This window comes from Acutalibacter caecimuris (assembly GCF_034335085.1).
Lineage (GTDB): Bacteria > Bacillota > Clostridia > Oscillospirales > Acutalibacteraceae > Acutalibacter > Acutalibacter caecimuris.
Window position 1 is genome coordinate 115,343 of record NZ_JAWXXJ010000005.1, and the last position, 55,494, is coordinate 170,836.

The window sequence follows — 55,494 nt, forward strand, 5'->3', positions numbered from 1 at the left end:
AGCACCCAACAGCATATGGACCAGACCCTGAGCAACACGGCCAATGCCATCAACATACTGGCGGAGGACACGCTGATCTCCGCGCTGGCGGAAAAGACGGCGCTGGCGCCCCTGGAGATTTACGACCTGTGTGAGCTGATCGACCTGTTCTCGGTGACGGTGAACCAGCGGGAAGGGTACTTTAGGGGGTTTTGCTACTTTTACCGCAGCGGGTTCCTGGTTTCCAACAAGCGGACCTACCACCCGAATGTGACGGAGCTGTTCTCTCACGAGCTGGAGTTAGACTTTGCGGCGCTGGCACCGAGGGGCGGGGAGGACGGGGTGGACCCCCAGCCCCATATCCGCACCCTGTACCAGAAAGACGGCAGCGGCTGCGTGCTGGTGTACCGGAACATCTACGACGCGCGCTATAAGGAAAGCGTGTGCTGCATCGGCATTGTGATACAACTGAACGACAGGCTTTTACAGCGCACCGGGGAGGGGCTGGACCCCTTTGTAACCGGCGAGGACGGCCAACTGCTGTATGGCAGCGGGCTGGCCCGGCAGGCCCTGGCCCAGGGGGATTTGCCGGCTTTGGACGGGGGCACCTTACAGGTGGAGGGGGAGGGCTACCTTTGCGCCACCAGGGTTTCGAACCTGAGCGGGATGCGGTACGGGGCGCTGGCGGCCCAGCGGGAATATTACCGCGACCTGCGGCTGATGTGGGGCCGCATTATACTGGAATGCGCCGTTTCGGTGGCGGTGGGGGTGATGGCGGCGGTGTTCCTCAGCCGGCAGACCTGGTCGCCGTTTAAGAGCGCGCTGATGCTGATCAACAAACCCCGTTCCAGCGGAGAGAGGACGGAATATAACAGCATGAAAAGCGTGGCCCAGGCCCTGACCAGCGTGGCCCAGGAGCGGGAGAGCATGGAAAGCCAACTGCTGCGGTTGCAGGCCCGCACCCGCAGCGGCCAGATAGGCCGCTACCTGGCCGGGCTTACCGACGACCCCTCGCTGCTCTCCCAATACATTGAGGACGGGCAGCCTTACTGGCTGATTGTGTTTTCCATTGCGGCCACAGGGGAGGACAGGGGCCAGGCAGGGGTGCTGGAGCAGCTCTATACGGCCATCTGCCGGGTATTGGAAGAGGTGCTGCTGGAGAAGAAGAGCGGCGTGAGCCTGGCCCTGGACGGCCGGGCCGTGATGCTGGTACAGGGCACCCTGACCGGCGAGGAGGTGCGCCGGGCGGTGGCTATGGCGGAACAGGCCCTTTCGGTGCCGGTGGTGTGTTACATCAGCGACCCCTGTATGTACCTGGCCGACGCCCCGGACGCCTGGAGCTGGGTGCGCCGGGCTTACCAGAGCGATATCTTCTGGCAGCGGGGCAGGGGGCCGGGGGTGTGGCCGGCCAAGGACATCCTGCGGGGGGCCAGCTACCGGGACTACCGGGACCTTTTGGAGCGGCAGAGGAAACTGGCCGGCTATATGGCGGGCAAAAACTACGGGAAGGCCCGCCAGTGCCTGGAGGAGATTGTGGCCCAGGACCTTTCTGACCAGGAGATGCCCTTTGAGATGATACAGCACCGGTATGCCGGGGTGTGCGAGATGCTGTTGGCGTATCTGCCGGACAGGGAGGGCTTTGAGGCCGGGCGGCATATGCCGGGGCCGGGCAGTACCGCCGGGCAACTGGAGGCGTGGCTGTTTGCCGTGTTTGAGCGGGTGCAGCAGCAGGCCGGGCCTGGGGAAGAGGGGGCTGCCGGGAACCAGGAAAGCCCCTGGGCCCGGCAGGTGCAGGCGTATATCCGGGAGAACTACCGGGACCCGGCGCTGAACGCCAGCATGATTGCCGGGCATTTGCAGATGAACCTTTCTACCCTGAGCAGGCGGTATAAGAACGCGGTGGGCCGGGGCCTGCTGGACGAAGTGCATACGGTGCGCCTGGAGGCTGCAAAAACTTTGCTGGACAAGGGTGTAAGCGTGCGGGAAACCGCAGAGCGCACAGGGTATGTGGAGTCGCGGGCCATGATACGGGCCTTTAAGCGGTATGAGGGCATTACCCCCGGCCAATATGCCGGGCGGGAGTAGGAGAGAGCGGACAGCGTGGGCAAACAGCCTGGGCTGTCCGTTTTTTGCATGGATGGGCGGTGGGGGTGTGCAAAAAACGGCAATCAGGGGGATGGCTTGCCAATAATTGCAAAACGGGTTTTGGCCATTTACGGTGTTGCGGGTGTTGTGCTACACTTATTGATATAGTTAAGGCGGCGCCGCACTGAAAATTGTGTGCGAGTTGCACAGGGGCCCCGGCGCCCGGCACCAGAGGAAGTGGTGGGCAGGGGTTGTAAAGCGCATTGGTTTACAGTGGGCGTGCCTGGGACACGCGGCGTAACCCGCCGCGGATTTTGACGGAAGGGAAGGATAGGACAGCGATGAAAAGCGCAGCCAACGCAACCGCGCCGCCGGTTGCAGGAATGAAGGTGAAGAAATTCACCTGGCCAAACATCAGGAAGGACTTTCGGAAGAACTGGCCCTTATTGCTCATGGTATTGCCCGCGATCATTTTCTACATTGTGTTCCATTACATACCCATGGGCGGCCTGCTGATGGCTTTTGAGAACTTTAAGCCCAACCTGGGCCTGTTCCACTCCCAGTTCGTGGGGTTTAAGAACTTCCAGGACTTCTTTGGCTCTGTGTACGCATGGCGGGTGACCCGCAATACCTTGATCCTCAGCCTGTTGCAGATCGGCATTGAGTTCCCCTTGACCATACTTTTTGCCCTGCTGCTCAACGAGGTCAACAGCAAGCGGTACCGCCGGACCATCCAGACGGTGTCTTATATGCCCTACTTCATCTCTATGGTGGTGGTGGCGGGCATCATTATCGACTTCTGCTCCTCGGAGGGTGCGGTGACGTCGATTGTGGGGGCCATTACCGGCAACTACGACAACCTACTGGGCAACTCTGCCAACTGGCGGGCCATCTATGTGATCTCGGACCTGTGGAAAACCATGGGCTTTAACGCGATCATCTATGTGGCGGCGCTAGCGGGCATTGACCAGACCCTGTACGAGGCCGCGGAGATTGACGGGGCCAACCGGTTCCAGCGGATATTGAAGGTGACGCTGCCGGGCATTATGGACACCATTATGATCATGCTGATTTTGCGCATTGGCCAGATGCTTTCGGTAGGGTACGAGAAAACCATTTTGCTTTACAACCCGCAGGTGTATGAAACGGCTGATATCCTCTCCAGCTTTATTTACCGTAAGGGCCTGCATGAATCCAACTATGGCTATGCCACGGCCGTTACCCTGTTCAACTCGGTTATCAACTTTGTGCTGCTGCTGATCTCCAACGCGGTGAGCAAGAAGTATACGGAATCCGGCCTGTTCTGAGCCTTGGAAGAAAGGAGAGTTACGGAATGGTCAAGAATAAGTCTTTTGGCAGCAGGCTGTTCAATATTTTGAACTGCGCCTTTTTTGCCCTGATCATCGTTGTTTGCATTTTGCCGGTATGGCACGTGCTGTGCGCCTCCTTCTCTGAGGCGGGCTGGGTGCTGAACCAGACGGGCATTATCTGGCGGATTGAGGGGTTTAACCTTAGCGGGTACCAGTTGGTTTTTGCGGACAACCGCATTTGGACCGGCTACCTGAACACCATCCTGTATGTGTTTGGCAACACGTTGCTGGGCCTGTTTTTGACGGTGATGGCGGCCTATGCCCTGTCCCGCAAGGACTTTTTGTGGGCGAACCCGCTGATGTTCATTATCTCGTTTACCATGCTGTTTTCCGGCGGTATTGTGCCCACCTACCTGCTGGTGACCCAGACCCTGCACCTGTATGACAGCCGCCTGGCGCTGATTATACCCACCTGCATGAGCGCCTTTTACCTGATTTTGGTGCGGACGGCTTTGCAGAACGTGCCGGAGAGCCTGGAGGAATCGGCCATGCTGGACGGGGCGGGGCGGTTTACCATTTTGTTCCAGATTATGCTGCCGCTGATTAAGGCCACGCTGGCCACAGTGATGCTGTACTATGTGATTGGCAACTGGAACGCCTGGTTTAACGCCATGATCTACCTGCGTTCCCGGGACAAATACCCCTTGCAACTGATTTTGAAAGACATACTGGTGACGGCAACGGACACCATGTCGGTAGACACGGCGGTACTGTCTTCGTCGGACTCGGCGGACTCGGTGCTGTATAAGCAACTGATCAAGTACTGCACCATTATGGTGTCTACCGTACCCATGTTCATCTTCTACCCCTTTATTCAGAAGTATTTTGAATCCGGCGTGATGATTGGCGCGGTGAAGGGGTAAGGACGCCTGCGGGAGATCAGGGGGCGGGCCCCGCGGACGGCCTGCCGCCCTTATCTTGGGCGGGCTGCTGGGAGGCGGCTTTGCCCGGACATAACCATACCATGTTACAGGAGGAAAACCACATGAAAAAGTTCAAAAGGCTGATGGCCCTGGTCATGGCTCTGGCGCTGGCCCTTTCGGTGGCGGCCTGCGGCAATGACGGCAGCAGCTCCGGGCAGACCAGCTCGGCGGGCAGCAGCGAGGCCAGCGGGGAGAGCTCTTCTGCCGAGGGCGGCGAGAGCAGCGGCGAGGCCGCCCAGGCCGGTACCGTACAACTGCCCCTGACCACGGAGCCCGTTACCCTGACCTACTGGGTGTACGCGGACGAGAACTGCGCCATTATGAAGGAAGACTACAACGACAACGAGTTCTACCAGGAGATGGAGAAACGCACAGGCGTGCACCTGGAGTTTGAGTTGGTGGCAGCCGCTGACCGGCAGACCAACTTCAACCTGATGATCGCCTCTAACCAGTTGACGGACCTGATCTATGCGGGCGCCTCTTACTACGCCCAGGGCCTGGACGCCGCCATTGACGACGGGTACTTCCTGGACCTGACCGACAAGGTGGACGAGTATATGCCCAACTACCAGGCCATCCGTAAGTCTGACCCCAACTATGAGCGGCCCACCATCACCGACTCTGGCCGTATTGGCACGGTGTATGAGCTGCGGCAGTCCAAGCAGGGGCCCTGGCTGGGTATGTGGATGCGCAAGGACTGGCTGGACAAGCTGGAGATGGACGTGCCGGAAACCTTTGACCAGTGGCACGACGTGCTGACTGCCTTTAAGGATAAGCAGGGCGCCACCGCCGCGCTGATGCTCAACTGGAGCGGCAGCGACGGGGAGATCGGCCAGATGTCCGCGGGCTACGGCGTGCTGAACAACTGGCAGTTGGACGAGAGCGGCAACGTGAACTACGGCCCCTACATGGAGGGCTGGAAAAAGTATGTGACCACCATGCACCAGTGGTATACCGAGGGGCTGATTGACCCCGATTTTATGGCTACCGACGAGCGTGCCGCCGATATGACCACGGTTGTTACCGGAAAGTCCGGCGCTTTCCCGGCGCTGTACACGCTGCCTTCCCTGTATGAGGCCTCCTCGGAGGACCCGGATATGTACCTGATCCCGGTGCGGCCCCCGGTGGAGAACGCCGGCGACGAACTGCACCTGCGGCTGCGTGACTCTTACGTTTCCGGCAACACGGCTATTTCCGCCCAGTGCGAGCACCCGGACATTGCCATGCGCTGGCTGGACTACCTGTTCACCGAGGAAGGCGCTTTGCTGGCCAACTACGGTGTGGAGGGCGATACCTTTGAGTATGACGCCGACGGGAAGATTGCCTATACCGACAAGATGCTGAACAACGAGAACGGCTGGACCGCTGCCCAGACGATGGCCAGCTACCTGTGCCCCTCCTCTGGCATTGCCAACTGGTCTGACTGGACCCGTGAGCTGATCAATGTGCCGGAGAAGGACCAGGACTGCTATGAGGTGTGGGGCGCTGCCGGCGAGGACTACCGCCTGCCCGCGCTGTCCCTGACCCCGGACGAGTCTGTGGAGCGCGCGGCGCTGTACGCGGACATCAGCACCCTGGTGAAGGAGAATACCGCCAAGTTCATCAGCGGCGCGATGGATATCGAGAGCAGTTGGGACAAGTATATCTCTGACCTGGAGAGCATGGGTGTGAAACGGGCCATTGAGATTACCCAGGGCGCTTACGACCGTTATAAGGCCAGATAAGGCCGCTGCTGCCCAAGGGGCAAGCGCTATAGCCCCATAGGAGGACCGCCCCGGATAAGCGAAAGCTTGCCGGGGCGGTTTTTGGGGTGGCGGCTGTTTTGACAGGGCAGAAAGCGCCTTTTGGGATACAGTTTCCCCTTGACAGGGGTGGGTTTTTATGGTATGCTAAGTAAGCCGCATACTGCGGGTAACAAGGGCCCGGACGGGCACACCCGCTGTAGCGAGATCAGGATAAAGGCAGGAAATTAGATGTTTGCAGTGATTGAGACAGGCGGAAAGCAGTATAAAGTGCAGTATGGCGACGTGATCTATGTGGAGAAACTGAACGCCGCAGAGAACGACACCGTGGAGTTCCCGGTGGTGGCTGTGTTCGGCGAGGGCGAGCCTAAGGTGGGCACCCCCTATGTGGATGGCGCTACGGTGACCGGCAAGGTTGTGAAGAACGGTAAGGCCAAGAAGATTACGGTGTTTACCTACAAGCCTAAGAAGAATTCCAAGCGGAAGATGGGCCACCGGCAGCCCTATACGAAGGTGCAGATCGAGGCTGTTAAGGCCTGATGATCCTGGTGGATTTTTATGTCCTTCCCGGCGACCGGATCTTGGGGTTCCGTTTTCAGGGCCACGCAGGCTGGGCGGATAAAGGGATGGACATTGTATGCGCGGCGGTTTCTTCGGCAGCGTACCTGACAGCCAACACGATTACGGAAGTGCTGGAACTGGCGCCGGAAACCTTGCGGGCCGAAGAGGGGGAGATGCTCCTGCGGCTGCGGACAGAGGATGTGCTGGCTTGCCGGGCGCTTTTGGACGGGCTGTCGCTGCATATGGAGGGGCTGGAAAAGCAGTACCCGGCGCATATGCGGGTTGCGTACGTAGAGGCTTAAAATAAGCCATGATTTTTGAATAGGAGGCTATTATTATGCTGAGAATTGATATACAGCTTTTTGCGCACAAGAAAGGTATGGGCTCTACCAAGAACGGCCGGGATTCCGAGTCTAAACGCCTGGGCGTAAAGCGCGCTGACGGGCAGTTTGTGCTGGCCGGGAATATCCTGGTCAAGCAGCGGGGCACCAAGATCCATCCGGGCGAGAACGTAGGCCGGGGCAAGGACGACACCCTGTTTGCCAAGGTGGACGGCAAGGTGCGCTTTGAGCGCATGGGCGCGGACCGCAAGAAGGTCAGCGTGTACGCCGCCGAGTAATCTGGCACAAACCTGAGAGAAGGCCCCTTCGCGTGTAGAAGGGGCTTTTTTGTGGAGAAGAAACAGAGGGAAACGGGGGAGGAGAAAGGTGACGTTGGGGATCTACACGAAAAGGCTGGCTATAGAGCCCTTTCGCCTGGCTTTTTTGGAGGACTATTGCCGGGAGTTTACGGAGGGGATCACACAATACCAATACCCGGACAGTTTTACGGACCTGGCGGCCGCGAGGCAGGTGATGGCCGGCTTTATAGAGGATATGGAGCGGGGGGAGATGCTGGAACTGGCTGTTTTGGACCGGGAGGGCCAGTTTATTGGCAGCGTGGAGGTGTTCGGGCTTAAGGAAGAGGCCCCGGAGATTGGGCTGTGGATGAAGGGGGCGGCCCAGGGGCTGGGGTACGGCTATGAGGCCCTACAGGGCGTTTTGGACTACCTGAACAGCTTGGGGCGGTATACGTACTACCGGTACGAGGCCGATGTGCGGAACCTTCCCAGCCTCCGCCTGGCGGAGAAATTCCGTTTTGAAAAGGGCGGGCAGGAAGAGGTTATAACAGGGTCCGGGAAAAGGCTGCTGTTGCAGGCTTACCGGATTTACGGGTAAGAGGACACAGGACGGCTGGGGAGGATCCCCTGGGAGGTGCAAAGATGTTTATTGACGTTGCGAAAATCTACATTAAGGCCGGGGACGGCGGGGACGGCGCGGTGGCTTTTCACCGGGAGAAGTACGTGGCGGCCGGGGGGCCCGACGGGGGCGACGGCGGCCGGGGGGGGAGCGTGGTGTTCCTGGCGGACAGCAACCTTTCTACGCTGGCGGATTTCCGCTATAAGCGCAAGTATGTGGCCCAGCGGGGGGAGAACGGCCGGGGCGGGCGCTGCGCGGGAAAATCGGCCCCGGACCTGGTGGTGCGGGTGCCCTGCGGCACCCTGGTAAAGGATGCGGAGAGCGGGCGGGTGATCGCCGACATATGGGACGGGGAGCCCCAGGTCATTGCCAAAGGGGGGAAAGGCGGCTGGGGGAACACCCACTTTGCCACCCCGGCCCGGCAGGCCCCCCGGTTTGCCAAGCCCGGCCTGCCCGGCCAGGAACTGACCGTACAGCTTGAGTTGAAATTGCTGGCGGACGTGGGGCTGGTGGGGTTCCCCAATGTGGGGAAGTCCACGCTGATCTCTGTGGTGTCAGAGGCCAAGCCCAACATTGCGGACTACCACTTTACCACCCTGACCCCGGTGCTGGGGGTAGTGCCTTTGGGGGAGGGCCGCTCCTTTGTCATGGCGGATATCCCCGGATTGATTGAGGGGGCCTGGGAGGGCAAAGGGCTGGGGCACCAGTTTTTGCGGCACGTGGAGCGCTGCCGGATGCTGGTACACCTGGTGGACGTGGCAGGCAGCGAGGGCCGGGACCCGAAAGAGGATTTTGCCATTATCAACCGGGAACTGCGCAAGTTTAACCCGGAACTGGCGGAGCGGCCCATGCTGGTGGCGGGCAACAAGTGCGACCTGGCCGAGGAGGCCCAGGTGGAGGAATTCCGCCGGTTTGTGGAGGGGCAGGGGTATAGCTTTTTCCCCATTATCGCCCCGATCAACGAGCAGGTGGACGTGTTGCTGGACGCCATTACCGCCCAACTGCAAAAGCTGCCGCCGATCCTGCGCTATCAGCCGGAACCGGTAGAGTTGCAGCCGGTGGAGCAGATGCAGCGGGAGAAGGCCAGCGTGCGCGTGGAGGAGGGGATCTACCTGGTGGAGGCCCCCTGGCTGGAGCGTATTATGCTGACCGTGGACTTCGACGACGCGGAGTCTTTGCAGTACTTCCAGCGGGTGCTGATACAGACCGGGGTGATCGACGCCCTGCGGGAGGCGGGCTGCGACGAAGGGGATACGGTGGATATTTACGGGCTGGAATTTGACTTTGTGGAGTAAGGGGTGGGGGATTTGGAAACACTTTTGGGGAAACCCGGTGATTTCCGGCTGCTGAGCCCGCTGGATCTGGCCTTTGTAGGGGACGGGGTATATGACCTGCTTTGCCGGGAGTACCTGTTGCAGGGCGGCAGTTGCCCGGTGAAAAAGCTGCATGGCCGCAAAACCCGCCTGGTGCGCTGCCAGGCCCAGGCAGCGGCGCTACGGGCCCTGTGGCCCCGGCTGACCGGGGAGGAGCAGGCCGTGGCCCTGCGGGGCCGCAATGCCCATGTGGGCCATGTGCCCAAAAATGCCAGCACCGCGGACTATCACGGGGCGACGGCTATGGAGGCGCTGTTTGGGTGGCTGTACCTGGCCGGGGATATGCCCAGGGTGCGGGAACTGTTCGCGCTGGCCCTAGACGCCGCCGGGCAACCCGAAACATAACGGAGGGGATAGGATGGTGCGGGACAGGTTGATGGAAACATTTACGGCCCCGGAATTCCGGCAGGCGTTCCGGCTGTATTTTCTGGAACTGGGCTGCCAGGTGAAGGACTGGGAGAGGCTGTTCCGGGAGATGGACGGGGACGGCCGGGGGAACCGGGCCTTCCTGCGGGAGGACGGGGGGCAGGCGGTAGGGTTCATCCAGTTTTGCATGGTGGAACTGGAGAGCTGGTTCTTCCGCAAAAAGGTGGGGTTTATCCGGGAGTTCTGGGTGGCCCCGGCGTACCGTGGCCAGGGGCATGGCAAGGCGCTGCTGGCCAAGGCGGAAGGGTACCTGAAGGAGGCCGGAGCCGGGGGCGTACTGCTGACCACAGACACGGCGGCGGGGTTTTACCAACGGCAGGGCTACCGCCCGGACCCTTATATGCAGGCAAAAAACCATGACCCGGTGTACGGGAAGGATCTGCCGTGAAAGGAAAGGGCGAGAGGAGAGCATAGTATGCGGAGCAAACGCAAGGATTTATTTCTGGACGCAGCCTTTTTGGTGACAGGGGCGGTGGTGTATGCAGCGGCGGTGACCGGGCTGACCGCGCCCAACAACATTGCCCCCGGCGGTGTGACGGGCCTTTGTACCATGCTGAACTTTTTGTTTGGCACCCCCATTGGCCTGATGAGTTTCCTCATCAACATACCCATTATCATCTGGGCGGTCCTGGAGATTGGGTATAAGCTGGTGGTGCGCACGATGGCGGCCATTGTGCTGTCGTCGGTGTTTATCGACCTGTTTTCCGGCTTTATGCCGGTGTACCGGGGGAACCCGATCCTGGTGGCGATTTTCTCCGGGGTCTGCGAGGGGCTGGGCCTTTCGCTGACCTTTGTGCGGGGGGCTACCACCGGCGGCACGGATATGGTGGCCCGGCTGCTGGAGCACCGGATGCCCCACCTGTCCATGGGCAAGCTGATGCTGGCCCTGGACGGGGTGATTGTGGCGGTGTCGGCGGTTGTGTTTGGCAGCATTGAAAATGCTATGTACGCCTGCATCGACATTTTTGTGTGCACCAGCATTATCGACTCGATCCTCTACGGTACGGACGTGGGCACGGGCAAGCTGTTCTATGTGATGTCCCCCAAGGTGCGGCAGATGGGGGAACGGGTGATACGGGAGATGGACCGGACGGTGACTTACCTGGACAGCCACGGCGGCTACAGCAAGGAGCCAGGGGAACTGATGCTGTGTGTGGTGCGCCGGTTTGAGGTGTACCAGGTACAGGCCATTATACGGGAAGAGGATAAGAACGCCTTTGTGATTGTGGGGGACGCGGGGCAGATTACCGGCGAGGGCTTTCGGCCTATGCGCCCGGACGACAAGCCCCTGGGGGAACTGCTGAAGGAATTGCGGGGCGGTGAGAACGGGCGCTAAAAAGGAAAAGGCCCGGCACAATGCCGGACCTTTTGGCTGCCATAGGGCGGTTTAGAACTGGTTGTCCTGCTCCTGGCTGTAGTTGGAACGCTGGTTCTGATTCTTGTTGTTTTTGCTGTTCTGGTTCTGGTTCTGGCTGTTCTGGTTGCTCTGGCGGTTCTGGTTCTGGTTCTGGGAGCGGTTGTTCTGGTTCTGGCTGCGGTTATTCTGGCTCTGATTCTGATTAGACATAGCGTTAACACCCTTTCATTCTCAAAATCTGAAACCCGCGGGGCGGCAAAGCCTGGCGGCTGTGCCGCCCCGGAGGCTTTTCGAGATTATTGTGGACGGGCGGGGGCAAAATATGCGTTTCCAGGTTTTTCCTGTGCCGGGTGGGATCCGCCGGAAATGGGGAAAATGCTGGGACGGGTGGTTAAAAAACCAAAGACGGTAATAAAATGAATAGTATGAGGTGATCCTATGCGATTGGACAAGTATTTGAAGATCTCCCGCCTGATTAAGCGGCGCACAGTGGCCAATGAAGCCTGTGACGCCGGGCGGGTACTGGTGAACGGCACGGTGGCGCGGGCGTCTTACGGCGTTAAGGTGGGGGATGTGCTGGAGATCCACCTGGGGGAACGGGTGCTGAAGGCGGAGGTGCTCTCTGTAAGCGAATATGCCACCAAGGACCAGGCTGCCAGCCTGTATAGGTTTTTGGAGGGCTGACATATTTGGGGCCGGCCGGGCATACATTCCCAATGGAAGGGGATGAGCCAATGGCGGAGCAGCCGTTAAGAAAGCACGGACTGACGCTGGACGCCCGGGAACGGCTGACAGCCACCGGCATCAAGCGGATCGACTTTTTCAGCGACGAGCTGATTACGGCCCAGACAGAACTGGGGCAGTTGAATATCAAGGGCCAGGGCCTGCATATAGAGAGCCTGAACGCCGACACCGGCGATATGCTAGTAAAGGGCACGGTGGGGGCGATGTCTTACACGGAGAGCAGCCCGGCCCTGTCTTTTTTCGGCAGGCTGTTTAAATGAGCGCGGGCATTTTGCCCGCCGCCTGCCTGTGCCTGTTTTCCGGCGCGTTGCTGGGCGGGATGTTTTTGGCGTTTAAGCTATTGCGGCTACTACTGCATGGCGGCAAGCTGTGCATGGCGCTGTTTGACGTTTTGCTGGGCCTGGCTTGCGCCGTGACGGCGTTCCTGTGCGCGCTGGCGCTGGATAAGGGGCGGCTTAGGCTGTTCCAGGTGCTGTTGCAGGGGCTGGGCGCCTGGGGGACGGTGGTTTCCCTGGACCCGCTGATTGACGGCATGGCGGCGGGGATACGTAAGGCGGGGCGCTGGCTGCGGGGCTTTATGCGCCAGCGGATCTGGCAGCCCTGCCGGCGGGGCCTGGGCCGGCTGGGCGGGGCGATCAGGAAGGCGGCCAGGAAAGTACTGCCCAAACGAAAGCCCCCGGTGCGGAAGGCTAGGCGGGGGAGAAAGCGGGCGCGCAGCCGCAAAAAGAAGGGGCTGCCTGGGCGGAGGGCTCATGGACAGACGCCCGGTCGGAATGGACAAAATGACAGAAAAAATGTGGGCAGTTTGCAGTATAGTGCGCCGGTGACGAGCCAGAGCCGAAAGTAAGTTCCTGCCGGGAAAGAAAAAAATTTGCCTGGCAGAAGAAAAAACCGCAAAAACCCCTTGAAAACATTACGTAAACTAGTATATAATGGGAATAACATATCTACAAGGCGGGGAGGGGACACGGTGCGTAAGGCCAATGAGGTGAAAAAGGAAAAGCGCCGGGGCAGTTTTGTGATAAAGCTGGCCATGTTTGGTGTTACGCTGGTGTTGCTGCTTGCCATTGTGGAGCGTCAGGTGCAGATTGGGGAAAAGCGGGATAGGCTGGCCCAGTTGCAGTCACAACTGGACAGCCAGAATCAGAAAAACCAGGAGCTGCGTAAGTCGCTGGAGGATGAGGACGGCTTGCAGGGCTACGCGGAACGGCGGGCCAGGCAGGAACTGGACTACGCAAAGCCTGGCGAGCGGATCTACATCGACATGGGTGGCGAATAGGCTGCGGAAAACACAGAAACTTGAGGAGGAACACGGGAGATTATGGGGCTTGCGGTTGGAGAGATCTACGAAGGGAAGGTTACGGGGATTACAAAGTTTGGCGCGTTTGTCAGCCTGGAGGGCGGCAAGACGGGGATGGTGCATATCTCTGAGGTGGCGCCTACCTTTGTGAACGAGATCAAGGACTTTGTGACCGAAGGGCAGACGGTGAAGGTGAAGGTGCTTTCGATCAGCGAGGAGGGGAAGATCAGCCTTTCGATGAAAAAGGCGCTGCCCCCGGAGGAGCAGCACCGGCCCCGCCGGCAGAACCAGGGCCAGGGGCAGGCCAGAAGGCCCGGCCCGCGCCCGCCACGAGCACCCCGCCCGGAGCCGGCCGTTAGCCCTGGCCGGCCAGGTGATTTTGAATGGCAGGGCCGCCGCAACGACAGCGGCAGCTTTGAGGATATGATGAGCCGGTTTAAGCAGACCAGCGACGAGAAGATGTCGGATTTGAAACGGGGGAATGAAACCCGCAGGGGGTATTCCCGCCGGGGGCCAAAGGGTTAAGCGGCCCTGGGCCGGGCGGCCTGTGCTGCAAACAGCCGTTTTGGGCGGCGGCATGGCGCCAGGCCGGGGATTATGTGTTGATGTTTGAAAAGGAAAAGCCTCACCATTGCGGCGGGGCTTTTTGCATTGGAGGTAAATGTATGCGGGAAATCGACGCGAAGGAGATCAGCGCCGCGGTGGCGGAACTTTGTGTGGCGGCCAACCGGGAACTACCGGGGAGCCTGGAGGCTTTGCTGGCCAGCGCGGCCCAGCAGGAAACAAGCCCGGTGGGCAAACCGGTTATGGGCGACCTATGCCGGAACTTGCAGGCGGCCCGGCAGATGGGGGTACCGATTTGCCAGGACACGGGGATGGCGGTGGTGTTTGCCCAGGTGGGGCAGGAGGTGCACATCAACGGCGACTTTGAGCAGGCGGTGGACGAGGGGGTGCGCCGGGGCTATGTGGACGGGCTATTGCGGTGCTCGGTGGTGGCGGACCCGCTGCGGCGGGGGAATACCGGCGATAACACCCCGGCGGTGCTGCACATACGGCTGGTGCCGGGGGACAAGCTGACGCTGACCGTGGCGCCCAAAGGCTTTGGCAGCGAGAACATGAGCCAGTTGCGTATGTTTACCCCGGCGGCAACGGAAGAGGAGATTACCGGCTTTGTGGCCGGGGTGGTTAAGGAGGCCGGTGGCAACCCGTGCCCGCCGGTGGTGCTGGGGGTGGGCATAGGGGGCGACTTTGAGTTGTGCGCCTTGCTGGCCAAACAGGCCCTTTGCCGGGATGTGGACAAGCGCCACCCGGACCCCTATTATGCGGGTTTGGAGGCTAAGATGCTGGCCGCTGTCAACGGGACAGGCGTGGGCCCGCAGGGGTTTGGGGGGGACGTAACGGCGTTGGCCGTGAACATTGAAACGTACCCCACCCACATTGCGGGCTTGCCGGTGGCGGTGAATGTGGGCTGCCATGTGACCCGGCACCAGACAGTGGTGCTGTAGGGCGGGGGATCGGGAAGGTACTGCCTGTGGGCGCAGCGGGGAAAGGAATCGCCCAAAACCATAGTTTTTTCTTTGCCTATTGCATTGTTTTGTAGATTGTGCTATACTAAGGCTAGAGAACATAGTTTACGGCGTGCCCCCTGCGGGCGGCCGGGAATCAGGAGGACATACCATGAAAATCACAATCATCGGCAGGAAAGTGAACCTTCGCAACAGCTTTAAAGAGCTGGTAGAAAAAAAGCTGGCCAAGTTTGACCGGGTTTTTGACAAGGACGCTGAGGCTGTTGTTACTGTTACGGTAGAGCGCAACCGGCAGACGGTGGAGATCACCATCCGCCAGCGGGGGATGATCTGCCGGGCGGAGGATACTTCGCTGGATATGAACGAGGCGTTGGACCATGTGATCGCCGCCCTGGGCCGGCAGATGCGCCGGAACAAGACCCGCCTGGAAAAGGCCAAGAAGGTGGACCCGGGCCTGGTGTTTACGGACGACTATTATGAGGAGCCGGAGGAAGAGTTGCAGGTGACCCGCACCAAGCGCTTTGCCGTAAAGGTGATGGCCCCGGAAGAGGCCATTATGCAGATGGATATGCTGGGGCACTCGTTCTTTATGTTCCGGGACGACCAGAGCGGGGAGATCAACGTGGTGTACCGCCGGAAAAATGGCGACTACGGCCTGCTGGTGCCGGAGGAGAAATGACGGAAATGACTTTTTCGGCCCCCTGCCTGCTGGGGGTGGAGGGCCTTGCCGCCCAGGAACTGCGGGAACTGGGGGCCGGAAATGTGCAGGCGGAAAACGGCCGGGTGCTGTTTTCCGGCGGTTGGGAAGTGTTGGCCAGGAGCAACCTGTGCTGCCGCTATGTGGAGCGGGTGGGCATACAGATGGGGGAGTTCCCGGCCCGGAGTTTTGAGGAACTGTTCCAGGGGGTGAAGGGCCTGCCCTGGGAGGGGCTGTTGAGCAGGGACGCGGCTTTCCCGGTGACGGGGAGCAGCCTGAACAGCAAGCTGCACAGCGTGCCGGATTGCCAGGCTATTATCAAAAAGGCTGTGGTGGAACGGCTGAAGGCCAAATACCATATAAGCTGGTTTGCGGAGGACGGCCCGGCCTACCGGATACGGTTTCGGATTATGAAGGACAGGGTGAGCATCACCCTGGACGCCAGCGGGGCCGGGCTGCACAAGCGGGGCTACCGGCCGGCCTCGGTGGCGGCACCTATGAAGGAAACGCTGGCGGCCGCGCTGGTGAAACTGGCCCGGCTGCGCAGCGACGGCAGTTTTATCGACCCCTTTTGCGGATCGGGTACTTTGCTGATTGAGGCGGCGACTTTGGCCATGCACATTGCCCCCGGCCTGGGCAGGTCCTTTGCGGCGGAGGCCTGGGGCGGGATGCCGCAATCGATGTGGCAGCAGGAGCGGGAGCGGGCCCGGAGCCAGGAAAGGCGGGACACCGGATTTTTTGGACAGGGCTATGACATCGACCCTGCCGCGGTGGAACTGGCCCTGGAGAACGCCCGCCGGGCCGGTGTGGGGGACTGTGTGGCCGCCTCGGTGCGGGATATACGGGCTTTCCGGGAGGAGGGCCGGTTTGGCTGCGTGGTGTGCAACCCGCCCTATGGCCAGCGGCTGCTGGATCAGCAGGAGGCCGGGCGGCTGTACCGGGTGATGGGGAAGGTGTTTGTGCAGCGGCCCGGCTGGAGTTATGGCATCATCACCCCGGAGGACGACTTTGAGCGGCTGTTCGGCAGGCCGGCGGACAAGCGCCGCAAGCTGTATAATGGGATGATACGCTGCCAGTTCTATCAGTATTTTAAGGCCAAGCCTAGGGCTGGGGAAGGAAAGTGATGGCCATGAACCTGCTGCGACGGCTGAGGGGAGAGATGGAAACGCCCCGGTTGCTGCTGCGCCGCTGGGAACGGCGGGATTTTAACGCATATATCGCCATTGTTTCTGACCCGCAGGTAATGGTGCCGGCCGGGTGCAGCCCGGCGGAAACCATGCAGGCGGCCAATGACGCCTTTAGCCGGGATTTGCGCAACGAGGACTGCTATGCCATTGCGTTGCGGGAGAGCGGGGAGGTTATTGGGCGGATCAAATACCAAAGCGACCTGCGGCGTTTTCATGTGAACAGCATTTCGGTGGGCTATGAGTTGCGCCGGGACTGCTGGGGCAACGGGTACATGACCGAGGCTTTGGAGATGATGGTGCGCAACGCTTTTGAGCGCCGGGGTGTGGATGTAGTGGCGACCAGCCACTACGCGGACAACCAGCGCTCCCGCCGGGTGATAGAGAAATGCGGCTTTAAGCTGGAGGGCGTGGTGCCCTGGGCTTGTAAGCGGGCCGACGGGAAGATTTGCGACGATGTGTGCTACTCTATTTTGCGGACCGATTACGTTTCGGGGGCAAGCCGGCGTGGCGAATAGGAAAGAGAATAAAAGGATCCCTGCCATACAAACGGCAGGGATCCTTTTATTCTGTTTAGAGTCTGTTTTAAAACCGGAGAAATGCTGGATTTTTGTCCAAAAACGAGGGCTTTCAAGGAAAAAACCGCAAGAAAGGCTTGCCGCCTTTCGAGGATTTTTGACACAGAAAGCACCGTTTTGGGGAAAAATAGACGGCGTTTCGGAGTTTTAAAACAGACTCTAGGGGGATCAGCACATATACCCGCCCTCCATGGGGGAGGCGGCGTTTTGGGTGAACAGGCGGAGGGCCCCGCGCCGGTAACGGGGCGCCGGGGGCGTCCAGTGCTCCCGGCGGACGGCAAGGGCCGCGTCGATCTCGGCGGGGGATTTCCTCTCGCCGGCAATGCCGACCAGGCAGAGCCGGCGGTTGGGGAGGTCGATCTCGATCAGGTCGCCCTCTTCCACCAGGGCAATGGGGCCGCCGGCGGCGGCCTCGGGGGAAACATGGCCAATGGCAGGACCCCGGCTGGCCCCGGAGAACCGGCCGTCCGTAATCAGGGCAATGCTGGCCGCCAGTTCCGGGTCAGAGGAGATGGCCTCGGTGGTGTAGAACATCTCCGGCATACCGCTGCCGCCTGGGCCCTCATAGCGGATGATCACCCCATCCCCCGGCTGGATATCGTGGCGGAAGATGGCGGCAATGGCATCCTCTTCGCAGTCAAAGGGGCGGGCGCGCAATGTGGCCTGGTGCATCTCCTTGGGCGCGGCGCTGTGCTTGATGACGGCACCCAGCGGGGCCAGATTACCTTTGAGCACGGACACGGTGCCGTTGTCGCCGAGGGGGGCATCGAAGGGGCGGATTACATCGGTGCGGGTGAGGCCGGTGGGGGCCAGCAATGCCTGCCGCTCCTCATAGTAGCCGGAACGGCGCAGGGCATCTAGGTTTTCGCCCAAGGTCTTACCGGTTACGGTCATGGCGTCCAGGTGCAGCATAGAGCGGATCTCTTCCATCACCTGGGGTACGCCGCCGGCATAGCTGAAGAATTCCGCCGGCCAACGGCCTGCCGGGCGCACGTCCAGCAGGTAGTGGGCCCCCCGGTGGAGGCGGTCGAAGTCATCGGCGGACAACGCGACACCGAACTCACGGGCAATGGCAGGCAGATGGAGCAGGGCATTGGTGGAGCCGGAGATGGCGGCGTGGACCATCACGGCGTTTTCAAAGCTGTGGCGGGTGACCATCTGCCGGGGCGGCAAGCCGCCGGTTGCCAGCCGTACCGCCTGCTTTCCAGCGGCGATGGCGGTTTCCCTCAGCAGGGGGGAGGTGGCAGGGAGCAGGGCGGTGCCGGGGAGCATTAGCCCCAGGGCCTCGGCCATGATTTGCATGGTGGAGGCCGTGCCCATGAAGGAGCAGGCCCCGCAGGACGGGCAGGCGTGGTGCTTATAGTAAGTGAACTCTTCCAGGGTGATTTCCCCCCGGCTGTACATGGCGCTGTATTTGCCGATCTGCTCCAGCGTGAGCAGGTCGGGGCCGGCGGCCATGACCCCGCCGGTGACAACGATGGCGGGCATATTGATGCGCCCAATGGCCATAAGCTGGGCCGGGACGGATTTATCGCAACTGGACAGGAATACCCCGGCATCAAAGGTGGTGGCCCCGGCGTGGATTTCGATCATGCCGGCCATCATATCCCGTGAAACCAGGGAGTAGTTGCCGCCGTCATGGCCCTGGGACATACCGTCGCAGATATCGGTGGTGAAGTACAGGGCCGCTTTGCCGCCGTTTTGGTCGATCTCCCGGCCGGCAGCCTGGGTCAACTCCAGCAGGTGGGCGCTGCCGGGGTGGCTTTGCCCATAGGCGCTTTCTACCAGGATCTGGGGCTTTTCCAGGTCCTGGGCAGACCAGCCCATGCCCATACGCAGGGGGTCCATCTCAGGGGCCAGGGCCCGGATTTGTTGGCTTTTCAGCATTGCTTGCGCTCCTTTCGCATCAGGGGGAAATAATAACTTCAGACGGGGTACGGTTTTGTGGTTTTGCGGTTTTACTCAGCAATAGGCCGTTTTTTGGCGTGGCCGAAGGTTTCCGGCGCTTTAAGCCAGAGCAGCAGATAGACCAGGGAGGGGATGATCCCCAGCACCCAGCCAATGGGCGCTGCCAGCCAGATACCGATGTACCCAATGGCCAGGGGCAAAAATACGGAGATGCCGATTTTGGAGGACAATTCTATCATGCTGGACACCAGGGTGACTTTTACGGCCCCAATGCCCCGCAAAGCAGAGTTGACCGTCCAGATGGCGCCCAGGGCCACATAGAAAGCGCCTTCGATACGGATCATGCTGATGGCGGCGTTTAGCACGTAGTCGCTGGGGGCTTCCATAAAGACCAGGGCCAGGGGGCGGGCGAATACCAGGATCACCGCGGTGGAGAACAGGGCCAGCCCGGCGACGATCAGCAGGCCCTTCTTCAGCCCCTCGCCGATACGCTGGTATTGCTTAGCCCCATAGTTCTGGCCGGCATATACGGAGAAGGAGAAGGCCACATTGGAGAAGGTAACGCTGGCCAACTGCTCTACCTTGCCGCCTACGGTGTAGGCCGCTACAATGTCTGAGCCAAAGGAGTTGATGACCGCGGTGATGACGAACATACCCACACAGAGGACAGCGCTTTGGGCGCACATGGGCAGGCCGATGCGCAGGTACTCCCGTATCATGGCGCTATCATAGGCCCAGGCAGGGCGGTCGGGCATGAGGCGGGCGTACTTTTTCAGCATATAGCCAATACACAGTACCGCAGACACCAGTTGGCTGAGGACGGTGGCAAAGGCCACGCCGGCCACCCCGCCGTTTAAGGTCAGCACAAAGAACAGATCCAGGGCCACGTTTAAGAGGGAACTGAAAATAAGGAAATACAGGGGGGTTTTGGAGTCACCGATGGCCCGCATGACCGAGGTGGCGCCATTGTAGGCCAGGGCAGCGATGGTCAGCCCGCCGGTTATTTGTATATAGGCCACAGACTGGCCGACGATGTTCTCCGGCGTGCCCAGCAGCGCCATCATAGGGCGGGCCCCAAAGAAGGCCACAAGCCCCAGGATCACACTGCCGCCCAGCACCAGGTATACCGCGTGGGTCACGGCTTTTTTCAGGCGGTCCTGCTGCTTGGCGCCCTCTGCCTGGGACACGATGACCGAAAGGCCGTTGGTAAGGCCATTGCCCATAAACATGATGAACACACTGGTGGAACTGGCCGCGCCAATGGCTGCCAGCGCGTCGATACTGACGAAACGCCCTACCACGATGGTGTCCACCACATTGTACATCAACTGGAATACGCCGCCGATCAGCATGGGGATGGCGAACAGGATCAACAGCCGGGCAGGGGGGCCCTGGGTCATATCCAGGTTGGCGGCTTTTTGCTTTTTCATGGTTTCCTCATTCTTTTTCCGTTTAAGTGGATGGTTGCCGTATGCCGAAAAATCTGATGGCGCGGGGCGCACATCAGATTTACGGGGGGGTTAGGTTGCCCTTTGCAACTGTTCTTTATTGTATTGCAGGGTATAGAGGTTGTAATACCGGCCCTTCTGGTGCAAAAGCTCCTGATGGGTGCCCTGCTCCAGAATCTCGCCGTGGGACAGTAGGATAATGTTGTCCGCGTGCTGGATGGTGGACAGCCGGTGGGCTACAATGAGCATGGTGCCGATGTTTTTCATCTTCTCCAGGGAGTCCTGGATCAGGAGCTCGGTTTCCGTATCGATATTGGCGGTGGCTTCGTCCAGGATCATGACGGCGGGCTTGTGGATAATGGTGCGGGCAAAGGACAGCAGTTGCCGTTGGCCGGCAGAGAAGTTATTGCCCCGTTCCCGAACCTGCTCGTCCAGGCCGTTGTCCAGGCGGTAGATAAAGCTGTCGGCGTTTACATATTCGCAGGCCTGGCGGATGTCCTCTTCGGGGAATTCATCCCGCAGTACGATATTGCTGCGGATGGTGCCGGAGAACAGGAATACATCCTGAAGCATCTGCCCAAAGTGCCGGCGCAGGGAAGAGATGGTGATGTCCTTGATGTCGACGCCGTCGATGAGGATCTGGCCCTTCTGGATGTCATAGTTGCGGCAGATGAGGGAGAGGATGGTGGACTTGCCTGAGCCGGTGGAGCCCACGAAGGCCACGGTCTGCTTAGGCTGGATGTGGAAACTGACGCCCTTGAGCACCCATTCGCCGGGGTTATAGGAGAACCACACGTCCCGGAACTCGATCTCGCCCCGGATGTTTTCCAAATCTTTGGCGTTGGGGCTGTCTACGATTTCGGGCACCATATCCATGACGGTAAAGATTTTTTCCGCAGCGGCAAAGGAGCGCTGGAGCATATCGAACTGCTCGGCCAGTTGCTGGATGGGGTTAAAGAACTTGGAGATAAACATATAGAAGGAAACAATGACGCCGCTGGAGATGGTTTGGTCCAGGAAAGACCAGCCGCCGATATAGCCCCGGCCGCCCAGGTACATTAGGCACAGCACAGAGGAAATATACAGCATATAGACCATGGGCTGGAAGATGCCAAACACGAACATCCGGCTGCGCTTGGCGTTTTGCAGGGTTTTGGAGCGCACCAGAAAATCCTGCATTTTCCGCTCTTCCCGGTTGAAGATCTGGGTGATCTTAATGCCGGAGAGGTTTTCGGAAAGGTAGGTGTTGATGTCGGTAGTGGCGTCATTGACCCGCAGGTGCACAGAACGGGAAAAGCGCCGGAAGATAATGGTGAAGAGAACCACAAAGGGCACAAAGCACAGCACCATCAGGGTGAGCATATAGTTGAGCACCAGCATGGCTGCCAGCACGGCGATGACGACCATGACATTTTGCACCAGCGTGACCAGGATGTTGGTGAACATAAAGGAAATGGCGTTGGGGTCGTTGCTGACACGGGTGACCAGCTTGCCTACGGGGATATTGTTCAGTTGTTCATGGGAGAGGCTCTCGATGTGGGTGAACACGTCCCTGCGCATGGCGGAGAGGATCTTTTGCCCGACTTTTTGCAGGATCATGGCCTGGATGTAGGTGCAAACCAGCGAAACCAGCAGGATGCAGACATAGATGGCCACGATCCGCAGCAGGTAGGACATCTCAAAATTACCCACCACGGTTTCCTCAATGTGGCCGATGACCAGCGGGGCGACCACCGAGTAGACGTTGGCCAGCAGCATAACAAAGAACACCAGCACAAAGTGCTTGCGGTAAGGCTTGGCGTAAGCCAGCAGCCGCTTGACGATTTCGGAGTCGGGCATATTGCGCTCCCGGTTTTCCAGGACGTTTTTCCGCTTGGCGGTGATGTAGGCAACGGTGAATACCAGGGCGAACATACCGATAATGCCGCCTACAATCAGGATAGGCAGGATGTTACGCATTGTGTTCGCCCCCTTCTTCGTCCAGTTTTTGCAGGTCGACCATTTTGGTATAGGCAGGGCAGTTGGCGTACAGCTCGGCATGGGTGCCCACGGCCACCAGCTTGCCCTCGTCGATAAACAGGATCTTGTCCATCTGCTCGATGGTGGAGATGCGGTGGGCGATCAGGATGGTGGTCTTGCCCGCCCGTGTGGCCCGCAGGTTGCCTAAAATGGACCGCTCGGTTTTGGTATCTACCGCGGAAACAGAGTCGTCCAAAATCAGGATGGGGGCGTTTTTCATCAGGGCCCGGGCAATGGAGATACGCTGTTTCTGCCCGCCGGAAACCGTGACGCCCCGCTCGCCCAGCACCGTATGGTAGCCCCGCTGGAACTGTTTGATGTCATGGGCCACATCAGCCAGCTTGGCATACTGGTTGATGGCCGCGTTGTCGTATTCCTCTACGCCAAAAGCGATGTTGTTCTCAATGGTGTCGGAGAACAGGAAATTATCCTGGGGCACATAGGCGCAGCCTTCCCGCAGGGAGTGGATGGTGATGCTGTTTACATCCTGGCCGTCCACAAAGAGGGTGCCGTTAGGCACATTGTATGTACGCAGGATCAGATCCACCAGCGTGGTTTTGCCGGAGCCGGTTTTGCCCACCAGGCCCACGTTTTCGCCGGCCTGAATGGTAAAGGAGATATGCTCCAGTGCGTCGAATTCCCCGTCCGGGTAGCGGAAACTCAGATCCCGGAACTCGATATTGCCTTTGACCTGCTCGATGGGTTTGGCGTCCGGGCGGTCTTTGACGGCCACGGTGGCATCCAGCAGTTCGCTGACCCGGTCCAGGGAGGCTTTGCCCCGGCTGGACATATCGATCAGTTCGCCGACGGCCATGATGGGCCAAATGATCGAGTTGAAATAGCCGATGAACTCAACGAGCTGCCCGGCGTTAAAATAGCCCTGGTACACCAGGAACCCGCCATAGCCCAGAATGACGCAGATTACGCTTTCAATAAACAGGGTAACAAAGATGCGGAACAGCACGGCGGTTTTGGTGTGGTTGATGTTGGCGACCTCGTTTTCCTGGTTTAGCTTGTTAAAGGCAAGCAGTTCTTTGGACTCTTTTACAAAAGCCTTGATAACCGCAATGCCGGAAAAACTCTCCTGGGCAAAGTCGGACAGGTTGGAGAATGCCTCCTGGCGGATATCCCACTTGCGGGTGAGGTTTCTGCCTACCATTGTGGCCATGCACAGCAGCAGGGCCATGGGGATCATAGAGAGAAGGGTCAAGAGGGGGTTCATCTTCCACATTTTAATGACGGCCAGGGTGCCCATAAACAGCGCGTCAAAGAACATCAGCACGCCCCAGCCAAAACAGTCCTGTACCGTGTCCAGGTCGTTGGTGAACAGGCTCATCAGGTTGCCCACCTTGTTCTCCTGGTAGAACTCCCGGCTGAGGTTTTTGGCATTGTCAAACATCCGGTTGCGAAGGTCTGCCTCCAGCCGGATAGCGCTGCCCATAAAGGCCAGGCGCCATAGGAAACGCCCCACCACAATGACCAGAATTACGCCAACCATAGGCATACAGACCCGGTCCAGCAGAAAGTCCATGTTAAAGGCGACCTGCTGGCCGTCTATTTCCACAAAGCCCTGGTTGATGCCGTTAATGACCATCTGGTACAGGTTGGGGATCAGCAACTGGAAGTAATCGACCGCAACCAGCGCGCACAGGCCCAGCAGCAGGATCCAGGCGTACTTTAGGTAGTAGCGGTTGATATGCTTACCGATTATCATGGTTTTCCTCCTTTTCCTCTATAAAGTATATCACAAGGCCTTATTATAGCACAGCTTTTCCGATTTTTCTACCCCTTTTATAAATAAAATTGCAGGATTTATAAAAAATATTCCGTGAGTCTTATGAGTATTGAAGAGATTTATAAACTGTTTATAAAGCCGGGTTTGCGGCCGCTGGCCCTGTGTAGGCCCACCGATTGCAAAATGCCACGAAAAAGCCCCCCTTGTGTGGAAGGGGGGCAAAGGGACGGGTAGCCGCCTTTATGGATGGTTATTCAGCCTGCTGAGGGGCATACATGGCCCCCAGAAAGACCGGCAGGCGGGTTTCGGCGTCAAGAATCATATAGAGGAAGGGGCGGTTCAGGCGGACCGCGGGCAGGTCGTCCACAAGGGCGGCCCCCTCTGCCATAGCCACTACAGTGGCAGCGCCGGCTTTGGTGCCCTGCTCGTACACGGAAATATGGGTTTTGTGCAGCACATGGCTGATGAAAAGGGGCTCACCCTGCGCCCCATGGCCCATACCGGAAAAATCGGCCCGTTCGGCGTCAAAGGCGTCGCGGATCCCCATATCCTGTAGGGTTTGGGCCAGCGAGATGTTATAGTCCGCTTGGAACTTAGGGATTTCTACCAGCACAGGCTGGTCTTGCCCGCCGGTAAGTAGCTGGTGGAGATGTTGGCCGCTTAACCCGGCCAGGTAGTCGCTGAGAGATACACCTTCATCCGGCAACAGCGCGGCAAAGGCATATTGGCGGTCTGCGTAAAATTTTATAAAGCCCTGTGCCTGGCCATCCTGTAGGTAAACCTTTTCCGTGGAGGCCATCATGGGCACACTGGTTTCTGTGCCGTCCGCATGGGTGAACAGCCGCTCCAGCACATCGTATTCGTTATATACCTGCTCCCATTCCGCCTCAAAGGCCAGGGCGTTGACCAGCATCAGCACCGTGTCTTTGGGCAGCTTGTCCAGCATTTGGGGGATCATTTCGCTGGTGTGCTTACTGACCCAACTATTTATCTCTTCCAAAGTGGTATCGTCAAAGGGCTTTTCGAATAGGTTGGCCCCAAAATAGCCGGTGTTTAGCTGAAGGAAACCCGGCTCCAGGGCCACTTCCTCTTCCTTTACCCAAAGGGAATTGGCCTGGTGCAGGCGATACTTGTCCCCGACAGGCAAAGCTGCGTTGTAGGCGGACAGGAACTCCCTCAACGGGGCAATTTCCGTGCCAAAGGCGGTTTCCATCTGGGCTAGGGTATCCCCCTGGGCGCCGTTGGCCGTCATAGCCAATGCATTTGTGATGGAGAGGGGAGAGAGTAAGGCGTTTTCCGCGGGCTGCTTTTGCAGGGCGTGTTTTAGCAGATCCAGGCCGAATGTGGTGAGGGCAGTGGGGCAGTTTGGGTCTGTTTCGCTAAGCTTGGGAGGCTTGCCCCCGGAGATGGGGCCGCCACAGCCGCCAAGGGCCAAAGCCCCGGTTAGGGCCAGGCAAAGGGTGGAGAGGAACAGTTTTTTTAGGATGGTCGCTCTCATAAGATCGCCGCCTTTCAGGATGGTTTCTAACCCTATCATCGTCTTTTGGGGCAGGGAGGTTACAAGAAAAGGCAAACGGTTTGGAGAAAACTGCCCGCCCTGGAGGCTCAGCCTATACCCAAAAGGGATTTGAGCCAGTTTGCAAACCCGTCGGCGCCGTATACGGCCAGCATAATCAGCACCAAAAAGGCGACGATAGACAGCACCTCCCCCACGATGCGCTTGGCAGTAGGGGGAGAGGCAGGCTGGGCGCCATCTTTGCCGGAACGTTCCGACTCTACCTGGCGGCTTACCTGCGCGGCCAGGTCATTGGCCTGCTCCAACTGTTCAAATGGCACGTAGACTTTCTGGTCGGTGGGCATGGAGTCGCTGTCAAAGGAAAAATAGGATTGCCCGGCATCCTCCATTTTACTGGGGATGCCGGCCTCTTCCAGCGCTGTGTGCAGTTGCTGGGCTGTGTACATATCGCACCCGCAGAGAAAGACCATATCCTGCCCATCCAGTGGACGGAGTTTCTGGCTGCGGCAGGCAGGGCACCGGGTAAGCTCATTTGGGCAGGCCCGCCGGCATTTTTCGCAATACTGCATGGCACCCTCCCTTAAATCACCTGCTGGCCGTTGATAGCCAGCTTGAACTGTACCCCAAGCTTTTCCGCCGCCTTGCCGCAAAGGAGCATCCGGGCCATAAAAATCTCGAAATACTCCATCACAGAACTGAAATTGGGGTCGATCTCCAGCCGGAGCCAGATGGCCTTGTGTTCCCGGTCAATGTCAAGCCGGGAGCCGGTGACAGAGTAGTTTACCCGGTCATGGATGTCAAACTTGGCCGGGTCTTTGCCCCGAACCCGGCTGCGGCGTACGTCGGACTTGTCCGCCAGGATCAGGGCGGCGGCTTCAGCGCTGACCGGCACGCCGGTGCCCTCGTCATGGTTGCCAATGGCCGTGGCGATCAGGGCGATCTCCTCAGGGGGGAAACCCATGTTGTCCAGCAGGCGGAAGGCCATGACGGCCCCGCTTTGGCTGTGGTCTACCCGGTTGACCAGATTGCCTATATCATGCAGATAAGCGGCGATCATGGTCAACTCTACGGTACGGGCCGGGTAGCCCAGTTCCCGCAGGATGGAGCCGGCCGTGGTGGCGACCCGGCCCACATGGGCGAAACTGTGTTCGGTAAAGCCCAGGGCGGCCATAGAGGCATCAGCCTGGGAGATATAGGTTTTAATGGCGGGGTCGCGCTGAATATCCTGATAGGTTATCATGGCGTTGCTCCTTGCTTTTTCTTTGAGTGTAACACAAGCAGGAGGAGATTGCAAGAGGAAATGGGGCTTTGCTCAGGGCAGGCCACACAGGTCAGCTATTAACGGAGGGGATAGGCCAGGGCTTTGATTGCCTATTGACAAAGGTAACAGTGGCTGTTATAATGAAAACAGAAGTTGCGAAACGTGCGTTTCTTAAAAAGGAGGGTGACCCATGCCGCCAAAAAGCAAATTTACCCGGAAGGAGATTATAACCGCTGCCGTGGCGGTTGCCCAGGAAAAGGGGATGGACGCCGTTACGGCCAGAGGGGTTGCAGCCCGGCTTGGCGCCTCACCTAAGGTCATTTTTGGCCTGTTTCAAAATATGGAAGAATTACAGGACGAGGTGATGCAGGCAGCGCACCGGATTTACCAAGGCTATATCACCGGGGGCAGCAGCCAATACCCACCCTATAAGGCCAGCGGTATGGGGTATATCCTCTTTGCAAAAGAGGAAAAGGAGCTGTTTAAGCTGATTTTTATGCGTGACCGCACCGGCGAGCCGGTTTCGGACGATCAGGAGGAATTGGCGCCTATCCTTGCCATGATCCAGCAAAGTACCGGCATGACCAGGGAGCGGGCGTTTTTCTTCCACCTGGAGATGTGGGTGTTCGTCCACGGCATTGCCACTATGCTGGCAACTAATTATTTGCAATGGGAGGACGGGATGATCAGCAATATGCTGACGGACGCGTTTGAGGGCGTGAAAGCCCGGTTTTTAGGAGGTGGGCAACATGACAGCGATAAAGACAGTAGGACTGGTTAAGCGCTACAAGGGGCTGACCGCTGTAGACAAGCTTGACCTACAGGTAGAGCAGGGGGAACTGTTTGCGCTGCTGGGCGTAAACGGCGCCGGGAAGTCTACCACCATCAAAATGCTCTCTTGCCTGGCCCGGCCCACTGCCGGGGAGGCCCTGATAGAAGGGAAAAGCGTTACACAGGAAACGGCTGCTGTTAAGGCGCTGATTGGTGTGTCCCCTCAGGAAACGGCGGTTGCCCCGAACCTGACCGCTGGGGAAAACCTGCGGCTGATGTGCGGCATTCACGGTTTTTCCCGCAGGGAAGGGGAGGCGCTGGCTGGCCGTTTGGCGGAGCAGTTTGCGTTGGGCGAGTTGCTAAAACGCCGGGCCGGTAAGCTTTCCGGGGGGTGGCAAAGGCGGTTAAGTATCGCGATGGCTTTGGTAAGCCAGCCGCGGGTGCTGTTTTTGGATGAGCCCACCTTGGGGCTGGATGTATTGGCACGGGCGGAACTGTGGGAGCGTATCCGGGCACTGAAGGGGAAGGTGACGATTGTGCTGACCACCCACTATATGGAGGAGGCTGAGGCGCTCTCAGACCGTATTGGTATTATGCAGGGCGGCAGATTGCTGGCCCTGGGTACTGCCCAGGAACTGAAAGCACGGGCCGGTGTGGAAGGGCTGGAGGAGGCCTTTGTGCGCATTGTGAAGGAGGGGATCGTGTGAGATTATGGGCATTTTCACGGCGAACGGCTGTAGAGATTTTGCGGGATCCGTTGAATTTGGCCTTTGGGCTGGGTTTTCCGCTGGTATTACTGCTGTTAATGACCCTTTTACAGGCAAATATCCCGGTTCGTTTGTTTGAACTGGAACGGCTGGCCCCGGGGATGGCTGTGTTTGGGCTGTCTTTTATGACGCTGTTTTCCGCTACGCTGATTGCCAAAGACCGGGAGAGTGCTTTGTTGCAGCGGCTATATACGTCACCATTGACGGGGGCGGACTACATTTTGGGGTACGCGCTGCCGGTATTTCCTATTGCTTTGGGGCAATGCGTGGCCTGCTATCTGGCCGCGTGGGGGCTCGGCCTGCCGGTGACATGGTATACTTTATGCTCTATATTGCTGATATTGCCTGTTTCTATACCGTATATTGGGCTTGGGCTGCTGTGTGGGAGTGTGCTTTCCGTGAAACAGGTAGGCGGGATTTGCGGGGCTCTGCTGACCAATGTGGCTGCCTGGTTTTCGGGGATATGGTTTGATTTGGATCTGGTGGGCGGTCCGTTTAAGCGGATTGCCTATATATTGCCCTTTGTCCATGGGGTGGAGGTGGAAAAGGCTGCGTTGGTGGGGGATTTCGCGGGCATTTGGCCGCACTTATGGTGGGTTTTGAGATATGGTGTGGTGATATTCACCGGGGCAATATGGGTGTTTACGGCTCAAATGCGCAGAGATTAGGCAGGGTTATGGGGGCGATAGTAGGCACTTCTTACCGGGTTGTTGCGGGGGTCTTGGGCGGTTTATAGCGGGGTCTTAGAGGGGTATTTTTGGGGGAAAACCGGCAGGGGAGGAAGTGGGAGGGAGGCAGCCTGTTTTTGTGTTCGATTCGCGAGCCCAGTTGGTGCGTTGACGGGGACGGCTGGCCGGGGCGGTGTTTCGGGTGTGGGGAGGGGGCGCCCAATGGAGATGTTTGTTTAAACATCAAACGATACTATAAGAATAGGGCTTGTTTGAAAATAGAGGAAATGACGAATTTTTGGCCAGAAGGGGGCAATTTCAAGGAGAAAACCGCAAGGCAATCTCGCGATTGACGAGGATTTTCGACGTAGAAAGTGGCCTCTTATGGCAAAAAAGACGACGTTTTCGATTTTTCAAACAAGCCCTAGACTTTTTAATAAATTTTTTTGTTATATACATTGCGATGTGATTGGTGTGCCGGGCATTTGCGGTGCAGCCCTATGGGGATGATGGAGGAGCGGGGGCGTTTCGGATTTGGGGAAAAGGGAAGGGCGGGAGGCTGGGTAAGCCTTCCGCCCGGTTTGCGTGGGGTTAGCGGATAAAGTTGGTGAACTGCTTGGGCTCGTGCTCCGGCAGGCCGAACTGGGCCTTGCCAAGGGCGATGCTCTTCATGAGGAAAACCATGTTCCGGGCCAGGGTGCGCATCATTTGCAGGCCCTCGGCATCGCCCTCGGCCTGGCCGGGGGTTTGGCCATGGATGCCGTTCCAGTACTGCCCGGAGGCAATGGGCATACCGGAAATGGCGAAGAACTTGTTGAGCTCGTCATAGGTGGCGGTGAGGCCGCCCCGGCGGGCCGCGGCCACGGCCGCGCCTACCTTCATGGTTTTATCAAAGGGGGCGCTGTAAAAGAGGCGGGTCATAAAGGCTACCAGCGTGGCGTTGGCCGAGGCGTAATATACCGGCGAGCCTACCACCAGCCCGTCGCAAGCCTGGAATTTGGGCGCGGTTTCATTGACCAGGTCATCAAACACGCAATGGCCCAACTCGCCGCACTTCCGGCAGGCGATGCACCCCCGGATGGCCTTATTGCCTATGTGGATGGTTTCGGTTTCGACCCCGGCCTGGGTGAAAACCTGCTCCATCTGCTGGAGGGCGGTGTAAGTATTGCCATTGGCGTGGGGGCTGCCGTTGATCATCAGGACTTTCATGTGGGATCCTCCTTGGTTTATCAGGTTATTATATAGTATATATAGCGGGGCGGCGGGAAAATGCCGGGTTATGGGACCAACCCGGCCACTTCTGCCAAGGTGAGGCCCTGTTCCAGGGCAATGCGGGCCACATCCTCGTATTCGGGCTTTTGGCGGGTGACGCCCCAGCCCCCGGCGGTTTTGACCCGCACCTCCCCGTAAGGGGTGGTGGCGGTGTGCTGGGAACGGCGCAGCACCCGGCGGGCGCAGAGGGTTTCCCGCACGCCCAGGGTGGTGGTGTGGGTGAACAGCAGGCCGGCCATTTTTTCGGCATCCTCCGGCCGGCACAGGCAGGTGAGCAGCACCCCGGGCCGGCCTTTTTTCATGCCGATGGCTGTGGTGAAGGCATCCAGGGCCCCGGCATCCAGAAGGCGCTCTGCCGCAAAGGCAATGGCCTCGGGGGTCATGTCGTCCAGGTTGCAGCGCAGTTCCGTTACCTGGCCACTGGTATCGCCGGTATCGCCCAGCATGGCCCGCACGGCGTTTAGGGCGGGGAAGTCTTTGGTGCCCATGCCGTAGCCGATTTTTTCGGTACACATAGCCGGGGCAGGGCCGAAGGCCCCGGCAAAGTGCAGGAGCAGCGCTGCCCCCGTGGGGGTGCACAGTTCGCCGTTGATGGCCCCGCCGTAGGTGGGTACGCCCTGGAGGATATGGGCGGTGGCCGGTGCGGGGACCGGCAAGATGCCGTGGGCACAGCGTACCTGCCCGCTGCCTACATGGACAGGGGAACAGACCACTTGCTGGGGCGCCAGGCGGTGCATCAGCAGGCAGACGGCGGTTACGTCGGCTATGGCGTCCAGGGCGCCTACCTCGTGGAAGTGGACTTCCTCTACCGGCACACCGTGGGCGTGGCTTTCCGCCTGGGCGATCAGCCGGTAGACGGCCAGGATATGGGTGCGGACTTCTTCGGGCACTTGCAGGTGGGAGATGATGTGGGCTACATCGTGCAGGCCCGCATGGTGGTGGGTGTGCCCGTGCCCATGGGGGTGCTCATGAGAGTGCTCATGTTCGTGGGTGTGGGCGTGTTCGTGGGTGTGCTCAAGGGAGTGTTCATGTTCGTGAGTGTGGGTGTGGCCTTGGGGCACATCGTGGGTGTGTTCCTCCTGGCCGTTTACGGTGACGGTTACATGGGTGCCGGTCACGCCGCATTTGACCGCCTGCCCGGCAGTAAACCGCACGCCGGGCAGGCCCAGGGCGTTCAACTCATCCACAAATGCCTCCCGGTCCGGGAGGAGCTCCAGCAGGGCAGCGGTGAGCATATCGCCGGCAGCGCCCATGTTGCATTCCAGATAGAGGGTTTTCATAGGGGTGTCCTTTCTTGGGGGATGGGGCGGCTATTCGCCCGCTTTTTTGGTGTGGGGCATACTTTTACCCAAGGCGGCAATGGTGATGGCGACCAGGGGGTTGATCCAGCCGAAGAAGGTAAAGGGGGCGTACTGCCAGGCCGAGATGCCCAGCGTATTTTCGGTAAAGCCTGCCCCGGTGCTGTAGGGCACAATGCCGCCAAATACCGTGCCGGCATCCTCCAGGGCGCGGCTGAGGTTTTGGGGCTTTAGGTTATGCTGCCGGTACAGGGGGCGGAACAGCCGGCCGGTCATGATGATGGCCACGTACTGCTGGCCGGTGCCGATCAGCACGCCCCAGGCGGTGAGGATGGTGGCAATGACCAGCCCGCGGTCGGACTTAACATGGGCGACCACCTTCTCCAAAATGGAGTTGGCCATGCCGGTGCACTCGAAGATGCCGGCAAAGCTTAGGGCGATGAGCATGAGGGCTACGGTGCGCATCATGCTGAGGATGCCGCCCCGGTTGAGCAGGGTGTCCACGGTATCTACGCCGGTGCTGGCGGAAAAGCCGTTCATGACGCCCCCAAGCAGGGCGCTGAGGTTAGCCCCCTGGACAAACAGGGCCGCCAGCATACCCAGTAGGGCGGCGCCCAGCAGGCCAGGCAGGGCCGGGATGTGGAAGATCACCATAACCAGCACCAGCAGCGGGGGCAGGAGCAACAGCGGGTGGATGACAAACTGGGACGAGAGGGTGGAGAGGGTTTGGGCCACCTGGGTGTTATCGGCTGCGCCGCCGCCGAATACAAAGCCCAGCACCCCGTAGATCAGGATACAGATAGCATAGGTGGGGGTGGTTGTGACCATCATGTGGCGGATATGGTCGAATACATTGGTGTCTGACACGGAGGGGGCCAGGTTGGTGGTGTCGGAGAGGGGGGACATTTTGTCGCCAAAATACGCCCCGGAAACGATGGCGCCCACGGTGATAGCCGGCGGGATGCCGATGGCCTCGCCGATACCGAAAAGGGCTACGCCTACGGTGCCGATGGTGGAAAGGGAACTGCCAATGGCCAGGGACACCAGGGAGCAGAGCAGCAGGGCCGTTACCAGGAAGAAACGGGGGGAGATGATTTGCAGGCCGTAGTAGACCATGGTGGGGATGATGCCGCCGGCCATCCAGGCGGCGATCAGGATGCCGATGGACATGATGATCAGCAGGGCGGGCAGGGCGGGGGTGATGGCCTGGGAGATGCCGTCCAGCATCTGCTGCCAGGAAAAACGGTGGAGCGCCCCCACGCCGGCGGCCAGGGCGGCTGCCAGTAGAAGGGGTACATGGGGCGCTGCGCCCAGCCCGGCGGTAAAGGAAACCACCAGGGCGATCAGCGCTGCAAACAGGGCGGTGGCGGGCCAAAAGCCCACAGGGGTGGGCGCTTTTGCTTGGGGTGACATCGGGGTGCCTCCTTTTGGGATTATTTGCCGGAGTAAATTATACCATATTAGTCTACTTTATTCAATCTTTTTTTCTCAAGGGGAGGGGACAGGGGCAGGGCGGAGGAGAGGGGTAGGATTTATGGCGTTTTTCACTAAAATTATGTGGATTTTTTCCACGGAACACCGGGGTGCGTGGAAAAAATATTTCTTTCGACACCTTGACGCTTTAGGCGGTATGGACTATAATGGAATTCCTTGCCTAAAGGGCAAGCCCCCGTTTTCCGCGGCTGGGCGGGGCGTCATGGCAGCTAAAACGGTGATCAAGAAGGGAGTGTTCTGTGTGATTGAAGTGCAAGACCTGCGCAAGACCTTTAAGGTTGCCCGGCGGGAGGCCGGGTTTGGCCAGGCGGTGAAGAACCTGTTCCATCGGGATTACGAGCACATCCATGCGCTGGACGGCATCAGTTTTACCATTGGCGACGGGGAAATGGTGGGTTACATAGGCCCTAACGGCGCAGGGAAGAGCAGCACCATCAAAATACTCAGCGGTATTTTGACCCCGGACAGCGGCAAATGCCTGGTGAACGGCCGGGTGCCCTGGAAGGAACGGGTGCGCCATGTGAAGGAGATTGGCGTGGTGTTTGGGCAGCGCAGCCAGCTTTGGTGGGATGTGCCTGTGACCGACTCGTTTGAACTGCTGAAGGAGATTTACAGCATACCGGCCGCAGTTTATAAGCGGAACCTGGAGGAACTGACCGGGATGCTGGGCCTGAAGGAACTGCTGCGCACCCCTACCCGCCAACTGTCCCTGGGCCAGCGGATGCGCTGTGAGATTGCCGGGTCCCTGCTCCACAGCCCGAAGATCCTCTTTCTGGACGAGCCCACCATTGGCCTGGACGCGGTGTCCAAGCTGGCGGTGCGGGATTTTATCAAGCGGCTGAACCGGGAGCGGGGCACCACGGTGATTTTGACCACCCACGATATGCAGGACATTGAGGCGTTGGCCAGCCGGATCCTTCTCATCGGCAAGGGGCGCATTCTGCTGGACGGCGGCCTGGAGGACATCCGGTGCGGCGGGGAGCACATTGACGAAACCGTTGCCGAACTTTACAGGAAGTTCGACGTGACCTGAGGGGGTGGGGGTATGAGAAAATATCTTGCGTTTTTCCGTTTGCGGTTTGTGATGGGGCTACAGTACCGGGCGGCGGCCCTGGGGGGGCTGGTCTGCCAGTTTTTTTGGGGGGCTATGGCGATTTTGGCCTTTAAAGCCTTCTATGAGTCCGACCCGGCGGCATTCCCTATGGAGTTTCAGGCTTTGTCCAGCTATATCTGGTTGCAGCAGGCGCTGTTAGTGATGATCAGTATGAATGGCTTGGATAATGCGTTCATGGATATCATCCAAAGCGGCAATGTGGCTTATGAGCTGTGCCGCCCGGTGCGCGTTTACCCCATGTGGTATGCCCGCTCGGCGGCCAGCCGGGTGTCCGGCGGGTTCCTGCGCTGCGCCCCCCCGTTGCTGGTGGCGTTGCTGCTCCCGGCGCCTTTTGGGCTGATGCTGCCGGGGGACCTGGGCGCTTTCCTGTGGTTCCTGCTCTCCCTGACACTGGCGGTGGGGGTGGTGACGGCCATAGCGATGATTGTGGCCATGATTACCTTCCACACCATCTCGGCCCGGGGCGTGCGGCTGATTGCGGTGGGGGTAACGGACTTTTTTTCCGGGGCCATTATCCCCCTGCCCTTCTTCCCGGAGGGCATCCGCCAGGTGATGGAGTTGCTGCCTTTTTCCTCTATGCAGAACGTGCCGCTGCGCATTTACACCGGGGATATCTGCGGGACGGAGATGGCGTACCACATGGCTTTGCAAGTGTTTTGGCTGGTGGCGCTTGTGGCCCTGGGCAAGCTGCTGGAGCATATGGAACTGAAAAATGTGGTTATTCAGGGAGGTTGAACCATGCGCCTGTATATGAAATACTTTGAGATCCACCTAAAGTCCATTATGCAGTATAAGGGCTCCTTTTTTGCCACGCTGATTGGCTCGTTCCTCACTTCCTTTACGGTGTTTTTGGGCATTTTCTTTATGTTCCGGCGGTTCCACACCGTGGCCGGGTTTAGCTATGAGGAGGTGATGTTGTGCTATGGCATTATGCTGATGGGGTTTGCCGTGGCCCAGATGTTTGCCTCTGGGTTCAAGGTGTTTGACAGCATGATTGCCAACGGGGAGTTCGACCGCATCCTCTGCCGCCCCCGGAATGAGATTTTTCAGGTGCTGGCCTTCCGCATTGACTTTGTGCGCCTGGGGATGCTGCTACAGGGGATCGTTATGCTGGCCTATGGCCTGGCAAGCTGCCAGGTGGACTGGAACGTACCCAGGGTGATAACGGTGGTTTTTATGATAACCGGGGGGATGGTGCTGTTCTCGGCGCTGTTCCTGCTGGACGGTTCCATTGCCTTTTTTACCTTGCAGGGGCTGGAGTTTATGAATGTGTTCACCTACGGGGCCATTGAGCACGGCAAATACCCCATTGCCATTTACGGCAAGGGGATGCTTACTTTTTGTACCTTCCTGATCCCCTATGCGCTGGTGCAGTATTACCCCTTGACCTATGTGCTGGGGCGCTCCGGCAACCCGCTGTTTATCTTTTTGCCGCTGGTTGCCTGCCTGTTTGTGGTACCCTGCTGGGGGGTGTGGCGGATGGGGGTACGGCGGTATAAATCTACGGGATCTTAAAACCTATAAGGAGGCATATTGTGCTGGAAACGAAGGATTTGATACTGGGGAAAGCGAGATTTGAGGATTGGGAGGCGATGTACCGGAATGTGTGGAGCCGCCCGGAGAGTTTCCGCTATATGGTGCTGGAGTTGTCCCCGGACCCGGCGGAGGCCCAGGCGCGGATGCACCGGACCATTGCCTTTCAGGCGGAGCGGGAAACGGCCTATACGGTATTTCTGAAAGCAACCAGGGAGGCGATTGGCTTTGCGGGCATTGCACAGGTGGAGGGGGATACCTGGGAGGAGAGCGGCATTTGCCTGGGGCCGGATTACTGGGGGAGAGGCTTTGGCCGCCAGGTGCTGGACTGCCTGCTGGATCATGCCAGGGAACGGGGGGCCAAGGTGTTCCTTTACTCCTCTTGGGAGGAGAACGGGGCCTCGCGGGCACTGGCAGCCAAGGCCGGGTTTGCGCAGTACGCGCTGGAACAGCATACCCGGCCCCATGACGGGTACGGATATAAGCTGCTGAAGTACCGGAAAGATATGTGAGCACACAAAAAGAGCCGGCCTTGTATGGGCTGGCTCTTTTTCGGTTGGGTAGGGATCACTCATGCCGCAGGGCGTCGATGGGGTTCAGGTTGGCGGCTTTGACGGAGGGCATCAGGCCGAAGATAATGCCGATGATCATGGAGAATACCACACCGAAGATGATGGCCGGTACGCTGATGGCTACCGGGGTTTCCGCGATGTGGGAGATCAACTCGGCCAGGCCAATGCCCACGCCTACCCCCAGCAGGCCGCCCAGGCTGGTGAGCATGGCGGCCTCGGTAAGGAATTGCCAGAGGATGCGGCTTTTCTTTGCGCCGATGGCTTTTTTTAGGCCGATCTCCCGTGTGCGCTCGGTGACGGACACCAGCATGATGTTCATGACGCCGATACCGCCTACCAGTAGGGAGATACTGGCGATCCAGACAAGCTGCTGGTTGGTGGCGTTGGAGAGGTCCTGGAGTTCTTTTGCCTGCTCCAGGGTATCTTCCGCCTTATAGGACACGGTGGTATTGGTATTATAGGTGTTTAGCAGCGACTCAACATCTTTGCCTACCTTTGACATGGCCTCGGTATAGCTGACCCGGACGGCCAGTTCCTCCGGCTCGTCATACGCGAACATGGAGGGCCAGATGGCGTTGGGTAGGAAGATAGCCCCGGCGTTGCGGTTGCCCATATAGGTGTAGTATTCGTCGATGGAGTTGATGACCGGCTCGAACTTGATGTCCATCTCCACCACGCCCACCACCACTAGGGCAATGGAATTGTACTCGATGGTTTTGCCGAGGGGGTCTTCGCCCTCAAACAGGGTTTTGGCGGTGGTGCTGTCCAGGATGGCTACCGGGCGCAACTGGGTGAAGTCATTGGGTACAAACATCCGGCCCTTTTTGATGGAGTAGCCACAGGTGGAGAAGTAGTCGTTATCAATGCCGTATATGGGGCAGCCGGACAGTTCGGTATTGCCGTAATAGAAGTTGTAATCGGTATAGGAGCGCCGGGTATACCGGGCGGCGGCATCCACATTGGGCATGGCCAGGATCTCTTCAAAGGTGCTATCGCTTACCTGGGGGATGCCGTCCGGGATCCCTTCGCGCATATCGTAGATATAGTTATAGTCGCTGTTGTAAAACTGGATGCGGGTAACATTGTTGCCGGCACCGATGAGGTTTTGCTTGATCTGCTCATTGGTGCCCTTGATGGTGGACACGATGGAGATAATGGAGGCGATGCCGATGATAATGCCCAGCATGGTCAGGAAAGAACGCATTTTGTGGGCCCATATGCCCTGAAAGGACAAGCGTATATTCTCTATCATGCAGTCACCTCCTAGTACAGGTCGCCCGGACTGGTGGGCACATAGTCGTCATAGTCCACCATATCGCTGGGGCTTGTGGGTACGTTGTTGTCGTTGCCGGTGGTCCCACCGTTCCCGGTGTTGTCCGTGCTGCCGTCATCCGTGGTGGAGCCGCCGGAACCGTCCGGCGTTGTGCTGCCCTCCGGGGTAGAGGAGGAGGCGCCGTCCGGCGTGGGATCATCCGAGGCGGTATCGCCGGTGCCCGCGTTGCCGACTACCTCATGGAGGCCGTTCAGGATCATGCCGCCCAGTAGCAGCGAGGCATCCTCCGGGCCGGTGGCCAGGCTGCCGTCCGGCATACCGGTAATGCCGTCCATATCACCAGCCCCGTCGGGAATGCTTTCCACGGGCTCACCGTCCTCGGTGAAGGGTGGCTCCTGGGTATTCTGGTCGACTACCCGTACGCCCTCTTTGGCATCGGAACTATAGGGGAAAGCCAGGTAATCTTCCGGGGTAAGGCCGGACTTGATCTCGTAGGCTTGGCCGTTCCAGATGCTTTTGCCCAGTTGGACATAGGCTTTGACCAGCCGGTTATCCGGCCCGGCTTTCATCACGTAATAGCCTGCGTCATCCTCCCGGAAATAGGGGGCGTTGAGATAGAGAGTATCGCTGCTGACGGCCGTGTTGTTGACGTTCATGTTGATCTCTACATAGTTGCCTGTCTGGAGGTTGTCGTCCGGGTCCAGTATGACGGAGGAAAACTCGTAGTTGGAACTATTGGAGTTGCCGGAGCTGTAATAATAGGTGTTCTCCACAGGGAAATCGGAGATGGACACGATTTGGGCCGTATAGCTGTTCATACCGGACATACCGTAGGCGGTAATGGAAACCTGGTCGCCGATGTTGATGCTGCCCAGCAGGTTTTCGCTCAGGGTGCCGGACACATAGTACTGCTGTGCACCGGAAACCACCAGGAAGGGCAAGCTTTCGGCCATTGCGGAGTCCAGGTCCAGCAGCGAGCGCACCTGGCCGTCCACGGTACTGAGCACGGTGGAGTTTTCCAGGGCGCGTTTGGATTTATCCAGGTTCAGTTTAGCCTGTTTCAGGTCCAGGTTCAGCCGGGTGATCTCCTGCTTTTTCTCTTTGATCGCCTGGTTCAAATCAGCGGAAGTGTACCCCATATGGTTGTAGTTGTTGGGGTCGGGGGTGGGGGTAGGCGTTGCCTTGGCTGTTTCCCGGTTCAGCAGATCCAGGCCCTCCCCCAGGTTGGCTACACTGGCGCCCGCGGCCACGCCGCTGAGTACGCCGCCTGTCTGGAAGGCGGCTGTGAACTGGGTGCCGTCCAGGGTGACGGAGGACAGCAGTTTGCACTGGGAATTGTTGAACTCCCGGACTTCAAACACGGCTGCGAAGGGGGAAGTCAACTGGAAACCGTCCTCATCCTCGTCCTCCTCCGGGGCGAATTTGACCCGTGCCAGGCCGCTTTCCAGCAGGCCCGCCCGGCCAAAGGAAACCGGTGCGGAATCCAGTTGAGAACCGGCGTTGTCCGGCTCCGGGGTCGTTTCCGGCTCCGGGGTCATCGTGGGGTCAGGCTCCGGGGTGGCGGTGGGTTCGGGCGTGTCGTCCGGCGTAGGCGCCGGGGTAGGGGTGGCGTCCGGTGTGGGCGCTGATGTGGGCGTGGGGGTAGAGGTGGGCTCTACATCCAGGCCCCAAAGCAGGCGCAGAAAATCCGAACCCATGGTGTAGCCTTCCTCACATAGGAACACGTAGGGGTCCTCGGTGGTACCCGTGCCCTTATAGGGGATGGAATCCGCCGTCAACTCCTTATACACGTGCACATCCGGCGTGGGTTTGGGGGTCGGGGTGGGGGTAGGCGTAGGTTTGGGCGTGGGCTTAGGCGTGGGGGTGGGCTTGCGGGTGGGCTGCACGCCTGGAGCCGGCTTGGTGTTTTGCAGCTTTTTTAGCTGCCGCTGGGCCTCGTCGATTTTAACCTCCGCCTGTTTTACGGCGATCTCCTTTGCCTCCATATCCAACTCCAGCGTAGTGCGGTCGTATTGCAGCAGGGGGTCGCCCACCTTGACGGTTTGCCCCTCCTGCACGAAAATTTCGCTGATGGTTTTGGAGGAGTCGGGGTAGATTTCCTGGACAAAATCGGACACGATATTGCCGGAACTGGAAGTCTGGTCGCCCCAATAATTGGTGGACACATTATAGTCGGTAAGGGAGAGGACTTCCACGGTTTTCTGGTCGTTGCGGTAATTTAAATAGAGCACAACGCCGGTGATGATACCGGCCAGGATCAACAGGGTGATACCCAGGATGATCAGCCTTTTGCGCAGGTTTACTTTGTTATTCATGGGCGGATCCCTCCCCTCCTGCGGATGTGTTCTCCTGTTTCAGCGCATCGAGCTGGCGTTCCAGCGCGGCGATGATGGACTGGCCGCTGATGGGCTCCTCCTCCCGGCGGGGGGCAGGGCTTTCCGGCGCTTTGCCGGGGGCGGGGATTTTGCCATACACATTTTGCGCCTGTTGGGGAGGCCGGGCCGGTGCAGGTTTTGCGGCCTGCTGCGGCGCGGCTGTGCGCCCCGCAGGTTTTCCTGCCGGATGGGCGGCCGGGGCGGGGACAGCGGAAAGGGGCAGGGCTCCGGCACCGGCCGGTGGGGGCGGGGGCGTGCCATGGGCGGACAACTCCGGCAATGGCTGGCCCGCGCCACCCAGCAGCAGCCCGTCGCGGATATGCAGGGTGCGTTTGGCGTGGGCGGCGATCTCCGGCTCGTGGGTGATCATGACGATGGTGGCGCCCTCGTCGTTCAGGCTCTGGAAGATCTCCATAATCTGCTGGCCGGAGGTGGTGTCCAGCGCGCCGGTGGGCTCGTCGGCCAGAATGATTTTGGGGTTGTTGACAATGGCCCTGGCAATGGCCACCCGCTGGCATTGGCCGCCGGAAAGCTGGGTGGGCTTGAAGTTTGTGCGGTCCCCCAGGCCGACCCGCTCCAGGGCCCGGCGGGCGATCTCCTGGCGTTCCCGGCGGCGGACGCCGGCGTAGAGCAGGGGAAGGGCCACGTTCTCCAGGGCGGACTGGCGGCTTAACAGGTAAAAGCTTTGGAACACAAAGCCGATGCTGTGCAGACGTACCTCGGACATACGCCTTTCGCTGACCTGGGCGATGTTTTCATCCCCCAGCAGGTATTCGCCGGAACTGGGATTGTCCAGGCAGCCGATGATGTTCATCAGGGTGGTTTTGCCGGAGCCGGAAGGCCCCATGATGGCCAGGTACTCCCCCTCTTCCACCGAAAGGGAAATGCCTTTGAGCACGGGCACTTCCATGCGGCCTTGCAGGTAGGTCTTGCAGATGTTGCGCAGTTCAAGCATCATTCTTCCACGCCCCCTATTTCTTCACCTGCCTGCGGCATGGCCAGGACGCCGTCCCCGTTTTCAGGGGCAATATCTTCGCCGGCATCGTCGGAACCGGCCTCGCCGCCGGTATCCCCGTCCATATCGGGCATCATATCCCCGGCAAAATCATCGGGGTCCAATAACTCCATATTGGCGCCGGGGTCGGTTTCACCCATACTCATATCCATATCCGGGTCGACCTGGGCGCTGGCATCGGTGGTGGTGGGGCCGCCCTCGACCAGGCCTTCCATCGGGTAGGCGATATAGTCGCTGAGCTCCAGCCCGCTGACGATTTCGTAAAGGCTTTCGCCCGCGTCATACGCGCCCAGCAGGACCTGCCGTTTCTCCAGTTTTTCGGCCTCGTTGCGCACCCACACATAGCCGACGGTGTCGCCGGTAGGCTCTTCGCCGTCTTTCACGCCTTCAACAAGGATATAGGAGGCGGACAGCCATAGGCCCTCCCGCTGGGTGGTGCTCTGGGCGGCCTGGGGCTCGATATAGACGTGCTGCCCCAGTATCAACCCTTCCAGATTGGCAAGGCCCACATAGAAGTTGTATTTGGAACTTTGCTGGCCCTGGTCCATGCCGCCGTAGTACATCATATCGTTGTTGTTGTTGTTCTCCGCCGGCTCGTAGCTGATGCTGTCAATGGTGCCGCTCCACACGGTATCGGCATCCACACGGGAGCGGATGGTGACAGGCTGGCCCTCGTAGATAGAGCCGATGTTCTGCTCGGTTATGGTGCCTTTGATGCGGAACTCGCCGGAGGAGAGGATGCTCATATAGGGCATGGGTTGCCCGTTGTTGTCGGTTTTGGGGGTGAGGTTGATCTGCTGGATGACGCCCTCCACCTCGGAGAGGACTTCGTTGTTGTCCAGGGATTTCTTCAGCTTTTCCAGTTCGCTTTGCTTGACGGAGCGCTGGTATTCCTGTTCCTTAATGCTCAGCTCTACCGATTGGATGGATACCACATAGGAGTACTGCTCGTCGCTGCCGGCTTTGGCCTTTTCGGCCTCCAGGGTCTTTTTTTGGTCCTGGAAGGTGGTGATCTGGTTGGAGATACCTTCCAGTTCCAACTCGGCCTGCCGGATGGAAAGCTGCATCTCCTCGGTATCATAGCGGAACAGGGGAGTGCCTACGGATACCTCGTCCCCCTCCTGCACCAGAACTTCGGAAACGGTGCGGGTGTCGTCCTTGTTGATCTTGGTGATCTGCTGGGGCTCTACCAGGCCCGAATACCGGGGGTCGCTATCGCTGCCCGCGCCGGTAATGCTGGCCACCGAACTGACGTATACCGGGTCGGCATTGCCGGCGGCCAGGTAGTCTTTCAGCCAAAAGAACCACACGCACAGGGCAATAACAGCCACTGCCACGATAGAGGACACAACAATGAGGCCGGTCCGTTTTTTACTGTTCATATGGCTGCCGTGCTTATTGCTGGTTGTGTTATTTTCCATAAACCAATGCGCTCCTTGGGATAGATTATGCGGATGAAAATACCTTACGATACCAATATACTGTGTTATTATACAACATTTCCCAGAACATATCAACCGCTTTTTCGCCTGGGGATTTGAATATTTTGTAAACATATGAACAGAGGATTACCGGCGCGGAAGGGGGATTTCCCCGTATACCCATTAGAACGCGTGGGGCGTTGAAAGGTCACAGTTGATTTTTAAGTTTTTTCAGGTTATACTGGATGTACGAAAAAAACGGGAGGCAGTTATGGCACAGGCAAAGAAGAAATTTTACGCAGTCCGGGTGGGCCGGGAGGGCCAGAAGATATATACAAGCTGGGATGCGTGCAAAAAACAGGTGCAAGGTATGGGGGGCGCGGTTTACAAAAGCTTTCCCACCCTGGAAGAGGCCGAAAACTTTTTACAGGGCTGGGAGGCAGGGAAGGAGCCTGCGCCCGAAACCCCATGGGACGGCGCCGTGGCCTATGTGGACGGCAGCTTTGACAAGCGTACCGGGGAGTTTTCCTGTGGGGCGGTACTGTTTTGGCAGGGGGAACAGGTGGAATTCTCTGAAAAGTTTGTGGATCCGGAGATGGCCCAGATGCACAATGTGGCCGGGGAGATTATGGGTGTGCTGACGGTGTTGGCGTACTGCCAGGAGCAGGGGATACCCGGCGTGGAGATACACCACGACTATGAGGGCCTGGGACGCTGGGCAGACGGAAGCTGGAAAGCAAACCGTGCCGGGACACAACGCTACGCGGCGGCCTGCCAGGCGTTTGCCCAAAGGATGAAACTGCGCTTTGTGAAGGTGAAGGGCCATTCGGGCGACCAATATAACGATATGGCGGACAGCCTGGCCCGGCAGGCGCTGGGGTTTTAAAGCCGGTGCAGGATGTACAAATGGGAAAAGCTGGACAGGGGAACTGTCCAGCTTTTTGCTGTGCCAAGTGTTTTGCTTTACGCTAAGGGATGTGATTAAGAGGTGCTTGTAAAGGCGATTTCAGCACAGGTTGCGTAAAGCGGTTTGCTTGCTACGATGTGGTAAGCTTATCCTTTTACAGCTTTTTCCAGCCTTTCCAGGGCTGCTTGGAGGACCCATTGGGGTACGGCCAGGTTTACCCGCTCAAAACCAATGCCCTCGTCGCCGAACATATAGCCTTCGTCCAGGAACAATTCGGCTTTCTGCACCGTCATTTCTTCCAGCTCTTCTTTGGTTTTGCCCAAGGCAGTGCAATCCAGCCACAAGAGATAGGTGCCCTGCAACTGGACGGTTTTGATTTCCGGGAGCCTTTCGGCGATGAAATCAACCGCCAGTTGCCGGTTGGCGTCGATGACGGAGATCATCTCTTCCATCCAGCCTTCACACTGGGTATAGGCGATGCGGCAGGCCTCCAGCCCCAGGGCGGAGGGGCCGCCAAAGCCCGCGATCTCCCGGAACCGCTTGCGGTCTTCCTCGCTGGGAATGATGATATTGGAGGTCTGCATGGTGGCCAGGTTGAAGGTTTTGCTGGGGGCGGTACAGACGATGATGTTGTCCTCCGGCCGGGCCACATTGTGGATGACCGTATGCTCAAAACCGGGCATGATGATGTCAAAGTGGATCTCGTCGCTGAGGATGCGCACGCCGTGGGCCCGGCAGATGTCGCAGATCTTCCGCAGTTCCTCCGGCGTCCAGACCCGGCCCACCGGGTTGTGGGGGCTGCACAGGATGAGCATTTTATTGTTGCTGTCAGCCGCAAGTGTTTCCAGCAGGTCAAAGTCAATGGAATAGGCGTTGTCCTTATACAGCAGCGGGCAACGGCTGATCTGGCAATGGTGGTTTTCGATGGCCATGTAGAAAGGGTAGTAGACAGGCGTGAATACGATGATGCCGTCGCCGGGCTGGCAGAAAGCCTTTACGGAGAACATCAGGGCCTCTACCACACCATGGGTGCCGATGATCCATTCCGGCTCAATATGCCAGTGGTGGCGCTTTTCCATCCAGGCGCATACGGTTTCCAGGTACTCTTGGGTGGGGCTGGTATAGCCGAGGATATGCGTATCCATATACGTTTTTAGGCCCTGGGCGATCTCCGGCGGGTTTTTGAACTCCATATCTGCCACAGAAAGGGGCACGATGCCCGGAGAGAGGTCGGGTTTCTTTTCCCGCATCCCGTTCCATTTGCCGCTGCCACAATGGGAGCGGTCTACCAGCGTTTCAAAATCATACTTCATACCGATATCCCCTTATGTAAGAATTTGTGGGAACCCGCTGTAATTTGACGGGTGCCATAAAATAATTATGCAATTTCCCGCGGGTTTTGTCAATACCGCCGCAGGGTTTTATTCGTAGGGCAGCGTGATAAACTGCCTGTGGTTTCCTTGACAGGCGGGATCTACACCTGCCTGCATAGCTTGGTAGGCCGGGGGCGGCCTGGGTTATTGTACCCCGGTTTTGCTGCAAAAGCCTGCCATGCAGCAGGTTTCACAGTGGGCTTTCCGGGCGGTGCAGACGGCCCGGCCGTGTAGCACCAGGCGGTGGCAGAAGTCGTTGGAGTCTTCGGGCGGGAGTACGTCCCGCAGGTCTTTTTCCACCTTTTGGGGGGCGGTGTTTTTTGTCAGACCCAGCCGCCCGGAAATGCGGATGCAGTGGGTGTCGGTAACAACGGCGGGCTTGTGGAAGATATCGCCCAGGATCAGGTTGGCGGTTTTGCGGCCAACGCCTGGCAGGCTGAGTAGGTCTTCCATGTTGTCCGGCACCTGGCCGCCAAAATCATCCCGGATTTTCCTGCAGGCGGCCAGGATATCTTTGGACTTGGTTTTATAAAATCCACAGGAGTGGATTAGCTGGCCGATCTCCTCCTCGGTGCCTTCACAAAAAGCCTCCAGGGTGGGGAACCGGGCAAAAAGCGCCGGTGTGACCAGATTGACCCTGGCATCGGTGCACTGGGCAGCCAGCCGGGTGGAGATCAGCAGTTGTAGAGGATCCTGATAGTCCAGTGAGCAGAGGGCGTCGGGATATGCCTGTTTTAAAGCGTCAACGGCCAAAAGGGCCAGTTCTTGTGTTTCCATGGGGGGGCATCCTTTCCTTTTTTCTACATCATACAACAATTTAGGGCGGTTGACAAGGGAAAAGCGTGGGATTATAATAGGCGCGGAGAAAATACCGGGGAGAGGGGCGTTGCCAATGACTTCAGCCGTATTGCAGCTTATTGCCGTATCCACCATGTTTATCGACCATGTGGGCTACCGGCTATACCCTGGCGTGGATTTGCTGCGGATGATTGGGCGGCTGTCCTTTCCAGTTTTTGCCTTTATGTTGGTAGAAGGGTTTATACATACGGCCAACCGGGGGAAATACGTACAGCGCCTGGCACTGTTTGCGGTGGCCTCGGAGGCGCCTTACCAGTTGTTTGCCCGTGGAAGGCTGGGGGCGCTGCCGCCCTGGAGCAATATCTTTTTTGAATTGTTGCTGATTTTTTTCGCCCTTTGGCTGGCCGAGGCAGGGAAATGGTACGGCTGGCTGGGCGCGGCGGGTGTGGCCCTGCTGGCGGAATGGCTGGGCTGTATGTACGGCGCTTATGGCGTGCTGGTTGGATTAGGGTTTTATGCCTTTCGGGACCGGCGCTGGGCGGGGATGTCCTGCCTGGTGGCGTGTACGTTGCTTTGTTGTTTGTACCACGGCAGTTGGTTCCAGATATACGCTGGCTGCGCGGCTGTGCCCCTTTGGCTGTACAATGGCCAAAGGGGGCGGCGCTTGCCGCGGTATTTCTGTTATGCGTTTTATCCGGCCCACTTGCTGCTGATTTGGGGTGTTTCTCTGCTGCGGTAGCCGGGGGAAAGGATTATGCCGGCGTACCGTGCCTGCCGCTTTCAAGGGAAAACCTCTTGCGCTGGGGGCGGGTTTGTACTATAATGGGGGCAGGGCGGGGTGATTGGGTATGGCCACACAGGGGAAAGAAGGGCGCGGCACAAGGCTTAAGCGGTTTTTGCTGACCTTTTTGGCCGCGGTGCTGCTGTACACCTGTACGCCCGTCGGGGACAGTTTTTGGAAATGGGCCGGTACGGCCTCCGGGTTTGGGGATTGGCAAGAAGGGGGCCTGCTGGAGATCCATGTGATCGACGTGGGCAAGGCCGATGCTATCCTCCTGAAAAGCCGGGGCCGGGCTGCGCTGCTGGATGCGGGCAAGCCGGTTGCAGGGGGAGCGGTAGCCGATTACCTGAGCCGCCATGGTGTAGAGGAGCTGGATTGGCTTATTATGTCCCACCCGGACAGCGACCATATTGGCGGCATGGCCCAAGTGTTGTGGGATATCCCTGTAGAGAATTTTGTACAGGCTGCGGTGACGGAAGAGGTGGAGGAGCATACACCGGCCTTTGCCCAGCTACAGACTGCTTTGGAGAAAAAAGCGCCCAACCGTATGTTGCTGGAGCCGGGCCAAAGTTTCCTGCTGGGCGACGCCATGCTGACGGCTTTGGGCCCGGCGCAGGATTATGGGGAGAGCAACAACAACTCCCTGGTACTGCGCCTGGACTGTGGGGGATTTACCGCCCTTTTCTGTGGCGACATGGAGCGCGAGGCAGAAGAAGGGCTGCTGACGAGCGGGCTGTCCCTTCGGGCCGACTGGCTGAAGGTGGCCCATCACGGCAGCAAGACCTCCAGCACCCAGTCATTTCTGGAGGCGGTATCGCCCCGGTACGCGGTGATCTCTGCCGGGCCGGACCGGAACCGGCTGCCCAGGGAAGAAACCCTGATCCGATTGGAAGGGATTGGCGCGGAACTCTACCGCACCGACACGGACGGGGATCTGGTATTTCTATATGACGGGAAAACCGTAAGCATCAAAACCGAAAAATGAAGGAGTGTGACGGCCATGAGGCAGTTGGTCATTGACCGCTTTGAGGGGAAATATGCCATTTGTGAGGACGCGGAGCAGAAATACTTTGCCATTGAGATAGAAGAACTACCGGCAGACGCGGCGGAAGGCTGCGTGCTGGTGATTACCGGCGAGGGGGAATTGCGCCTGGACCAGCAGGAAACAGCGGCGCGCCGGGAGAGGATTGCCGCCAAACAACGCAAAGCCTTTGGAAGGTGAACCCCGCCGGGTGTGGGGCATAAGGAGGATCTGCCGTATTTATGCGGGAAAAAGGGCCGACGCAGGGAGGTTGCGCCGGCCCTTTGGGTGTTTGGGCAGGGTTATGCGGGGTTACAGTTTTTTCAGTTCCCGTGCCTGTTTCATCTGCTTATAGGAGAAACGTAGGGGGGATTTCCGGCTGAGATGCAGGCCGTCGATCTCTTTGCGGCGCATATGGACACTTTGTACCAGCCCAAAACCCAGATACAGGCACATGGAGGAAGAGCCGCCGGCACTGAAAAAGGGCAGGGTGATACCCATGACCGGCAGGATGGTCAGGCACATACCGATGTTCCATATGGCCTGTAGGGCGATCAGCCCAAAGAAACCGAAACACATATAACGGCCCAACTCGTCACGGGAAGAGGTGGCTACGTGGAGGACCTTCAGCATAAAGAGCAGCAGCAGTAAGAGGAGGAGGGAGCAGCCCACAAAGCCAAGCTCCTCGCCGGCCACGGTGAAGATACAGTCGCTTTGCTGGAACGTGACCACGTTGCTGGCTACCCGCGGCCCCTGGAACAGCCCCTGGCCCTTAAAGCGCCCGCTGCCAATGGAGATGCGCCCCTGCCACTGCTGGTAGCCGCTGAACATACGCACATCCGGGTCGGTATCCAGGTTAAAAACGGCTACAAAGCGGTCTTTCTGGTAATCTTCCATTAGGTAACGCCAGGCAATGGGCAGGGCGATTACAAGGAGCCCGACCAGGGTAGCGAAATACCGCAGATGCACCCCGGCGGAAAGGCTCATAAAAATGAACATGAAAAAAAATACGATGGCAGCACCCAGATCGCCCTGGCGCTGGCAAAGGACCATATAGAGCAGCGCGTGCAGCCCCAAAAGGACCACCTGGAGGATATCGTTGAGTTTGCCCCGTTTCTTTAGCACGTCCAAATGCTTGGCATAGGTGAGCATGAAGGCGATCTTTACCAGCTCGGAGGTTTGGAAGGTCCGCCCACCGATTTGAATCCAGGCCCGTGCATCTACGCCGCCGGTGCCCTGGATGCGTTCACCGAAAAAGTAGGTATAGATCATCAGGAAGATACAGAACCCTTCGATCAGGTACCAAAAATTGGAGATCTCTGCGTAATCCATCAGGCTGATGATGACCGCGCCGATGATCCCCAGGGCGATTGGGAAGAGCTGGGCGCGGAAGTAATCGACGGGGGTGGCGCGGGAAACGCTTTTCAACAGCACCAGGCTGTATGTGGACATGGCGGCCAGCAGGAACCATAAGATCAGGTCGGCACGCTTGAGGTAGCTGAAGAGGCTTTTAAAAAGTTGATTTAGCATAGTATTTCCTTATCTGTTATGGCTGGCCCCGAAGGGGAGCCGGGTAGGCTTTCTTGGAATTATTTACTTAGCCAAATCGCCAGGGCGATTTGCAAACTTGCTCTGCAAGTTTTGGATCTACTGAAATATCCTGGGGATATTATAGCACAGTACGGGCAGATTAGGCAAGCCTTTTGTCAGAAGGGGGATATGTTACATATAAAGTAATGAAATAACATTTTATGCAAAGAGGCTATTTCTCTTGTAAAATGGAAATAACTCTGCTATAATATACTGAATATGGTGTTGCAAAACCATGCGAGAGGAAAGGTGGAAGGTCATATGTCTATTCGGGAGAAAGTGGCGGCCTGGCTCTTCGGCGCCAAGAAAAAGGATGAAACAGACGAAGAGATTCCACAGGAAACGTATCATATAGAGAAAACGCCGGCCAACGGGACGGCTGTGACCAGCTATTTTGAGGAATCTGTGGTGGAACTGACAGAAGGGCACCCTATTTACCAGCTTTACGACCTGCGGCGCAAGGAGGCCGGCTATCTGCCGCCGCTGAAACTTCTGCTGGATGCGGAGGGCGTGCTGCCCCCGGAGGTGGTACGGCGGGAGAGCCAGCGGGTGAAAACTTTTTTGGCCAATACCTGCGCCGCGCGGTTCAAGGAGATCAACCAAAGCGGGGGCAAAAAAAAGAAAGAGGAGGAGGAAGAGGAGCCGCCTGCACTGGACGCCCTGCCCTGTTTCTTCCTTTCGGCCGATAGGCTGTATGCCTGGGTGCTTGTGCTGCCGCCGGTACGAAAGGGGGCGGAGTTGGCCCGTGGCCCCCTTTATGAAGCGATAGCAGAGGAGGGGCTTGCCTTTGGCGTGGACACCGGCCTGGTGGACCGGTTATCCCACGATGACAGGCGGTATTTCAACCTGTTCCTGCTGGCAAAGGGCAAGCCGGCCTTTGACGGCAAAAACGGGAATATCGTGGAGCATTTCCCACGGACCGTTGAGCGCATCTTACAGGCGGATGAATATAACCAGGTGGACTATACGGCCCTTAACCTTATCCATAACGTAAAGCAGGGGGAAGAGATTTGCCGGTTGATCCGCCCGACCGAAGGGGAGCCGGGCTGCACGGTGCTGGGGGAGGAGATACCGGCTAAGGGCGGCCAGGAGGTGCCGCTGCCAAAGGGCCGCAATACGGAGATCAGCGAGGATGGGCTGTCGCTGGTGGCCAGCATTGCCGGTCATGTAGAGTTTGCGGGCAAAAGTTTTCAGGTAAAGCCGGTGATGGATATTCCGGGGGATGTGGATTACTCCACCGGCGATATTGACTTTTTAGGCGACGTAAATATTGCGGGCGACGTCCTCAGCGGTTTTTCGGTGCGGGCCATGGGGAATGTCCATGTGGACGGCGCGTTGGAAACGGGCTGCTCGGTAGAAACCGGGGGCGACCTGGTGGTGGTCAAGGGTATTTTGGGCAGCGGGGAAACCGTAGTGCGCAGCCGTAGGAGCGTGTTTTCAAAGTATATTGAGAACGCGACCATTCAGGTGCAGGAAAACTTGCAGACAGACTGCATTATCAACGGGAATATTTACTGTGGTGGGGAAGTGCAGGTGCGGTCTGGCCGGGGGACCATTATGGGGGGAAGGATTTGGGCGGCTAAAAAGGTTAGCGCCAATATTATTGGGGCCCCTTCGGAATGCCGCAATATGGTGGTACTGGGCGGGGCACCCTGCGCGCATTTTGAGCAGGAACAACTGCGTAAAGAGATGAACGAACTGGAAATAGAACTGGAAAGGCTGGAATGCCAGCCTAACAGCCAGGCCAGGGCCAGCCTGTTGCAGAAGGCGCAGGCCAGGATCGCGGTGGCGGAGATGAAATTGAAACATCTGAACGGAAATATGACCGTGGAGGTTGACCCCTACGCGTTGGATACGGGCCGGCTGGAATGCGGGATTGCGTACGCCGGCACGGAGATCAGCTTTGAAAATGAGGTGGTACGCCTGCGCCATACCACCCGGCAGTGTACGGCAACAGTCATCAACGGGGAGATCGTAATGATGTGACGGCTTTTCCTAAAAAAGCTTGGCAACCAATGGCTGCCAAGCTTTTTTCTGTATAGAGGACACCGTGCCATAGGGGTTTTGGCACCGGCTATTCCTTTGCCTTCCCGTTTTGGGTGATGACCAGGAAGGCCAAACACATCAGCAGCAGGGAGGCCCCGCCCAGTATGCTGCCGGAGAATAGTTGGACCCCGCCTGCTACCGGCGCAGCGGTTTGTATGGCGGCTCCGCCCATCAGCCGGTTTAGCGTTAAAAAGCATAGGGCAGCCAGCCCGCCGTGGGCCAGGCGGCCTAGCAGGAACCATGAAATTTTCACCGGCGGGGCGGGAAAGAACGCGAGTACCTGCATATGGACACAGAACCCGCCAAAGGCCAGCCCAAAGGCATATAATACCGGCGGGGCGGAGAGCGCAGCGGCATCGCCTACGCCGCCGGTGACCTCTATGAGGAAGGAGAGCAGGGCCGCCCATTCCAACGGGGAGAAAAGCTTGGTGCGGCACAGCAGCCTTACCGCCGTCTGGAAGGCCCCGCTTTGGTGGAGGACGGCGGTGAGAACCGAAAACAGCACCACACAGGCGCTCATGACCAGCACACTGCGGGCGGCGTCGGTAACAGACCGCATGAGCGCCCCGGAACCCATACGCAGGGGCTGGGCAGGTGACTTTTCCGGCACATCCGCGCCCAGGGCGGTAAGGACGCCCAGCAGCAGGCCGGCCAGTGTTACGGAAAGGAAGAGCAGCCACCCCAACCGGGTACTGCCCAGCACCCCCAGGCCCAGGAAGGTTACCACAAAGGCCAGCCCGGGGTTTACGCAAAAGAGCATCATACGGCTTGCCTGGCGGCGGGTGATCAGCCCCTGTTCCAGCAGCAGGGAGGCCCCTTTGGCCCCGGCGGGATAGCCGCCGATAAAGCTCATAAGGATTGGCAGCGCGCAACAGCCGGGTAGCCGGAACACGCGCCGTACAAACCCGTCGAGAGGACGGCCAAGGGCCTGGGACGCGGGGGAATTTACTGCAAAGGCAGACAGCGCCATAAAAGGGAAAAGGGAAGGGGCAAGTACGGAGAGGCAATAGGAGATGCCCGCAAGGGTGCTGGCACGCACAGCGGCGGGAAACAAGAGGAATGCGGCCAGGGCCAATATAAAACCCGCCGTGCAGAGGACAGCGGCAGTATGACGCTTTAGGATGGTGGTTTCCATGAGATATCTCCTTTCGGTTTGCGGGCTTTACGCGAGGGATCCAGCGGGTTATCAGGCGTAAAGGTAAAAAGCGGCGTGGGGGTAAAAAGGCGTAGGGTGGCCACTGTTTCTATCGGTATGCCGCCGTATGGTGATATATGCGCCCCGGTGCGCATAAAATGGCTATGTGAATCAGAAAAAGGGGGCGTTGTACTTTGGATACAAAACCGACCGGCGGCGCGGTGATCTCTATTACCGGCAACCGCTGTGCTGTTATAGACGGCTGTGATGGCGTCATGGACTATGACGAAGAAAGGGTGGTAGTACGTACCGGGCGGTTAACCGTTTGCATTGACGGGAAGGGGCTGCGGCTGACCAGCCTGACAGAGAACTCTGCCGTAATACAGGGGCTGATTGCGGGCGTTACGTACAGTTATTAGGAGGGGTATATGATTGAAAGGATCTTTCATCTTCTTTCCGGCTATGTGGAATTCCGGGTCAAAGGGGACGGGGCGCGTTTCTTTACGGTGGCGGCCAAGCGGGGTTTTACCATGTGGGGATTTCGCCGGCAAGAGGGGGAGGCTGTAGCCAGGGCCCGCCCGGCAACTTACAAAAAGCTGCGGCAGGTGAGCGGCCGCTGCCAGGTGAGGACAAAAATCATGCGGAAAGGGGGGCTGCCCTTTCAAGTCAACCGGCTGTGGAAACGGAAGAGCCTGCTGTTGGGGGCAGCGGTGGGGGCCGGGGCCTATGTGTTCCTCTCAGGGTACATTTGGGGCGTTTCCCTAAACGGAAACGAGAACATGACCCCGTTGGCTGTGTACCAGGCGGCAAGGGAGTATGGGGTGTATGTTGGTGCGCAAAGGCAAGCGCTTTCCCCGAAAGCAGCAAGCCACGGCATATTGACGGAGTTGCCGGGATTAAGTTGGGTCAATGTGAATACGGACGGCTGTTTTGTGGAGATCGCCGTAAAGGAAGGGACTGCCGCGCCGGAGGTCGAGGACAGGAAGGAACTTTCTAACATTGTGGCAGCGCGGGAAGGGCAGATTGTGGAGATAGAAGCCAGGGAGGGCCGGCCGGAGGTTAGCCTGGGAGAAACCGTAACCCAGGGCCAGTTGTTGATTGCCGGGCTGTACGAGCAGCGGCCGGATCCAGATACTGTCCAGCCGCCGGAAATTTACCGCAAGGCAGGCCCGGCGCGGGGACGGGTGATCGCGGAAACCTACCGGGAGTTTACGGTACAGGCCAGCGCCCAAAGAACAGAAGAAGTGGAGGTAGAGCGGCAGGTGGCCACCTGGGCCGATGTTTTTGGCCTGCGCCTACCTTTGGGCATATGGCGTAAACCGCAGGGGGTAGTCCGGCGGTATAAGGAGAGCGCTTATTTAACGCTGCTGGGGACTGTGTTGCCTGTGGGAGTGGAAAGGGAAGTTACGGTGTTGTTGGAAGAGGAAACCCATACCCTTAGCCAGGAAGAGCAAAAGGCTGCCGCCCTAATGAAATTGCGGGAGGCCCAGAAAGCGGCGCTGCCGGAAGGGAGCAGCGTGAAGGAGGAGCAGTTAGAGTATGTTTTTACTGAGGGGATGTGTATCCTCAGCGCAAAATGCCGCTGTCTGGAGGAAATTGGGGTGACACAAAAAATCTCGGTGGAATAGGCAAACAAGTTCATAAATTTTTGTCCAAATTTCCTAGACAAGGGGCTTGAACATTTTGGGCAAGGTATGTTATAATAGTGCCATTGAGGAGGCTTGTACACAAGCGAGGGGATCAGGGCGTGGTTTGGGTGCTTGCCGGATTTATGAAAGCTCAGCATACGCCGTATATAAACACTGTATGTACCTGCCTACCAAGGGGAAGTTCCTGGCGTTGGCAGACGGCCTGCTTGCTAACCCCACGACTGCGGTTTGGGCCTATTGGATGGAGGATAGGCTTGCCGGGACCCTTGCGCTACGCTGCGCTGGGGATGAGGCGGAAATAGTGGGCATAGCCGTTGACCAGGCCCTGCGGAGGCAGGGTATAGGTTCTCGCAGGGTACGGGAAGTGATGGCACGGCAGCCGGTCAGCCGGCTGGTAGCCGAAACGGACGGGGACGCAGTGGGGTGCTATGAGAGATGTGGCTTTTCTGCGAAGGGGATTACAAAGGTATATGATGGGAAACCGTTCATACGGTATAGCTGTGTGCAAACAGCTTAGCATTGGGAAGTTTGCCCGGAGAAGGAGAATAAATTGGAACAAAAAATTAACGTGGACAGATTAGAGCAAGCCGCGGAGTTATTTGGCAGCTTTGACGGGAATATCCGGCTGATTGAGCAGGAATATGGCGTGTCAATGGTGTTTCGAGATTCTGAATTGAAAATCACCGGGGATGACGGGGAACAGGTAGACAGGGCGGCACGGGCTGTGCGCAGCCTAATCACCCTGATCGGCGGGGGGGAAACCCTCAGCGAGCAGAATGTGCGGTACTGTATCCGCATGGTGGGGGAGGACAATGAGGAGAAAGTGGCGGCGCTGGCCGGGGACTGTATCTGCGTCACCAGCAAAGGCAAGCCCATCAAGCCGAAAACAGTGGGGCAGCGCACCTATTGTGATAATATCAAGGAAAATACCGTGACGATTGGCGTGGGGCCCGCGGGTACCGGTAAGACCTATCTGGCGGTGGCCATGGCCGTTACGGCTTTCCGGGCCCAGCAGGTGAACCGCATCATCCTTACCCGCCCGGCAGTGGAGGCAGGGGAGAAACTGGGCTTTTTGCCCGGCGACCTACAGCAGAAGGTAGACCCTTACCTGCGCCCCTTATATGACGCGCTGTTCGATATGCTGGGGGCGGAAACCTACCAGCGCTATGTGGAGCGGGGAAATATTGAAGTGGCGCCCCTTGCTTATATGCGTGGGCGTACGCTGGATGACAGTTTTATTATTTTGGACGAGGCGCAGAATACCACTGGCGAACAGATGAAGATGTTCCTGACCCGGCTGGGGTTCAACTCCAAAATGGTTATAACCGGCGACGTGACCCAGATTGACCTGCCGGACGGGAAACGCAGCGGTTTAAAAGAGGCAGTGCGGGTGCTGCGCGGCGTGGACGATATCGCTATTTTCCGTTTTACAGAAAAAGACGTTGTGCGCCATAAACTGGTGCAAGACATTATCCGGGCCTATGAGCGGGCCAGCAGGGGAAAAACCAACTGATGCCAGGAGCCTGGCAGACTCTAAAAGAAAGGAATGCTTATCATGGAGAAGATCAGGGTTATCATTTCTAACCGGCAAAAGCAGATCAGAGTGCCGACCGGGGTCCGTATGCTGATCCGCCGCTGTTGCCACGCTGTG

General features: G+C 58.4%; 58 protein-coding genes (2 of these 58 only partly in view). 38 read left to right on the plus strand and 20 right to left on the minus strand.

What is annotated here, in order from left to right; all coding sequences use genetic code 11:
• On the plus strand, positions 1–2,064 hold the 3' portion of the coding sequence (locus U8U01_RS04695) for an AraC family transcriptional regulator (RefSeq protein WP_322171048.1). 138 nt of this gene lie to the left of the window's left edge; only the last 2,064 of its 2,202 coding nucleotides appear in the window; the start codon falls outside the window, past its left edge; the stop codon is at positions 2,062–2,064.
• 268 nt (positions 2,065–2,332) lie between these two features.
• Here the strand turns inward: U8U01_RS04695 and U8U01_RS04700 are convergent, their stop codons facing one another.
• The gene (locus tag U8U01_RS04700; RefSeq protein WP_322171051.1) at positions 2,333–2,518 is read right to left on the minus strand and encodes a hypothetical protein; all 186 of its coding nucleotides are present in this window, start codon (positions 2,516–2,518) and stop codon (positions 2,333–2,335) included.
• Between U8U01_RS04700 and U8U01_RS04705 the strand changes: the two genes are divergently transcribed.
• The 11 genes from U8U01_RS04705 (at position 2,517) to U8U01_RS04755 (ending at position 11,033) form a co-directional block, all read left to right on the plus strand.
• Positions 2,517–3,371 carry an ABC transporter permease gene (locus tag U8U01_RS04705; RefSeq protein WP_322171054.1) on the plus strand — a complete coding sequence of 285 codons (855 nt, stop codon included), beginning with the start codon at positions 2,517–2,519 and terminating at the stop codon, positions 3,369–3,371. The genes U8U01_RS04700 and U8U01_RS04705 overlap by 2 nt on opposite strands.
• Positions 3,372–3,397: 26 nt before the next feature.
• Positions 3,398–4,297, plus strand: a complete 900-nt coding sequence (locus U8U01_RS04710) for a carbohydrate ABC transporter permease (protein WP_322171056.1) — start codon at positions 3,398–3,400, stop codon at positions 4,295–4,297.
• Between the two features lie 122 nt (positions 4,298–4,419).
• Positions 4,420–6,081, plus strand: coding sequence for an extracellular solute-binding protein (locus tag U8U01_RS04715; RefSeq protein ID WP_322171059.1), 1,662 nt, complete (start codon positions 4,420–4,422; stop codon positions 6,079–6,081).
• Positions 6,082–6,330: 249 nt separating this feature from the next.
• On the plus strand, positions 6,331–6,639 hold the full coding sequence (rplU, locus tag U8U01_RS04720; protein ID WP_322171062.1) for a 50S ribosomal protein L21: 309 nt from the start codon (positions 6,331–6,333) through the stop codon (positions 6,637–6,639).
• Complete coding sequence (locus U8U01_RS04725; protein WP_322171064.1) at positions 6,639–6,962, plus strand: ribosomal-processing cysteine protease Prp; 324 nt, start codon at positions 6,639–6,641, stop codon at positions 6,960–6,962. The genes rplU and U8U01_RS04725 overlap by 1 nt, the downstream gene beginning before the upstream one ends.
• Before the next feature lie 35 nt (positions 6,963–6,997).
• Complete coding sequence (gene rpmA / locus U8U01_RS04730; RefSeq protein ID WP_322171066.1) at positions 6,998–7,279, plus strand: 50S ribosomal protein L27; 282 nt, start codon at positions 6,998–7,000, stop codon at positions 7,277–7,279.
• Positions 7,280–7,367: 88 nt separating this feature from the next.
• Complete coding sequence (locus U8U01_RS04735; protein WP_322171069.1) at positions 7,368–7,877, plus strand: GNAT family N-acetyltransferase; 510 nt, start codon at positions 7,368–7,370, stop codon at positions 7,875–7,877.
• Between the two features lie 44 nt (positions 7,878–7,921).
• Positions 7,922–9,193 carry a GTPase ObgE gene (gene obgE / locus U8U01_RS04740; protein ID WP_322171072.1) on the plus strand — a complete coding sequence of 424 codons (1,272 nt, stop codon included), beginning with the start codon at positions 7,922–7,924 and terminating at the stop codon, positions 9,191–9,193.
• Between the two features lie 12 nt (positions 9,194–9,205).
• Positions 9,206–9,616, plus strand: coding sequence for a Mini-ribonuclease 3 (locus U8U01_RS04745; protein WP_322171075.1), 411 nt, complete (start codon positions 9,206–9,208; stop codon positions 9,614–9,616).
• A 13-nt stretch (positions 9,617–9,629) separates the two neighbouring features.
• Positions 9,630–10,085, plus strand: coding sequence for a GNAT family N-acetyltransferase (locus U8U01_RS04750; RefSeq protein ID WP_322171078.1), 456 nt, complete (start codon positions 9,630–9,632; stop codon positions 10,083–10,085).
• A 27-nt stretch (positions 10,086–10,112) separates the two neighbouring features.
• Positions 10,113–11,033 carry a YitT family protein gene (locus tag U8U01_RS04755; protein ID WP_322171080.1) on the plus strand — a complete coding sequence of 307 codons (921 nt, stop codon included), beginning with the start codon at positions 10,113–10,115 and terminating at the stop codon, positions 11,031–11,033.
• A 51-nt stretch (positions 11,034–11,084) separates the two neighbouring features.
• On the opposite strand, the gene U8U01_RS04760 is transcribed toward U8U01_RS04755, so the two are convergent.
• Positions 11,085–11,264 (minus strand): hypothetical protein, encoded by a 180-nt coding sequence (locus tag U8U01_RS04760; protein ID WP_322171082.1) that lies wholly within the window; start codon positions 11,262–11,264, stop codon positions 11,085–11,087.
• 228 nt (positions 11,265–11,492) lie between these two features.
• On the opposite strand from U8U01_RS04760, the gene U8U01_RS04765 reads away from it, so the two are divergent.
• The 9 genes from U8U01_RS04765 (at position 11,493) to U8U01_RS04805 (ending at position 17,023) form a co-directional block, all read left to right on the plus strand.
• Entirely contained in the window at positions 11,493–11,738 is a 246-nt protein-coding gene (locus U8U01_RS04765; protein ID WP_322171085.1) for an RNA-binding S4 domain-containing protein, read from the plus strand.
• 50 nt (positions 11,739–11,788) lie between these two features.
• Entirely contained in the window at positions 11,789–12,058 is a 270-nt protein-coding gene (locus U8U01_RS04770; RefSeq protein ID WP_322171088.1) for a YabP/YqfC family sporulation protein, read from the plus strand.
• Complete coding sequence (gene yabQ, locus U8U01_RS04775) at positions 12,055–12,645, plus strand: spore cortex biosynthesis protein YabQ (protein ID WP_322171091.1); 591 nt, start codon at positions 12,055–12,057, stop codon at positions 12,643–12,645. The genes U8U01_RS04770 and yabQ overlap by 4 nt, the downstream gene beginning before the upstream one ends.
• A gap of 123 nt (positions 12,646–12,768) precedes the next feature.
• On the plus strand, positions 12,769–13,077 hold the full coding sequence (locus U8U01_RS04780) for an FtsB family cell division protein (RefSeq protein WP_322171094.1): 309 nt from the start codon (positions 12,769–12,771) through the stop codon (positions 13,075–13,077).
• 42 nt (positions 13,078–13,119) lie between these two features.
• Positions 13,120–13,623: a S1 RNA-binding domain-containing protein gene (locus U8U01_RS04785; protein WP_322171096.1), complete on the plus strand. Its 504-nt coding sequence runs from the start codon at positions 13,120–13,122 to the stop codon at positions 13,621–13,623.
• A gap of 140 nt (positions 13,624–13,763) precedes the next feature.
• Entirely contained in the window at positions 13,764–14,603 is an 840-nt protein-coding gene (locus tag U8U01_RS04790; protein ID WP_322171099.1) for a fumarate hydratase, read from the plus strand.
• A 172-nt stretch (positions 14,604–14,775) separates the two neighbouring features.
• Positions 14,776–15,303: a ribosome hibernation-promoting factor, HPF/YfiA family gene (gene hpf / locus U8U01_RS04795; RefSeq protein ID WP_322171102.1), complete on the plus strand. Its 528-nt coding sequence runs from the start codon at positions 14,776–14,778 to the stop codon at positions 15,301–15,303.
• Complete coding sequence (locus U8U01_RS04800; RefSeq protein WP_322171105.1) at positions 15,300–16,445, plus strand: THUMP domain-containing class I SAM-dependent RNA methyltransferase; 1,146 nt, start codon at positions 15,300–15,302, stop codon at positions 16,443–16,445. The genes hpf and U8U01_RS04800 overlap by 4 nt, the downstream gene beginning before the upstream one ends.
• 5 nt (positions 16,446–16,450) lie before the next feature.
• Entirely contained in the window at positions 16,451–17,023 is a 573-nt protein-coding gene (locus U8U01_RS04805) for a GNAT family N-acetyltransferase (RefSeq protein WP_322171107.1), read from the plus strand.
• A gap of 228 nt (positions 17,024–17,251) precedes the next feature.
• Here the strand turns inward: U8U01_RS04805 and ilvD are convergent, their stop codons facing one another.
• The 7 genes from ilvD to U8U01_RS04840 all read right to left on the minus strand — a co-directional run bounded on the left by ilvD (position 17,252) and on the right by U8U01_RS04840 (position 26,949).
• Positions 17,252–18,970: a dihydroxy-acid dehydratase gene (ilvD, locus tag U8U01_RS04810; RefSeq protein ID WP_322171109.1), complete on the minus strand. Its 1,719-nt coding sequence runs from the start codon at positions 18,968–18,970 to the stop codon at positions 17,252–17,254.
• A gap of 71 nt (positions 18,971–19,041) precedes the next feature.
• Entirely contained in the window at positions 19,042–20,421 is a 1,380-nt protein-coding gene (locus tag U8U01_RS04815; RefSeq protein ID WP_322171111.1) for an MATE family efflux transporter, read from the minus strand.
• Between the two features lie 90 nt (positions 20,422–20,511).
• On the minus strand, positions 20,512–22,398 hold the full coding sequence (locus tag U8U01_RS04820) for an ABC transporter ATP-binding protein (RefSeq protein ID WP_322171113.1): 1,887 nt from the start codon (positions 22,396–22,398) through the stop codon (positions 20,512–20,514).
• Positions 22,391–24,172 (minus strand): ABC transporter ATP-binding protein, encoded by a 1,782-nt coding sequence (locus U8U01_RS04825; protein WP_322171116.1) that lies wholly within the window; start codon positions 24,170–24,172, stop codon positions 22,391–22,393. Before U8U01_RS04825 ends, U8U01_RS04820 begins: the two co-directional genes overlap by 8 nt.
• Before the next feature lie 271 nt (positions 24,173–24,443).
• Positions 24,444–25,691 carry a serpin family protein gene (locus U8U01_RS04830; RefSeq protein ID WP_322171119.1) on the minus strand — a complete coding sequence of 416 codons (1,248 nt, stop codon included), beginning with the start codon at positions 25,689–25,691 and terminating at the stop codon, positions 24,444–24,446.
• A gap of 107 nt (positions 25,692–25,798) precedes the next feature.
• On the minus strand, positions 25,799–26,278 hold the full coding sequence (locus tag U8U01_RS04835; protein ID WP_322171121.1) for a hypothetical protein: 480 nt from the start codon (positions 26,276–26,278) through the stop codon (positions 25,799–25,801).
• 11 nt (positions 26,279–26,289) lie between these two features.
• On the minus strand, positions 26,290–26,949 hold the full coding sequence (locus U8U01_RS04840) for an HD domain-containing protein (RefSeq protein WP_322171124.1): 660 nt from the start codon (positions 26,947–26,949) through the stop codon (positions 26,290–26,292).
• A 211-nt stretch (positions 26,950–27,160) separates the two neighbouring features.
• On the opposite strand from U8U01_RS04840, the gene U8U01_RS04845 reads away from it, so the two are divergent.
• The 3 genes from U8U01_RS04845 to U8U01_RS04855 are packed head-to-tail and all read left to right on the plus strand — an operon-like array spanning position 27,161 to position 29,176.
• Positions 27,161–27,751: a TetR/AcrR family transcriptional regulator gene (locus tag U8U01_RS04845; RefSeq protein ID WP_322171126.1), complete on the plus strand. Its 591-nt coding sequence runs from the start codon at positions 27,161–27,163 to the stop codon at positions 27,749–27,751.
• Positions 27,720–28,448: an ABC transporter ATP-binding protein gene (locus tag U8U01_RS04850; RefSeq protein WP_322171129.1), complete on the plus strand. Its 729-nt coding sequence runs from the start codon at positions 27,720–27,722 to the stop codon at positions 28,446–28,448. The genes U8U01_RS04845 and U8U01_RS04850 overlap by 32 nt, the downstream gene beginning before the upstream one ends.
• Positions 28,445–29,176 (plus strand): ABC transporter permease, encoded by a 732-nt coding sequence (locus tag U8U01_RS04855; RefSeq protein WP_322171133.1) that lies wholly within the window; start codon positions 28,445–28,447, stop codon positions 29,174–29,176. Before U8U01_RS04850 ends, U8U01_RS04855 begins: the two co-directional genes overlap by 4 nt.
• Positions 29,177–29,767: 591 nt before the next feature.
• On the opposite strand, the gene U8U01_RS04860 is transcribed toward U8U01_RS04855, so the two are convergent.
• From U8U01_RS04860 to nhaC, 3 genes are all read right to left on the minus strand, one after another.
• Positions 29,768–30,385 (minus strand): flavodoxin family protein, encoded by a 618-nt coding sequence (locus U8U01_RS04860; protein ID WP_322171136.1) that lies wholly within the window; start codon positions 30,383–30,385, stop codon positions 29,768–29,770.
• Positions 30,386–30,453: 68 nt separating this feature from the next.
• Positions 30,454–31,728: a nickel pincer cofactor biosynthesis protein LarC gene (larC, locus tag U8U01_RS04865; protein ID WP_322171138.1), complete on the minus strand. Its 1,275-nt coding sequence runs from the start codon at positions 31,726–31,728 to the stop codon at positions 30,454–30,456.
• Positions 31,729–31,758: 30 nt separating this feature from the next.
• Complete coding sequence (gene nhaC / locus U8U01_RS04870) at positions 31,759–33,159, minus strand: Na+/H+ antiporter NhaC (protein WP_322171141.1); 1,401 nt, start codon at positions 33,157–33,159, stop codon at positions 31,759–31,761.
• Positions 33,160–33,442: 283 nt separating this feature from the next.
• Here nhaC and U8U01_RS04875 point away from each other — a divergent pair, with 283 nt between their 5' ends.
• Genes U8U01_RS04875 through U8U01_RS04890 form a run of 4 tightly spaced genes read left to right on the plus strand, consistent with a single transcriptional unit; the run spans position 33,443 to position 36,399 of the window.
• Positions 33,443–34,273 (plus strand): ABC transporter ATP-binding protein, encoded by an 831-nt coding sequence (locus U8U01_RS04875; protein WP_367575598.1) that lies wholly within the window; start codon positions 33,443–33,445, stop codon positions 34,271–34,273.
• Between the two features lie 12 nt (positions 34,274–34,285).
• Positions 34,286–35,089 carry an ABC transporter permease gene (locus tag U8U01_RS04880; RefSeq protein ID WP_322171144.1) on the plus strand — a complete coding sequence of 268 codons (804 nt, stop codon included), beginning with the start codon at positions 34,286–34,288 and terminating at the stop codon, positions 35,087–35,089.
• 3 nt (positions 35,090–35,092) lie between these two features.
• Positions 35,093–35,869, plus strand: a complete 777-nt coding sequence (locus U8U01_RS04885; RefSeq protein ID WP_322171146.1) for an ABC transporter permease — start codon at positions 35,093–35,095, stop codon at positions 35,867–35,869.
• Between the two features lie 20 nt (positions 35,870–35,889).
• A complete protein-coding gene (locus U8U01_RS04890; protein WP_322171149.1) occupies positions 35,890–36,399 on the plus strand; it encodes a GNAT family N-acetyltransferase in 510 nt (169 codons plus the stop codon).
• A 55-nt stretch (positions 36,400–36,454) separates the two neighbouring features.
• Here U8U01_RS04890 and U8U01_RS04895 read toward each other — a convergent pair whose 3' ends face one another.
• From U8U01_RS04895 to U8U01_RS04910, 4 genes are read right to left on the minus strand one after another with little or no spacing between them, the layout of a single operon-like run.
• On the minus strand, positions 36,455–37,711 hold the full coding sequence (locus tag U8U01_RS04895) for an ABC transporter permease (protein ID WP_322171152.1): 1,257 nt from the start codon (positions 37,709–37,711) through the stop codon (positions 36,455–36,457).
• An 11-nt stretch (positions 37,712–37,722) separates the two neighbouring features.
• Entirely contained in the window at positions 37,723–40,047 is a 2,325-nt protein-coding gene (locus tag U8U01_RS04900) for a biotin/lipoyl-binding protein (protein ID WP_322171155.1), read from the minus strand.
• Positions 40,040–41,065: an ABC transporter ATP-binding protein gene (locus tag U8U01_RS17430; protein WP_367575599.1), complete on the minus strand. Its 1,026-nt coding sequence runs from the start codon at positions 41,063–41,065 to the stop codon at positions 40,040–40,042. Before U8U01_RS17430 ends, U8U01_RS04900 begins: the two co-directional genes overlap by 8 nt.
• Positions 41,062–42,543 (minus strand): efflux RND transporter periplasmic adaptor subunit, encoded by a 1,482-nt coding sequence (locus tag U8U01_RS04910; protein ID WP_322171158.1) that lies wholly within the window; start codon positions 42,541–42,543, stop codon positions 41,062–41,064. Before U8U01_RS04910 ends, U8U01_RS17430 begins: the two co-directional genes overlap by 4 nt.
• Positions 42,544–42,814: 271 nt before the next feature.
• Here U8U01_RS04910 and U8U01_RS04915 point away from each other — a divergent pair, with 271 nt between their 5' ends.
• A complete protein-coding gene (locus U8U01_RS04915) occupies positions 42,815–43,429 on the plus strand; it encodes a ribonuclease H1 domain-containing protein (RefSeq protein ID WP_322171161.1) in 615 nt (204 codons plus the stop codon).
• Between the two features lie 167 nt (positions 43,430–43,596).
• Here U8U01_RS04915 and U8U01_RS04920 read toward each other — a convergent pair whose 3' ends face one another.
• Together U8U01_RS04920 and nth are read right to left on the minus strand one after the other, a co-directional pair.
• Complete coding sequence (locus U8U01_RS04920) at positions 43,597–44,763, minus strand: MalY/PatB family protein (protein ID WP_322171164.1); 1,167 nt, start codon at positions 44,761–44,763, stop codon at positions 43,597–43,599.
• A gap of 204 nt (positions 44,764–44,967) precedes the next feature.
• Entirely contained in the window at positions 44,968–45,600 is a 633-nt protein-coding gene (nth, locus tag U8U01_RS04925) for an endonuclease III (RefSeq protein WP_322171167.1), read from the minus strand.
• Positions 45,601–45,715: 115 nt separating this feature from the next.
• Between nth and U8U01_RS04930 the strand changes: the two genes are divergently transcribed.
• From U8U01_RS04930 to U8U01_RS04940, 3 genes are all read left to right on the plus strand, one after another.
• Positions 45,716–46,360 (plus strand): TraX family protein, encoded by a 645-nt coding sequence (locus tag U8U01_RS04930; protein ID WP_322171170.1) that lies wholly within the window; start codon positions 45,716–45,718, stop codon positions 46,358–46,360.
• 109 nt (positions 46,361–46,469) lie between these two features.
• Positions 46,470–47,387, plus strand: coding sequence for a ComEC/Rec2 family competence protein (locus U8U01_RS04935; RefSeq protein ID WP_322171173.1), 918 nt, complete (start codon positions 46,470–46,472; stop codon positions 47,385–47,387).
• 15 nt (positions 47,388–47,402) lie between these two features.
• Positions 47,403–47,624: a DUF3006 domain-containing protein gene (locus U8U01_RS04940; RefSeq protein WP_322171175.1), complete on the plus strand. Its 222-nt coding sequence runs from the start codon at positions 47,403–47,405 to the stop codon at positions 47,622–47,624.
• 111 nt (positions 47,625–47,735) lie between these two features.
• On the opposite strand, the gene U8U01_RS04945 is transcribed toward U8U01_RS04940, so the two are convergent.
• Positions 47,736–48,953: an FtsW/RodA/SpoVE family cell cycle protein gene (locus tag U8U01_RS04945; protein WP_322171178.1), complete on the minus strand. Its 1,218-nt coding sequence runs from the start codon at positions 48,951–48,953 to the stop codon at positions 47,736–47,738.
• Between the two features lie 321 nt (positions 48,954–49,274).
• Between U8U01_RS04945 and U8U01_RS04950 the strand changes: the two genes are divergently transcribed.
• A complete protein-coding gene (locus U8U01_RS04950) occupies positions 49,275–50,999 on the plus strand; it encodes a flagellar assembly protein A (RefSeq protein WP_322171181.1) in 1,725 nt (574 codons plus the stop codon).
• An 88-nt stretch (positions 51,000–51,087) separates the two neighbouring features.
• Here the strand turns inward: U8U01_RS04950 and U8U01_RS04955 are convergent, their stop codons facing one another.
• Positions 51,088–52,194, minus strand: coding sequence for a sporulation protein (locus U8U01_RS04955; protein WP_322171184.1), 1,107 nt, complete (start codon positions 52,192–52,194; stop codon positions 51,088–51,090).
• 194 nt (positions 52,195–52,388) lie between these two features.
• Between U8U01_RS04955 and U8U01_RS04960 the strand changes: the two genes are divergently transcribed.
• The 5 genes from U8U01_RS04960 to ybeY form a co-directional block, all read left to right on the plus strand.
• Positions 52,389–52,613, plus strand: coding sequence for a YabP/YqfC family sporulation protein (locus U8U01_RS04960; RefSeq protein WP_322171187.1), 225 nt, complete (start codon positions 52,389–52,391; stop codon positions 52,611–52,613).
• Positions 52,614–52,622: 9 nt separating this feature from the next.
• Positions 52,623–53,822 (plus strand): sporulation protein YqfD, encoded by a 1,200-nt coding sequence (locus U8U01_RS04965; protein WP_322171190.1) that lies wholly within the window; start codon positions 52,623–52,625, stop codon positions 53,820–53,822.
• Between the two features lie 178 nt (positions 53,823–54,000).
• Positions 54,001–54,360: a GNAT family N-acetyltransferase gene (locus U8U01_RS04970; protein ID WP_322171193.1), complete on the plus strand. Its 360-nt coding sequence runs from the start codon at positions 54,001–54,003 to the stop codon at positions 54,358–54,360.
• A 33-nt stretch (positions 54,361–54,393) separates the two neighbouring features.
• Positions 54,394–55,356 (plus strand): PhoH family protein, encoded by a 963-nt coding sequence (locus tag U8U01_RS04975; protein WP_322171196.1) that lies wholly within the window; start codon positions 54,394–54,396, stop codon positions 55,354–55,356.
• Between the two features lie 42 nt (positions 55,357–55,398).
• Positions 55,399–55,494 carry the 5' portion of an rRNA maturation RNase YbeY gene (ybeY, locus tag U8U01_RS04980; RefSeq protein ID WP_322171199.1) on the plus strand. It continues 405 nt past the right edge of the window, so 96 of the gene's 501 nt are visible here — the first part of the coding sequence; the start codon lies at positions 55,399–55,401; its stop codon lies beyond the right edge, outside the window.

Coding starts and splice junctions, on each gene's coding strand:
- U8U01_RS04705 (WP_322171054.1), top strand. CDS start 2,517: ATGGTATTGCCCGCGATCATTTTCTACATTGTGTTCCATTACATACCC.
- U8U01_RS04700 (WP_322171051.1), bottom strand. CDS start 2,518: ATGAGCAATAAGGGCCAGTTCTTCCGAAAGTCCTTCCTGATGTTTGGC.
- U8U01_RS04710 (WP_322171056.1), top strand. CDS start 3,398: ATGGTCAAGAATAAGTCTTTTGGCAGCAGGCTGTTCAATATTTTGAAC.
- U8U01_RS04715 (WP_322171059.1), top strand. CDS start 4,420: ATGAAAAAGTTCAAAAGGCTGATGGCCCTGGTCATGGCTCTGGCGCTG.
- rplU (WP_322171062.1), top strand. CDS start 6,331: ATGTTTGCAGTGATTGAGACAGGCGGAAAGCAGTATAAAGTGCAGTAT.
- U8U01_RS04725 (WP_322171064.1), top strand. CDS start 6,639: ATGATCCTGGTGGATTTTTATGTCCTTCCCGGCGACCGGATCTTGGGG.
- rpmA (WP_322171066.1), top strand. CDS start 6,998: ATGCTGAGAATTGATATACAGCTTTTTGCGCACAAGAAAGGTATGGGC.
- obgE (WP_322171072.1), top strand. CDS start 7,922: ATGTTTATTGACGTTGCGAAAATCTACATTAAGGCCGGGGACGGCGGG.
- U8U01_RS04750 (WP_322171078.1), top strand. CDS start 9,630: ATGGTGCGGGACAGGTTGATGGAAACATTTACGGCCCCGGAATTCCGG.
- U8U01_RS04755 (WP_322171080.1), top strand. CDS start 10,113: ATGCGGAGCAAACGCAAGGATTTATTTCTGGACGCAGCCTTTTTGGTG.
- U8U01_RS04760 (WP_322171082.1), bottom strand. CDS start 11,264: ATGTCTAATCAGAATCAGAGCCAGAATAACCGCAGCCAGAACCAGAAC.
- U8U01_RS04765 (WP_322171085.1), top strand. CDS start 11,493: ATGCGATTGGACAAGTATTTGAAGATCTCCCGCCTGATTAAGCGGCGC.
- U8U01_RS04770 (WP_322171088.1), top strand. CDS start 11,789: ATGGCGGAGCAGCCGTTAAGAAAGCACGGACTGACGCTGGACGCCCGG.
- yabQ (WP_322171091.1), top strand. CDS start 12,055: ATGAGCGCGGGCATTTTGCCCGCCGCCTGCCTGTGCCTGTTTTCCGGC.
- U8U01_RS04785 (WP_322171096.1), top strand. CDS start 13,120: ATGGGGCTTGCGGTTGGAGAGATCTACGAAGGGAAGGTTACGGGGATT.
- U8U01_RS04790 (WP_322171099.1), top strand. CDS start 13,764: ATGCGGGAAATCGACGCGAAGGAGATCAGCGCCGCGGTGGCGGAACTT.
- hpf (WP_322171102.1), top strand. CDS start 14,776: ATGAAAATCACAATCATCGGCAGGAAAGTGAACCTTCGCAACAGCTTT.
- U8U01_RS04800 (WP_322171105.1), top strand. CDS start 15,300: ATGACGGAAATGACTTTTTCGGCCCCCTGCCTGCTGGGGGTGGAGGGC.
- U8U01_RS04805 (WP_322171107.1), top strand. CDS start 16,451: ATGAACCTGCTGCGACGGCTGAGGGGAGAGATGGAAACGCCCCGGTTG.
- ilvD (WP_322171109.1), bottom strand. CDS start 18,970: ATGCTGAAAAGCCAACAAATCCGGGCCCTGGCCCCTGAGATGGACCCC.
- U8U01_RS04815 (WP_322171111.1), bottom strand. CDS start 20,421: ATGAAAAAGCAAAAAGCCGCCAACCTGGATATGACCCAGGGCCCCCCT.
- U8U01_RS04820 (WP_322171113.1), bottom strand. CDS start 22,398: ATGCGTAACATCCTGCCTATCCTGATTGTAGGCGGCATTATCGGTATG.
- U8U01_RS04825 (WP_322171116.1), bottom strand. CDS start 24,172: ATGATAATCGGTAAGCATATCAACCGCTACTACCTAAAGTACGCCTGG.
- U8U01_RS04830 (WP_322171119.1), bottom strand. CDS start 25,691: ATGAGAGCGACCATCCTAAAAAAACTGTTCCTCTCCACCCTTTGCCTG.
- U8U01_RS04835 (WP_322171121.1), bottom strand. CDS start 26,278: ATGCAGTATTGCGAAAAATGCCGGCGGGCCTGCCCAAATGAGCTTACC.
- U8U01_RS04840 (WP_322171124.1), bottom strand. CDS start 26,949: ATGATAACCTATCAGGATATTCAGCGCGACCCCGCCATTAAAACCTAT.
- U8U01_RS04845 (WP_322171126.1), top strand. CDS start 27,161: ATGCCGCCAAAAAGCAAATTTACCCGGAAGGAGATTATAACCGCTGCC.
- U8U01_RS04850 (WP_322171129.1), top strand. CDS start 27,720: ATGACAGCGATAAAGACAGTAGGACTGGTTAAGCGCTACAAGGGGCTG.
- U8U01_RS04860 (WP_322171136.1), bottom strand. CDS start 30,385: ATGAAAGTCCTGATGATCAACGGCAGCCCCCACGCCAATGGCAATACT.
- larC (WP_322171138.1), bottom strand. CDS start 31,728: ATGAAAACCCTCTATCTGGAATGCAACATGGGCGCTGCCGGCGATATG.
- nhaC (WP_322171141.1), bottom strand. CDS start 33,159: ATGTCACCCCAAGCAAAAGCGCCCACCCCTGTGGGCTTTTGGCCCGCC.
- U8U01_RS04875 (WP_367575598.1), top strand. CDS start 33,443: ATGGCAGCTAAAACGGTGATCAAGAAGGGAGTGTTCTGTGTGATTGAA.
- U8U01_RS04880 (WP_322171144.1), top strand. CDS start 34,286: ATGAGAAAATATCTTGCGTTTTTCCGTTTGCGGTTTGTGATGGGGCTA.
- U8U01_RS04885 (WP_322171146.1), top strand. CDS start 35,093: ATGCGCCTGTATATGAAATACTTTGAGATCCACCTAAAGTCCATTATG.
- U8U01_RS04895 (WP_322171152.1), bottom strand. CDS start 37,711: ATGATAGAGAATATACGCTTGTCCTTTCAGGGCATATGGGCCCACAAA.
- U8U01_RS04900 (WP_322171155.1), bottom strand. CDS start 40,047: ATGAATAACAAAGTAAACCTGCGCAAAAGGCTGATCATCCTGGGTATC.
- U8U01_RS17430 (WP_367575599.1), bottom strand. CDS start 41,065: ATGATGCTTGAACTGCGCAACATCTGCAAGACCTACCTGCAAGGCCGC.
- U8U01_RS04910 (WP_322171158.1), bottom strand. CDS start 42,543: ATGGAAAATAACACAACCAGCAATAAGCACGGCAGCCATATGAACAGT.
- U8U01_RS04915 (WP_322171161.1), top strand. CDS start 42,815: ATGGCACAGGCAAAGAAGAAATTTTACGCAGTCCGGGTGGGCCGGGAG.
- U8U01_RS04920 (WP_322171164.1), bottom strand. CDS start 44,763: ATGAAGTATGATTTTGAAACGCTGGTAGACCGCTCCCATTGTGGCAGC.
- nth (WP_322171167.1), bottom strand. CDS start 45,600: ATGGAAACACAAGAACTGGCCCTTTTGGCCGTTGACGCTTTAAAACAG.
- U8U01_RS04930 (WP_322171170.1), top strand. CDS start 45,716: ATGACTTCAGCCGTATTGCAGCTTATTGCCGTATCCACCATGTTTATC.
- U8U01_RS04935 (WP_322171173.1), top strand. CDS start 46,470: ATGGCCACACAGGGGAAAGAAGGGCGCGGCACAAGGCTTAAGCGGTTT.
- U8U01_RS04940 (WP_322171175.1), top strand. CDS start 47,403: ATGAGGCAGTTGGTCATTGACCGCTTTGAGGGGAAATATGCCATTTGT.
- U8U01_RS04945 (WP_322171178.1), bottom strand. CDS start 48,953: ATGCTAAATCAACTTTTTAAAAGCCTCTTCAGCTACCTCAAGCGTGCC.
- U8U01_RS04950 (WP_322171181.1), top strand. CDS start 49,275: ATGTCTATTCGGGAGAAAGTGGCGGCCTGGCTCTTCGGCGCCAAGAAA.
- U8U01_RS04955 (WP_322171184.1), bottom strand. CDS start 52,194: ATGGAAACCACCATCCTAAAGCGTCATACTGCCGCTGTCCTCTGCACG.
- U8U01_RS04965 (WP_322171190.1), top strand. CDS start 52,623: ATGATTGAAAGGATCTTTCATCTTCTTTCCGGCTATGTGGAATTCCGG.
- U8U01_RS04970 (WP_322171193.1), top strand. CDS start 54,001: ATGTACCTGCCTACCAAGGGGAAGTTCCTGGCGTTGGCAGACGGCCTG.